Annotated in this window: 38 protein-coding genes and 1 pseudogene; 22 read left to right on the top strand and 17 right to left on the bottom strand. The window is 64.3% G+C overall.

Annotated features, from left to right (window positions below; translation table 11 throughout):
• Nucleotides 1–193: 193 nt before the first annotated feature.
• Nucleotides 194–1930 carry a bifunctional diguanylate cyclase/phosphodiesterase gene (locus tag JQ632_RS29350; RefSeq protein ID WP_212406133.1) on the bottom strand — a complete coding sequence of 579 codons (1737 nt, stop codon included), beginning with the start codon at nt 1928–1930 and terminating at the stop codon, nt 194–196.
• Between the two features lie 220 nt (nt 1931–2150).
• On the bottom strand, nt 2151–3113 hold the full coding sequence (locus tag JQ632_RS29345; protein WP_212406132.1) for a sensor histidine kinase: 963 nt from the start codon (nt 3111–3113) through the stop codon (nt 2151–2153).
• A 176-nt stretch (nt 3114–3289) separates the two neighbouring features.
• On the opposite strand from JQ632_RS29345, the pseudogene JQ632_RS29340 reads away from it, so the two are divergent.
• Nucleotides 3290–3580 (top strand): annotated as a pseudogene (locus tag JQ632_RS29340) (SDR family NAD(P)-dependent oxidoreductase); the annotation flags it as partial.
• Nucleotides 3581–3653: 73 nt separating this feature from the next.
• On the opposite strand, the gene JQ632_RS29335 reads toward JQ632_RS29340, so the two are convergent.
• Both JQ632_RS29335 and JQ632_RS29330 read right to left on the bottom strand, forming a co-directional pair.
• On the bottom strand, nt 3654–5030 hold the full coding sequence (locus JQ632_RS29335) for a cytochrome P450 (protein ID WP_212406131.1): 1377 nt from the start codon (nt 5028–5030) through the stop codon (nt 3654–3656).
• A gap of 140 nt (nt 5031–5170) precedes the next feature.
• Complete coding sequence (locus JQ632_RS29330; RefSeq protein ID WP_212406130.1) at nt 5171–6409, bottom strand: LLM class flavin-dependent oxidoreductase; 1239 nt, start codon at nt 6407–6409, stop codon at nt 5171–5173.
• A gap of 218 nt (nt 6410–6627) precedes the next feature.
• On the opposite strand from JQ632_RS29330, the gene JQ632_RS29325 reads away from it, so the two are divergent.
• Nucleotides 6628–8043, top strand: coding sequence for an MFS transporter (locus JQ632_RS29325; RefSeq protein WP_212406129.1), 1416 nt, complete (start codon nt 6628–6630; stop codon nt 8041–8043).
• A gap of 128 nt (nt 8044–8171) precedes the next feature.
• The gene (locus tag JQ632_RS29320) at nt 8172–9368 is read left to right on the top strand and encodes a PHB depolymerase family esterase (RefSeq protein ID WP_212406128.1); all 1197 of its coding nucleotides are present in this window, start codon (nt 8172–8174) and stop codon (nt 9366–9368) included.
• 88 nt (nt 9369–9456) lie between these two features.
• Here the strand turns inward: JQ632_RS29320 and JQ632_RS29315 are convergent, their stop codons facing one another.
• Entirely contained in the window at nt 9457–9759 is a 303-nt protein-coding gene (locus JQ632_RS29315; protein ID WP_212406127.1) for a hypothetical protein, read from the bottom strand.
• A 192-nt stretch (nt 9760–9951) separates the two neighbouring features.
• Between JQ632_RS29315 and JQ632_RS29310 the strand changes: the two genes are divergently transcribed.
• The gene (locus JQ632_RS29310; RefSeq protein ID WP_212406126.1) at nt 9952–10314 is read left to right on the top strand and encodes a helix-turn-helix domain-containing protein; all 363 of its coding nucleotides are present in this window, start codon (nt 9952–9954) and stop codon (nt 10312–10314) included.
• Nucleotides 10315–10317: 3 nt separating this feature from the next.
• Here the strand turns inward: JQ632_RS29310 and JQ632_RS29305 are convergent, their stop codons facing one another.
• Entirely contained in the window at nt 10318–10986 is a 669-nt protein-coding gene (locus tag JQ632_RS29305) for an MBL fold metallo-hydrolase (RefSeq protein ID WP_212406125.1), read from the bottom strand.
• A gap of 168 nt (nt 10987–11154) precedes the next feature.
• Here JQ632_RS29305 and JQ632_RS29300 point away from each other — a divergent pair, with 168 nt between their 5' ends.
• Nucleotides 11155–12756 (top strand): alpha-amylase family glycosyl hydrolase, encoded by a 1602-nt coding sequence (locus tag JQ632_RS29300; protein ID WP_212406124.1) that lies wholly within the window; start codon nt 11155–11157, stop codon nt 12754–12756.
• Nucleotides 12757–12932: 176 nt separating this feature from the next.
• On the opposite strand, the gene JQ632_RS29295 is transcribed toward JQ632_RS29300, so the two are convergent.
• Entirely contained in the window at nt 12933–14633 is a 1701-nt protein-coding gene (locus tag JQ632_RS29295) for an alpha-amylase family protein (protein ID WP_212406123.1), read from the bottom strand.
• 147 nt (nt 14634–14780) lie between these two features.
• Here JQ632_RS29295 and JQ632_RS29290 point away from each other — a divergent pair, with 147 nt between their 5' ends.
• Nucleotides 14781–15272 (top strand): MmcB family DNA repair protein, encoded by a 492-nt coding sequence (locus JQ632_RS29290; RefSeq protein ID WP_212406122.1) that lies wholly within the window; start codon nt 14781–14783, stop codon nt 15270–15272.
• A 282-nt stretch (nt 15273–15554) separates the two neighbouring features.
• Here the strand turns inward: JQ632_RS29290 and JQ632_RS29285 are convergent, their stop codons facing one another.
• Together JQ632_RS29285 and JQ632_RS29280 are read right to left on the bottom strand one after the other, a co-directional pair.
• Nucleotides 15555–16109: an ActR/PrrA/RegA family redox response regulator transcription factor gene (locus JQ632_RS29285; RefSeq protein ID WP_212406121.1), complete on the bottom strand. Its 555-nt coding sequence runs from the start codon at nt 16107–16109 to the stop codon at nt 15555–15557.
• A gap of 103 nt (nt 16110–16212) precedes the next feature.
• Nucleotides 16213–17535 carry an ActS/PrrB/RegB family redox-sensitive histidine kinase gene (locus tag JQ632_RS29280; protein ID WP_212406120.1) on the bottom strand — a complete coding sequence of 441 codons (1323 nt, stop codon included), beginning with the start codon at nt 17533–17535 and terminating at the stop codon, nt 16213–16215.
• Between the two features lie 268 nt (nt 17536–17803).
• On the opposite strand from JQ632_RS29280, the gene JQ632_RS29275 reads away from it, so the two are divergent.
• The 4 genes from JQ632_RS29275 (at nt 17804) to JQ632_RS29260 (ending at nt 21921) form a co-directional block, all read left to right on the top strand.
• Nucleotides 17804–18598 carry an ABC transporter ATP-binding protein gene (locus JQ632_RS29275; RefSeq protein ID WP_212406119.1) on the top strand — a complete coding sequence of 265 codons (795 nt, stop codon included), beginning with the start codon at nt 17804–17806 and terminating at the stop codon, nt 18596–18598.
• A complete protein-coding gene (locus JQ632_RS29270) occupies nt 18595–19413 on the top strand; it encodes an ABC transporter permease (protein ID WP_212406118.1) in 819 nt (272 codons plus the stop codon). The genes JQ632_RS29275 and JQ632_RS29270 overlap by 4 nt, the downstream gene beginning before the upstream one ends.
• 122 nt (nt 19414–19535) lie before the next feature.
• Nucleotides 19536–20864, top strand: coding sequence for a polyhydroxyalkanoate depolymerase (locus tag JQ632_RS29265; protein ID WP_212406117.1), 1329 nt, complete (start codon nt 19536–19538; stop codon nt 20862–20864).
• A 217-nt stretch (nt 20865–21081) separates the two neighbouring features.
• The gene (locus JQ632_RS29260; protein ID WP_212406116.1) at nt 21082–21921 is read left to right on the top strand and encodes a M48 family metallopeptidase; all 840 of its coding nucleotides are present in this window, start codon (nt 21082–21084) and stop codon (nt 21919–21921) included.
• Between the two features lie 282 nt (nt 21922–22203).
• Here JQ632_RS29260 and JQ632_RS29255 read toward each other — a convergent pair whose 3' ends face one another.
• Complete coding sequence (locus JQ632_RS29255) at nt 22204–24408, bottom strand: transglycosylase domain-containing protein (RefSeq protein WP_212406115.1); 2205 nt, start codon at nt 24406–24408, stop codon at nt 22204–22206.
• 147 nt (nt 24409–24555) lie between these two features.
• On the opposite strand from JQ632_RS29255, the gene JQ632_RS29250 reads away from it, so the two are divergent.
• The gene (locus JQ632_RS29250; RefSeq protein WP_212406114.1) at nt 24556–24981 is read left to right on the top strand and encodes a DUF1330 domain-containing protein; all 426 of its coding nucleotides are present in this window, start codon (nt 24556–24558) and stop codon (nt 24979–24981) included.
• Between the two features lie 117 nt (nt 24982–25098).
• On the opposite strand, the gene JQ632_RS29245 is transcribed toward JQ632_RS29250, so the two are convergent.
• Together JQ632_RS29245 and JQ632_RS29240 are read right to left on the bottom strand one after the other, a co-directional pair.
• On the bottom strand, nt 25099–26325 hold the full coding sequence (locus tag JQ632_RS29245) for an ABC transporter substrate-binding protein (RefSeq protein WP_212406113.1): 1227 nt from the start codon (nt 26323–26325) through the stop codon (nt 25099–25101).
• Between the two features lie 344 nt (nt 26326–26669).
• Nucleotides 26670–26963: a DUF1304 domain-containing protein gene (locus JQ632_RS29240; protein ID WP_249152614.1), complete on the bottom strand. Its 294-nt coding sequence runs from the start codon at nt 26961–26963 to the stop codon at nt 26670–26672.
• Between the two features lie 172 nt (nt 26964–27135).
• Between JQ632_RS29240 and JQ632_RS29235 the strand changes: the two genes are divergently transcribed.
• A complete protein-coding gene (locus tag JQ632_RS29235) occupies nt 27136–27666 on the top strand; it encodes a methylated-DNA--[protein]-cysteine S-methyltransferase (RefSeq protein ID WP_212406111.1) in 531 nt (176 codons plus the stop codon).
• A gap of 163 nt (nt 27667–27829) precedes the next feature.
• Here the strand turns inward: JQ632_RS29235 and JQ632_RS29230 are convergent, their stop codons facing one another.
• On the bottom strand, nt 27830–30619 hold the full coding sequence (locus tag JQ632_RS29230) for a [protein-PII] uridylyltransferase (protein WP_212406110.1): 2790 nt from the start codon (nt 30617–30619) through the stop codon (nt 27830–27832).
• Between the two features lie 252 nt (nt 30620–30871).
• Between JQ632_RS29230 and JQ632_RS29225 the strand changes: the two genes are divergently transcribed.
• From JQ632_RS29225 to JQ632_RS29210, 4 genes are all read left to right on the top strand, one after another.
• Nucleotides 30872–31381, top strand: coding sequence for an OsmC family protein (locus tag JQ632_RS29225; protein ID WP_212406109.1), 510 nt, complete (start codon nt 30872–30874; stop codon nt 31379–31381).
• Nucleotides 31382–31552: 171 nt separating this feature from the next.
• Nucleotides 31553–32356, top strand: coding sequence for a hypothetical protein (locus tag JQ632_RS29220; protein WP_212406108.1), 804 nt, complete (start codon nt 31553–31555; stop codon nt 32354–32356).
• Between the two features lie 302 nt (nt 32357–32658).
• Nucleotides 32659–34335 carry a PAS domain-containing methyl-accepting chemotaxis protein gene (locus JQ632_RS29215; RefSeq protein WP_212406107.1) on the top strand — a complete coding sequence of 559 codons (1677 nt, stop codon included), beginning with the start codon at nt 32659–32661 and terminating at the stop codon, nt 34333–34335.
• 253 nt (nt 34336–34588) lie between these two features.
• Nucleotides 34589–35314, top strand: a complete 726-nt coding sequence (locus tag JQ632_RS29210; RefSeq protein ID WP_212406106.1) for a hypothetical protein — start codon at nt 34589–34591, stop codon at nt 35312–35314.
• A gap of 116 nt (nt 35315–35430) precedes the next feature.
• On the opposite strand, the gene mutS is transcribed toward JQ632_RS29210, so the two are convergent.
• Nucleotides 35431–38169: a DNA mismatch repair protein MutS gene (mutS, locus tag JQ632_RS29205; RefSeq protein WP_212406105.1), complete on the bottom strand. Its 2739-nt coding sequence runs from the start codon at nt 38167–38169 to the stop codon at nt 35431–35433.
• Nucleotides 38170–38385: 216 nt separating this feature from the next.
• Between mutS and pcaF the strand changes: the two genes are divergently transcribed.
• The 3 genes from pcaF (at nt 38386) to JQ632_RS29190 (ending at nt 42496) form a co-directional block, all read left to right on the top strand.
• Nucleotides 38386–39594, top strand: a complete 1209-nt coding sequence (gene pcaF / locus JQ632_RS29200; protein WP_212406104.1) for a 3-oxoadipyl-CoA thiolase — start codon at nt 38386–38388, stop codon at nt 39592–39594.
• Between the two features lie 154 nt (nt 39595–39748).
• Complete coding sequence (locus JQ632_RS29195) at nt 39749–40642, top strand: dioxygenase (protein ID WP_212406103.1); 894 nt, start codon at nt 39749–39751, stop codon at nt 40640–40642.
• 165 nt (nt 40643–40807) lie between these two features.
• Complete coding sequence (locus JQ632_RS29190; RefSeq protein WP_212406102.1) at nt 40808–42496, top strand: methyl-accepting chemotaxis protein; 1689 nt, start codon at nt 40808–40810, stop codon at nt 42494–42496.
• Nucleotides 42497–42716: 220 nt separating this feature from the next.
• Here the strand turns inward: JQ632_RS29190 and JQ632_RS29185 are convergent, their stop codons facing one another.
• The 3 genes from JQ632_RS29185 to JQ632_RS29175 are packed head-to-tail and all read right to left on the bottom strand — an operon-like array spanning nt 42717 to nt 45919.
• A complete protein-coding gene (locus JQ632_RS29185; RefSeq protein WP_212406101.1) occupies nt 42717–44270 on the bottom strand; it encodes an MDR family MFS transporter in 1554 nt (517 codons plus the stop codon).
• A gap of 4 nt (nt 44271–44274) precedes the next feature.
• Nucleotides 44275–45444, bottom strand: a complete 1170-nt coding sequence (locus JQ632_RS29180; protein WP_212406100.1) for an HlyD family secretion protein — start codon at nt 45442–45444, stop codon at nt 44275–44277.
• Nucleotides 45437–45919, bottom strand: coding sequence for a MarR family winged helix-turn-helix transcriptional regulator (locus JQ632_RS29175; protein WP_212406099.1), 483 nt, complete (start codon nt 45917–45919; stop codon nt 45437–45439). The genes JQ632_RS29180 and JQ632_RS29175 overlap by 8 nt, the downstream gene beginning before the upstream one ends.
• A gap of 157 nt (nt 45920–46076) precedes the next feature.
• On the opposite strand from JQ632_RS29175, the gene JQ632_RS29170 reads away from it, so the two are divergent.
• From JQ632_RS29170 to ispG, 3 genes are read left to right on the top strand one after another with little or no spacing between them, the layout of a single operon-like run.
• Complete coding sequence (locus JQ632_RS29170; RefSeq protein ID WP_212406098.1) at nt 46077–46568, top strand: transcriptional repressor; 492 nt, start codon at nt 46077–46079, stop codon at nt 46566–46568.
• Nucleotides 46569–46601: 33 nt separating this feature from the next.
• Nucleotides 46602–47552, top strand: coding sequence for a DMT family transporter (locus JQ632_RS29165; RefSeq protein ID WP_212406097.1), 951 nt, complete (start codon nt 46602–46604; stop codon nt 47550–47552).
• Between the two features lie 12 nt (nt 47553–47564).
• Nucleotides 47565–48842, top strand: coding sequence for a flavodoxin-dependent (E)-4-hydroxy-3-methylbut-2-enyl-diphosphate synthase (gene ispG, locus JQ632_RS29160; RefSeq protein WP_212406096.1), 1278 nt, complete (start codon nt 47565–47567; stop codon nt 48840–48842).
• Nucleotides 48843–49029: the final 187 nt, after the last annotated feature.

Here is a 49029-nt window from a genome sequence, read left to right as displayed (position 1 = left end):
CAGGCTGTGCAAAAACTCAAGATTCGGAGAGCTCGATAGAACAGGATGCTACACGCCCCTGCTTTCAAGCTCTTTACTGACTACTTGGTTCTCTCTTCTGTCGCGCAAGAGAATCAGATTCTACGTCGAAACGAGCGCGCTGAGTTCTTTACGGCCTGTTTCGCCAGGACGACATTGGAGAGCGCCTCGCCCCTTACCGCCGGTACCCGCTCGCGCGCGAATAGCCCTGGCGGTTCTGCTGCGCCGGCCGGTTGGCGATGCTGCCGCGCGACTCGCTGGAGGCGGGCGTTGCGAGCTTCAGTTCTTCGAGGAAGATCGGCCGCGCGAAATAATAGCCCTGCGCGTAGCGGATCTTGGTCGCGGCCTGGAGATAGGCGAGTTCTTCGTAGGATTCGATCCCCTCGGCGATGACCGCGATGCCCAGCGCCTCGCTCAGGGATTCGATCGCGCGCAAAATGCCCTGGCTGCGCGGGCGCTTATGGATGTCGGTGATGAAGGAGCGGTCGATCTTGATCTCGTCGGCCGTGATGTCGGCGAGCGCGGAAAGCGAGGAAAAGCCGGTCCCGAAATCGTCGATCGAGATGCCGACACCGAGCTTGCGGAACATCGGCAGGATTTCTGCCTGGAAATGACTCTTGGCGACGAAGGCGTCCTCCGTCACCTCGATCATGAAGCGCTGGGGAAAGCCGGTATCGTCGAGCGCCTGCGCGAAGCTGCGCATGAATTCGGGATTGCCGGCCTGCTTGGCGGCGACGTTGATGCTGATGGTCGCGTCTGCGCCAAAGGTGTCGTTGATCAGGTCGATCGACTTGACGATCTCCGCCAGCACCAGATGCGTGAGCTCGTCGATCAGCCCGAGCTCGACCGCGAGATTGATGAACGAGCCCGGCGCCTGGATCACGCCTTCGTCGTCGCGCAGGCGAACCAGCGCCTCGATGCCCTTGACGGCCTGGGTCCGGATGTCGACCTTGGACTGGAAGGCGCAGCAGAAGCGCTTTTCGAGAATGGCGAGCCGCAAGGACTGCTCGATCCGCGTGCGCGCCAGCGCCTCGCGCTCCATGCTGGCATCGAAGAAGGCGGCGGCGCCCTTGCCGCTGTTCTTGATACGGTACATCGCGATGTCGGCGTTCTGGCGCAGCACCTCGAAGCTGCGGCCGTGGTCCGGGTAAAGGCTGACGCCGACGGAGGTGGAGGCAAAAATCTCGGAATTGTCGATGAAGAAGGGCGCGGTGAGCCGCTGCAGGGTCGACTGGAGGAATTCGGCAACTTCCTGCTGGCCCTCGATCGGCGAGAGCAGCAGCAAGAATTCGTCGCCGGAGATCCGCGACAGCATGTCGGAGTCGCGCAGGTCACGCCCGAGCCGCTTCGACAGCTCGACGAGCAGCGCGTCACCGACGGAATGACCGTAATAGTCGTTGATGTGCTTGAAATTGTCGATGTCGAGGAAGGCCAGCGCAAAACGCTCGCGGCCGTCGCCGCGGGACAAAATGCCGTTGACGCGATGCTCGATCACGCGGCGGGACGGCAGCTCGGTCAACTCGTCGAAATAGGCCGAACGGAAGAGCTGGTCCTCGAAGTTTTTCTGCTCGGTGATGTCTGATGAGGCCGAGATCAGGAGATCGCGGCCGGCGAGACGAACAGGGCGGTGGGTGGTCAGCAGCACCTGGCGCGCGGCACCCGACTGAAGGGATTCTTCGGTGACGACAGCTCGGCCGCCCCTGAGCGCCTGCATGCAGGCCTCCTGGCGCTGGGCGAGATCGGGCGAGGGGCGGTTTCCGTCGAGGCCGAGCAGGGCGGCGGCGGCGTCGTTAACCAGCAACATGTCGCCGCGCTCGTCGTGGACGGTCACGCCGGCCGGCAGCATTCTAACGATTTCCTTGAGAAATCCGAGCTCGGCCTCAGTCGCGCCGGGGTATTTGCTATCGTTCATAGAATTCATGAATCTTGTTGTTCGGGCGCGGCTTGCAATGCGCGCGATCTTGCGTGGTTCCCTCTTAGTTTTGGTTAAGGGGTACGCAGAAATACGGGGCAGGTTTGGTCGATATCTTGGCCCGGCGGCAGGCGCTGCCGATCGTCATTAACAGAGTGTCAACGGTGCGTGCGAGACTGCGAGCGAAAGCTGCGCTCGACCTTTCGCCTCGAAGGCCGCGTCAGCCCTTTGGAAGCCGGCACTGCATGATGCAGTGAACGCCCGTCTTCAGATAGGAGATCTCGGTCTTGCCCTCGAAGGCCGAGAGCGCCGACTTCAAGAGCTTGGTGCCGAATCCGGGCGGGGAGACCTTGTCGATGCTCGGGCCTTCCGTCTCGTCCCAGGTGATGATGAGGCGGCCGTCGGAGATGGTCCACGACACCTGCAGCAGGCCGCGGGGCGAGGAGAACGCGCCGTATTTGCTGGCGTTGGTGGCGAGCTCGTGAAACATCAGCGACAGCGTGACCGCGAGCTTGGCGGGGAGGAACAGCCGGTCGCCGTTCAGCGTGAAGCGGACATGACCGTAAGGGCCGAGCTCGGAGATGAGGAGGTCGCGGATGTCGCAGCCGGAATTGTCGACCTTGGCGATGAGGTCGTCGGTCGATGCCAGCGACCGCAGCCGCGGATCGATCCTGGCCCAGACCTGCGGCTGGTCGTGCAGCACCTGATGCAGCACGGCGTGCACGGTGGACAATTTGTTCTTCAGTCGGTGCTGGAGCTCGTCGACCACGAGCTTGCGGTAGTGCTCTTCCTCGATCAGCCGTTTTGAAATCCGGCGCTGCTCGATCAGGAGCGTGCGGTAGTGCTCGACGCCCCAAATCGTGAGCGCGCTGACCGCCCAATACAGCACCAGCAGGACAAACCGCGCACGGTCGAGATGGGCCTCGCCGAAATTGAGTGCGACGCCGAGCATGCCGCCCACCAGCGCGGTGAAGACGCCGACCCGCAGGCCGCCGAAGGCGGCGGCAAAGAATACGGCCGGAAAATACGGCGTGAAGAAGATGTCAGGCCGCACCTGGGCGAGACCCCAGCGCACCAGGGTTGCAAGCAGCAGGCATGCGGCTGCGAAGCCGATGCTCGTCGCGATCGAGGGCGGGGCGATACCTTGCCAGCCGCGCCGGAATTCGTCGATCAACTTCACCATGCGCCGCCTGACCGCGTAGCGAATGCGTGTGGGGGACCGTCGGCAACCACGTTACGCATTCCGTCCGCACAAGCATAGCTTGCCCTGTTCCGGACAGGCGGAGATAGTGCCCATTGGGACGGCGCTGCGCGGTGCCCGTCAATTGGCGTCAAATCATCAGAAAACGGGAACATGCCATAGGACGGCTGGACGGCAAGGTTGCGGTGATCACGGGGGCGACGAGCGGAATCGGACTGCGGACTGCCGGAGTCTTCGTTGCCGAAGGCGCCAAAATTGTGATCGCGGGGTGGCGCCTACCTGAAGGCGAGGTGCTGGCGAAGCAGCTCGGTGAGAATTGCGTCTTCCGCCAGACCGACGTTACGGTCGTTGCGGTCGAAGACCAGGTGCGCGCGCTGATCGATCTTGCCGCTGCAAAATTCGGCCGCATCGATTGTCACTTCAACAATGCCGGCGGTCCGGCACAGACCTTGTTGAAGCGAACTCCAATGTAAAGCGACTGGGTCCCGGCTCGCTCGTCGCGCGTCCGGGACACGAGAGAGCTCACACCGCCTTCACCGTCACCTTCAGCCCGTCGCGCGGCTTCGGGATCGGCCACATCTGCCAGTCCGGCTTGTAGCCCGGTTCCAGCGACACCTCGATGTTCTGCAAGAAGTGCCGCGCAAAGCACTTGGCCTGCATGTAGGCGAAGTGCAGGCCGAGGCACATATGCGCGCCGCCGCCGAACGGCACCCAGGCGAAGCGATGGCGGTTGCGTTGCGCCTCTTCGGTGAAGCGCAGCGGATCGAAATGATCGGGCTCCGGCCAGATCTCTTTCATATGATGGGTGTAGAGCGGATTGACGCCGACCGAGGTGCCGGCGGGAATCGTAAAGCCCTTGAAGCTGAACTCGCGCACGGCGCGGCGCGGCATCGACGGCACAGGCGGCTTGATGCGCAGCGCCTCCTTGAATGCCATTTCCGACAGCGGCATCTTCTCGAGATCGTCAAACCCGATTGGCGCGTCAGCCGTCAATCCCAGCGCCATGACTTCGTCGCGCAGCTTCTGCTGCCATTCGGGATGCGCGGCAAGCTCGCCGATGAAGGAGGTGAGCGATGAGGTCAGCGTGTCGTGCGCGGCCATCATCAAAAAGCTCATGTGGTCGATGATGTCCTGCTCGGAGAGCAGCGCGCCATCCTCATGGGTGGCGCGGCAGAGATGCGAGAACAGATCGTCGCCGCCGTGATTGCCCCGGCGGAGCGGGATCTGCTCGCGGAAATAGGCTACGATCCGTTTGCGTCCCGCGACGCCGCGCGCCATCTGCGTGCCCGGAATGGGGTAACGGATCGGAGTGACGGCCGCCGCCACCATGTCGACGAAGGCGCGGTTGATCTCGTCGACCTCCGGTCCGATGTCGGCGCCGAGGAACGAGGTCGCGGCGAGGTCGAGCGTCAACTGCTTCATCGCGGGATAAAGCTGCATCGTGCCGGGCTTGGCCTTCCACTGCGCGACCCGCGCTGCGATGCCCTTGTCGAGCTCGCCGAGATAGGACTTCATCGGCCCGGACTTGAAGGCGACCGACAGCGCCTTGCGATGCAGGCGGTGCTCCTCGAAATCGAGCAGCATCAGGCCGCGCGGGAACAGCCGTCCGAGCACGCGCTCCCAGCCGAAGGTCGACGAGAACAGCTTCTGCTGGTCGAACATGACGAGCTCGTTGGCTTCGGGCCCGAGCAGCACGACGCTGGTCTCGCCAAAGATATGGCTGCGATAGACCGGGCCGTATTTCGCACCGCAGGCTTCGATGTGGCCCTTGGGGTCGGCCAGTACCTGGAGCGTCTTGCCGATGATCGGCCAGCCCTCGTCGCCAGGGATGTGCTTGAGCTGGTTGCGCTTGATCGGCGTGAAGCTGTACGCAGGCGAGGCCACATTCTGCATCGTCATGACGGATGCGCTCCCATTGGGCTGACCGAACGATATCGCGGGACCGCGGCTTGGCAAGCGGCCTCTGCCGGGCTGACAGCGTCAGCTTAGCACAGGCGGGGGCGTCGTCGTAGCCGTGCGGCGTTGCCGCGTCGCGGCCGTCATTTGCGCTTGGCGGCTTCCTTCTGCAGATCCGGTGCATTGACGGCGGGAATCGCGACGCGGCCGGGCCCTGTCACCTTCAGTGCTTCCGCCGCCTTGTCGTTCTCCATGATCTTGGCCATCACGGCCTGCCCGGCGCGCTCGAAGATCGCGCGGTTCTCGATCACGAATTTTTGCGATTTGCGCAGGCCGTCGATATAGCCGTTGATCTCGGGCACGACATAGCGCGCGACCATGTCCCAGCTCCGGCGCGTGTTTTCAGGATTGGCCCAGTCGTGCACGAAGCCGATCACGGCGCCGATGCCGCCGGACACCTGCATCACGTTCTTGATAGTTTTGACGAGGTCGTCCGGCGTGCCGATGGTGGAGGCCGCGCCCTCGACGAAGGCGGTCTTGTCCACGGCCTCGTCGGGCGAGGAGAACGCGGTCAGGCCAGGGCGCTGCAAGGTGCCGACATTATATTCGTTGTGCCAGCGCATCAGGCCGGCGCCGGCCTCGCGGCGCGCCTGTTCGCGGGTCTCGGCGATGTGCCAGGTCAAGAGCAGGCGCCAGTCGGCGCGGCTGACCTTGGTGCCATGCTTCTTGGCGGCGTCCTCGGCGAACTGCCATTGCTGCTGCAGCGACATCAGGCCCTGCGTCGTCATCGAGCCCAGGGAGATGATGCCGATGCCGTATTTGCCGGCGAGCGTCATGCCCGAGGGCGAGATCTGCGAGGCCACGACGAACGGCATCTCCTCCTGCAAGGGGAGGATTTGCAGCGCGGCATCGTTCATGGTGAACCAGTCGGTCCTGGCGGTGACGCGCTCGCCGTTGAACAGGCGGCGGATCACGGCGATCGCCTCGTCCTGGCGGTCGCGCTGCGTCATCGGGTCGATACCGAGCGTGTGCGCGTCCGACGCGAGCGCGCCGGGGCCGGAGCCGAAGATGGCGCGGCCGCCGGTCATGTGGTCGAGCTGCACCATGCGCTGGGCGACGTTGAAGGGATGGTGATAGGGCAGCGAGACCACGCCGGTGCCGAGCTTGATGCGCTTGGTGCGCTCGCCGGCCGCCGCAAGAAACATCTCCGGCGAGGCGATCATCTCCCAGCCCGAGGAATGGTGCTCGCCGCACCAGAACTCGTCATAGCCGAGCGCGTCGAGTTGCTCGACGAGGTCGAGGTCGCGCCGGAACTGCAGCATCGGATGCTCCCCGATCGGGTGATGCGGGGCAAGGAAGGCTCCGAATTTCAGGCGCGCCATGGGTTTCTCTCCGGCTTGATTTCTTGTTGGTTGGTGTGGGCCACGCTACGTGCTGCGCGGCGGCTACGCAATCGCAGCGAATGCCGCCGCATGGAATGTCATGCGCGCCGGCCATGCCTGCGCGGCGATATCTGCAAGGGCCGCTTACCTCCGACGTAATCGCTGGCGTGATCCGTGTCTGGGATCATCGGCGGGCCAATCAATCAAGCGGACCCGCCATGCATCAGATCGTCGCAAGAACCGTCACAAGGGAAGTCGATACGTCGCGCCGCTGGTGGGTGCTGGCGACCGTCGTCGCCGCCCAGTTCATGTTCGGCGTCGATGCCTTCATCGTCAACGTCGCCATTCCCACCATCGCGATCGACCTGCATGCGACGCCGGCCCAGATCGAATCTGTCATCGCAATCTACCTCATCGCCTATGCGACACTGGTGGTGACCGGCGGCCGGCTCGGCGACATCCACGGCACCAAAAGCGTGTTCGTGGCGGGCGTGCTCGGCTTCACGCTGACATCGCTGTGGTGTGGGCTCGCGCAGACGGGCCCCGAGCTGATCGTCGCGCGGCTCGCGCAAGGCGCCACCGCCGCGCTGATGGTGCCGCAGGTGCTGACGACCCTGCATCTGCTTTTCCCTGACGAATCGCGCAGCCGTGCGTTTGCGATCTACGGCATCGTGCTCGGGCTTGCGGGTGCCGCCGGCTTCCTGCTCGGCGGCCTGCTGGTGACGATCGATCTTGCGGGCACCGGCTGGCGCTCCGTCTTCTTCGTCAACGTGCCGTTCGGTCTGATCATCGCCGCAGCCGCGCTAAAAATCATGCCGACGGTGCCGCGCCGTGCCGGTACGCGGCTCGATGTCGCGGGCAGCCTGGTGTTGTTCGCGAGCCTGTTGTGCCTGATCGGGCCGTTATTGTTTGGCCACGATTTCGGTTGGGCGCCGTGGCTCTGGGCGGTGATGGGCGTCGGCGTCGCGATCCTTGCCGGCTTCCTGCGGCTCGAGCGCGCCGTTGCGGCCGGCGGCGGCATGCCGCTGATCGATCTCACGCTGCTGGCGGATGCGGCCTTCCTGCGCGGGCTGGGCGCGGCCTTCTTCTTCTTCGTCGCCAATCTCTCGTTCTATCTGATCCTGACCTTGTTCGTGCAGAAGGGCCTGCACATCGCGCCGCTGAAGGCTGGCCTGGTGCTGCTTCCGCTCGCGCTCGCCTTCGTGGTGGCGTCGCGCCACAGCGGCGCGCGGGCGAGGCATCGCGGCACAAGGGTGCTGATCGAAGGCTGCATGCTGCAGATCATCGGCCTTGCCGCGCTCGCGCTTGTCGCAGCAAACGTCGATGCGCCTTCTTCATCGCTCGCGCTCACCATGGCCATCTTCGGCTACGGCCAGGGCCTCGTGATGGCGCCGCTCTCGAGCGCGGTGCTGTCGACGGTGAAGCCCGGCGCGGCAGGCTCCGCGTCCGGCATGTACGGCACGACCATACAGATCGGTAATGCGGCCGGTGTTGCTGCGATCGGTGCGGTATTTTTTGCTGTCGAATCGGCACACTCATCGCGTGCAGCATTTTTGATTTCGCTCGCCTTGTTTGCGACGTTAATCATGATCTGCGTCGCATTTCTGACATGGATGCGTCGCGCTCATGCATGAAGTTTTGGCAATTCGGTTAATCCCCGTGAATTCCCGGGTGGTTCGATAGCGCACACTCTTTTTATTTTGCGCCGCGGCAACTATTTGCTTTGGGTGGACGTTGCAAGTCGCCCATGGGGGAGCTGTCGGTGTCGTTAGCCAGGAATGTTGATCTCTTAAGACGTCTGCCAAAGCGGGACGGTCTGCGCGTCTCGGCGCGAAGCGCCGGGCTGCCCAGCCCGCTGGCGGAGGTCACCGCCTTCGGCGCCAATCCGGGCGAGCTGCGCATGTTCTCGTTCGTGCCGCCGCAATTGCAGCACCCGCGGGCGCTCGTCGTCGTGCTGCATGGCTGCGGCCAGACGGCCGCCGCTTACGATCTCGGCGCGGGCTGGTCGACGCTCGCGAAGCACTACGGCTTTGCGCTTTTGATGCCCGAGCAGCTGCGCGCCAATAACGGCAACACCTGTTTCAACTGGTTCAATCCGGACGACGTCGCGCGCGACAAGGGCGAGGCCGCTTCGATCCGCGAGATGATCGCGCACATGGTCGCGGCGCACGGCATCGATGCGCGCCGCGTCTTCATCACGGGTCTCTCCGCCGGCGGCGCGATGACGTCGGTGATGCTCGCGACCTATCCGGAAGTGTTTGCGGCCGGCGCCGTCATTGCGGGCCTGCCGTTCGGCGTGGCGTCGAACCTGCGCCAGGCACTCGACGGCATGTTTCACTCGCCCGGGCGGCCCGCGCGTGCACTGGGCGATCTCGTGCGTCAGGCCTCGAACCATCGCGGCCCCTGGCCGAAGATGTCGGTCTGGCACGGCACCGCCGATCGCACCGTCAATCCCGGCAATGCCAACGAGATCGTCAAGCAGTGGCTCGATCTGCATGATCTGCCGCAGGCGGCGATGGCGGAAGCCATGGTCGACGGCTATCCGCGTCAGGCTTGGTGGAACAAGGACGGCGAGACCGTCGTCGAGTCCTTCACCATCACCGACATGGCGCACGGCACGCCGCTCGGCCTCGCCGACAACGACCATCGCTATGGCAGCGAGGGCGCCTTCCTGATCGAGGCCGGCATTTCGTCGTCCTACCACATCGCAAAATTCTTCGGGCTGACCGAGTGGAATCGCGCCTCCGCGCCGGCGCCCAAGCCCGTCTCGCCGAAGCCCGCGGCGCCGAAGCCCGCACCGGCACCCTCGCCGGCGCCGCATCTCGCGCGCTCGATCCGCAAGGCGGACGCCGCGACGAAGGGCAAGAAAGAGCCCAAGAAAAAGGACGAGACGTGGCGCAGCCTCGATCTCGGCGCCATCATCACCCGCGCGCTGACGGCCGCGGGGCTGATGAAGTAGCCCCGACCTCAACTCGTCGTCCCGGGCTCGCGACTTCGTCGCGCCCCGGGACGACGTCGGAGTTTTTGGCGACGTTCTGCAACCAACGCTACGCCGTGGCGTCGATCATCTCGATCGGCGTCACCGTCACCTCGCCGCCCGCGACCTTCCGCGTCATCTCCGTATAGTGCTTGAAGAAATCGCGCGATTGCAGCGTCTTCTGGGCCGCGTCGTCGGTGACGCCTGCGAGATGGAAGTAGCTGCCGTCGTCGCGGTTCTTCATGCAGCGATAGCTGATCCGGCCCTTCAATTCCGGATCGTTCTCAATCGCCTTGATGAAGCGCGCGATCTCCGCGTGCCAGGCATCCCTGGTGCCGTTTCTGAACTCGTACTTGATCATGAAGTGCTTCATGTGACGCTCCCTTTCGTCGTGTGGGGATCATCTGCCCCTTGGGAGCCGTTCTGCAAGTATGGACAAAATTGATAGTATGGCCTTTTTTCGCATTGCTCCTATCCTTCGCCAAAGCGTTCGAGCGAAGTGGATACCGGTTCGCGTAAAGAAAACGCGTCAAAACAAGAATGCTTGCGCATGGAGGGTGACGACATGGCGAAAGCACTGCGTAGCTGCCCGGTTGCGGCGTTCCAGAAGATGATCAGCGGCAAGTACAAGCTCAGGATCGTCTGGGACCTCAAGGACGGGCCCCGCCGCTACGGCGAGATCAGGAACGGGTTGTTGCGCGGCACCGATGGCAGCGCGGAGATCACCCCGCGCGTGCTGAGCCGCGAATTGAAGGCACTGACGCTGAGCGGCCTGATCGACCGCAAGGATTATGCGGTCGTGCCGCCCAAGGTCGAATATCGCCTGACCCGCAAGGGCAAGAGTTTTGTGCCCGTGATCGCGGCCATCAGAGACTGGGGTGAGCGGCATCTCGGCGAGCCGGCGGCGCTCAGCGAGGCCGCCGAGTAGGTCTTACATCTCGCCGGTGATGAACGGATTGGTCATCCGTTCCTGGCCGATGCTCGAGCCGGCGCCATGGCCGCAGATGAAGCCGACGTCGTCGCCGAGCGGCAGCAGCTTCGTTTTGATCGAGTCGATCAGCGTGGCGTGACTGCCGCCGGGCAGGTCGGTGCGTCCGACCGAACCCGCGAACAGGACGTCGCCGACATGGGCGAAGCGCAGCTCCTTGTTGAAGAACACCACGCTGCCCGGCGAATGGCCGGGGCAGTGCAGGATGTCGAAGGAGAGCTCGCCGATTGCGACCGTGTCGCCTTCCTCGAGCCAGCGGTCCGGCGCGAAATCGCGCACGCCCGTCATGCCGAAGCGCGCGCCGCTCGAGACGACGTTGTCGAGCAGAAACTTGTCCGCGACATGCGGCCCCTCGATCGGCACCTTCAGCGCATCGCGCAAGTCCGCCGCGCCGCCGACATGATCGATATGGCCGTGGGTGAGCCAGATCTTCTCGACGGTGACGCCGGTCTGCTTGATCGCATCGAGGATTTTTGGCACGTCCCCGCCGGGGTCGATCACGACCGCCTTCTTGCTGGGCTCGTTCCAGATGATGGTGCAGTTCTGCTCGAACAGCGTGACGGGGACGATCACCGCGCCCGCTTTAGCCTGAGTGTCGGTTTCCTGGGTCATGGCCTCACAATGCTGATTTTTACCCGCCCGCCAAGCAAAAGATTCGTGCCCGGCCGCCGGCGGAACAGCCGTCCCGGACCGTCACACGTCCGTCCCAATGCCCTGCTGGTCTGAACCCGGGCGTATCAGGCGCGTTGCAGTGCGCGAGATCGATCACAGGGTGGCGACATGGCTCAGGGCGGCGAAAACTGGTGGCGCGACGGCATCTTCTATCAGATCTACCCGCGCTCGTTTCAGGACAGCGATGGCGACGGGGTCGGCGACCTCACCGGCATTCTCAGGCGCCTGCCATACGTAAAATCGCTCGGCGTCGACGCGATCTGGCTGTCGCCGATCTTCCCTTCGCCGATGGCCGATTTCGGCTACGACATCTCGGACTATACCGGCATCGATCCGCTGTTCGGCACGATGGCGGATTTCGACGCGCTGCTCTCGGCCGCGCATGAGCACGGGCTGAAGCTGATCCTCGATCTCGTGCCCAATCACACCTCCGATCAGCATCCCTGGTTCGTCGAGAGCCGGTCCTCGCGCGATAATCCCAAGCGCGACTGGTACATCTGGCGCGACGGCAAGGAGAATGGCAGCCCGCCGAACAACTGGGTGTCGGAATTCGGCGGCAGCGCCTGGCAGTTCGATGAGGCGACCGGCCAATATTACTACCACGCCTTCCTCGCCCAGCAGCCCGATCTCAACTGGCGCAACCCGCAAGTCCGCGAGGCGATCTATGACGTGATGCGGTTCTGGCTGGAGAAGGGCGTTGACGGTTTTCGTGTCGACGTCATCTGGCACCTGATCAAGGACACCGAATTCCGCGACAATCCGCAAAACCCGCATTATGTCGAGGGCCGGCCGCCGCACGAGAAGATCCTGACGCAATATTCCACCGACCAGCCGGAGGTGCATGAGGTGATCGCCGAGATGCGGCGCGTCACCGACGCGTATCGCGCCCGCGTGCTGATTGGCGAGATCTATCTGCCGCTGCATCGGCTCATGGCCTATTACGGCAACGATCTCACCGGCGCGCAGATGCCGTTCAATTTTGCGCTGCTGTCGACGTTCTGGAGCGCGCGCGCGATCGAGACAATCATCGAGGACTACGAGAAGGCGTTGCCGAAGGGCGCTTGGCCGAACTGGGTGCTCGGTAATCACGATCGCCCGCGCGTCGCAAGCCGGGTCGGCTCCGAACAGGCGCGCGTCGCCGCCATGCTGCTCCTCACCTTGCGCGGCACGCCGACGCTCTATTATGGCGACGAGATCGGCATGCGGCAGGTCACGATCGCGCCGGAGGATGTGCGCGATCCCTTCGAGAAGAACGTGCCCGGCATCGGTGTCGGTCGCGACGGCTGCCGCACGCCGATGCAGTGGGATTCGTCGCCTTGTGCCGGTTTTTCCGGAGTCAAGCCGTGGCTGTCGCTGCCGGAGATCCATGTCCATGAGAACGTCGTCAACCTCGAAGCCGACGCGTTCTCGATCCTCAACCTCTACAAGCGCCTGATCGCCTTCAGGAAGCAATGTCCGCCGCTCGTTTCCGGCACCTATCGTCCGATCGCCGCGCAGGGCGATCTCCTGATCTATTGCAGGGAGTCCGATGGCGAGGCCGTGACCGTCGCCCTGAATCTCGGTGCAGAGCCGGTCGCGCTCACCACCAGCACGATCGGCGTCTGCAGCAAAATCCTGCTGTCGACCTATCTCGATCGCGAGGACGAGCGTCTCGAGGGCGTGCTGGACCTCCGCGGCAGTGAAGGCGTCATCATCGTGCCGCCGTCCTAGCTGTTTAGCTGTCGTCCTGGACAAGCGAAGCGCAGATCCAGGACCCCCGCGCGAGCGCTTGCGCTCGTCGCGATTACCACAGGGAGTAGTTTGGCGAAGACTGGTGGTCATCAGCTCACGCTACAACGGCCTCTTGGGGTAATGGGTCCTGGCTTTCGCCAGGACGACGCAGTTACTCATCCCTTTTGCTTGCCGCCACTCACCGTATGAGCATCGACATCGCTGCGCTTCAAAAGGTAGTCCAGCCCGCCGACGCGGTACCAGCGATAGCCGTAGGGCTCGAGCACGACCCGGTGCTGGCCGCGCTTGTCGGCGCGGCTGTGGTCTTCGGCGAGCAGGTTGATCAGGAGCGTTCCGGCGTCACCCGGCAGCTTGGTCGAGAACGCGATCTCGCGCGGCATCTCGTCGAGATTGTGCACGAACAGCACGGAGTTGTTGCGCCAGTCATAGCGGATGATGAAGACGGCGGGGTCGCGTATCGGGATGATGGTAAAATCGCCCCATCCGACCTCCGGCACTTCCTTGCGCATGCGGACGATGCGCTCGGTCCAGTTCAGCATGGAGTTCGGATCGCGCCGCTGCTTGGCGACGTTGACGTGGTCGAAGCCGTAGGGTCCCTTGTCGATCACAGGGCAGGCCGGCCTGTCGCTCTTGGTGAAGCCGCCATGAGGTTCAGTCGACCATTGCATCGGCGTGCGCGCGCAATTGCGTTCGGGCAGCGAGAGATCATCGCCCATCGCGATCTCGTCGCCATAGCGGATCACTGGCGTTCCCGGCAGCGTGCACATCAGGCTGTAGGCGAGCTCGAGCCGCCTGCGGTCGCCGCCCAGCATCGGTGCAAACCGCCGGCGAATGCCGCGGTCATAGAGCTGCATGTCCTCGTCGGGACCAAAACGCTTGAACACGAGATCGCGCTGCGCCTTGGTGAGGCGGCCGAGATCGAGCTCGTCATGGTTGCGCAGGAACAGGCCCCATTGTGCGGTGGCCGGACGCGGCCTGGTCGCCTTCAACGCCTTTGCCAGCGGCCGGGAGTCGCCTGACGCCAGCGCATAGAACAGGTGCTGGTTGACGTGAAAATTGAACATCATGTGCATGCGGTCGGCGTCGCGACCGAAATATTCCATGTCGGTCTCGGGCAGTACGTTGGCTTCCGCAAGGATGATCGCGTCGCCCTGCCGCCATTGCAGGAATTCGCGGAACGCGCGCAGCATGTCGTATTGTTCGACAGGCTTCTTCACCTTCGCGCCTTTGGTCGCGATCACGAACGGCACGGCATCCATCCGGAAGCCCGACACGCCGAGCTGGATCCAAAAACCCATGATCTTGAGGATCTCGGCCTGGACATGCGGGTTCGAGGTGTTGAGGTCGGGCTGGAAATCGTAGAAGCGGTGGAAGAACCAGGCGCCGGCCTCCTTGTCGCGCGTCCAGGTCGATTTCTGCACGCCGGGAAACACCATGCCCTTATTGGCATTCGCTGGCTTCTTGTCGGACCACACATACCAGTCGCGATAGGGTGAGTTCTTGTCGCGCCGCGCCTCCTTGAACCAGTGGTGCTGGTCGGAGGTGTGGTTGACGACGAGATCGATGATGATGCGGATACCGCGCTGCTTGCAGCCATGGGCGAACTCGACGAAGTCGCCGAGCGTGCCGTAGCGGGTATCCACGCTGTAATAGTCGGCGATGTCGTAGCCGTCGTCGCGGCCGGGCGAGGTCTGGAACGGCATCAGCCAGATCGTCGTGATGCCGAGACCGTGCAGATAATCCAGCCGGCGCAACAGCCCTTTGAAATCGCCGACACCATCGCCATTGGCGTCCATATAGGTGCTGACGGAAAGACAGTAGATGACGCCGTTCTTGTACCAGAGATCGTCGATCATGTAGGGCAGCCTCGGTCGGCCGCCTTGGTTCTGGCGGCTTCGTGATAAGCGCCCGAGAGAGGCGAGGTTCCCACCCACTGTCGTCCCGGGCTCGCGCTGCGCGCGCCCCGGAATGACGGGCACAACGGAATCGGCTAATCTCCCCCGATGGACTCCACCGCCCGCAACCTCGCCCTGGTCCCGCCGCCCGACGGCCGTCAATCCGAGACGGCGCTTGCGATCGCACGCGGCACGGCGCGGCTGTTGCGCTCGCTCGGTTTCACCTGCATCAGCGAATTGCCGCTGCCGTCAGGCCGCAGAGCCGATCTCGTGGCGCTGAACGAGCGCGGCGAGATCTGGATCGTCGAGATCAAGTCGTCGGTGGAGGATTTGCGCGCCGACCAGAAATGGCAGGACTACCGCGCCCATTGCGACCGGCTGTTCTTCGCCTTCACGCAGGACCTGCCTTGCGAGATCTTTCCCGAAGGCACCGGGTTGATCATCGCGGATGCCTATGGCGCGCATCTGCATTGCGAGGCGCCCGAGCACAAGCTCGCCGCCGCCACCCGCAAGCAGATGACGGTGCGCTTTGCCATGGCGGCTGCACTCCGGATCAACCGCCTGGTCGATCCGCAAGGGCACGCGGAGTTTTGGGAGTAGGGGCTTCGAACGCGGAATCCGTAGGGTGGGCAAAGCGTAGCGTGCCCCCGGTCAGATCTGAAGCAGAAATGGTGGGCACTGCGCTTCGCGCCTTTGCCCACCCTACGAATTCAGCAAAAGCTGTATCCCCGTCATCCTGAGGTGCGAGGCATGCGGCGCGATGCGCCGCATGGGGAGCCTCGAAGGATGAACGGCCGGGATGCAGCCGGGCCGTCGCCCTTCGAGGGCCGCTGAAGAAGCGGCCACCTCAGGGTGACGGCGAAAGATGATCGATCGTGGAAATCAGCGCGGCGCGCGCTTCGCCAGAATTCGTTGCAACGTCCGCCGGTGCATGTTGAGACGGCGCGCGGTTTCCGAGACGTTGCGGTTGCACATCTCGTAGATGCGCTGGATGTGCTCCCAGCGCACGCGGTCGGCCGACATCGGATTCGCCGGCAGCTCGGACTTTTCCGTCCCGGTCGAGAGCAGGGCTGCGACCACGTCGTCGGCGTCAGCAGGTTTTGAGAGATAGTCGATCGCGCCCATCTTCACCGCGGTCACCGCGGTGGCGATGTTGCCATAACCCGTGAGCACGATGGCGCGCGCCTCGGGGCGCTTCTTCTTCAGCGCCGAGACGACGTCGAGGCCGTTGCCGTCGCCGAGCCGCAGATCCACCACCGCGAAGGCGGGCGCGGCCTTGCCGATCTGAGCCAATCCATCCGACACGGTGTCACACGACGTCACGGTGAATCCGCGCGTCTCCATGGCGCGCGACAGCCGCTCCAGAAACGGCTTGTCGTCTTCCACGATCAGAAGCGAACGGTCGCTCTGTTCATTCAGTTCGGCGATGGCGTTCAAGGGTTTTTCCTCTCTCCAACGCGTCTACATATGGCGTCACAATCGCACGCTGCCAAGGCCGCCAATGGTCGACCGGCCGCTTTGTGCGACGCAAGGTCGCGGTCTATCCTATTGTTTCTTCGAGCGTCTCGATAGCCTCAAAACGCTCGCGCGGCCACGCGATCTGCACCACGGCGCCGTGTTCCGGAAACATCCGATTGGTAAACGACACCTTGGCGCCGGTCCGCTCAAGTAACGTACGCGCGATGAACACGCCAAGGCCGAGGCCACGGCGTTCGCTGCCGCTTTCGTCCTGCGGCCGCCGCCGCGAGAGATAGGGCTCGCCGATCCGGTGCAGGAGATCCGGCGGAATGCCGGGGCCGTCGTCGGAGATCACGATCTCGATCGTGTCGTTGTTCCACCAGGCGTTCACCTCGACGGTGGTGTGGGCGAAATCGACGGCATTTTCGACGATATTGCCGACACCATAAAGGACAGCCGGATTGCGCGAGCCGACCGGTTCCGCGGCCGCGGCGAGCGCGATCCTGACCTTGATGGCAACGCCGAAATCGCGGTGCGGGGCCACCACCTCCTCGATCAGCTCGGACACCTTCATCCGGTCGAACGGCGCGCCGGTCGAGGACAATTGGGTGATCTTGCTCAGGATGTCCCGGCACCGTTGCGTCTGCTCGCGCAAGGTCTTGAGGTCGCCGACGAGGGCGGGGTCCTTCACCGTCTTCTCGAGCTCGCGCGAGATCAGGAAGATCGTTGCGAGTGGCGTCCCGAGCTCATGCGCTGCGGCGGCAGCGAGTCCGTCGAGCTGGGTCAAATGCTGCTCGCGCGTCAGCACCAGCTCGGTCGCGGCGAGCGCATCTGCGAGCTTGCGTGCCTCCTCCGTCACCTGGAAGGAGTAGAGGCTGGTGACGCCGATCGCGAGCACGATCGAGAGCCAGACGCCGACCAGATAGATCGGCGGCAGCACCAGCGGGTCGTCGGAATCCCACGGCAACGGCAGGTGATAGAAGACCAGGATGGAGGCGCAGGCGACCGCGAGCAGGCCGAGGCCGAAGGTCAGCCGCGCCGGCAGCGCGGTGGCCGAGATCAGCACCGGCGCCAGGAACAGGAACGAGAACGGGTTCTGCAGGCCCCCGGTAAAGAACAGCAGTCCGGCCAGTTCCACGATATTGAGCGCGAGCAGGCCGGCTGCCTGCACCGGCTCCAGCCGCTGCATCGGATTGACAGCCATTTGCAGCGCCAGATTGAGCGCCGCCGACAGCCCGATGATGGTGACGCAAGGGATGATCGCGACGTTGAATTCGAGCCCCTGCGCCACGATGAAGATGGCGGCGAGCTGGCCGAGCACCGCAAGCCAGCGCAGCCGCAGGATCGTATCCAGGCGGATGTGTCGCTGCGGATGGCGAAACTCGGAGGCGGCAATTTCGGTCATGGCAGCCAATCTAACGATGCGCGGGCGCGATCACAAACATGGCGGCCGCGAGTTCAACCTCTCCCGCTTGCGGGAGAGGTCGCGCCGGAGGCGCGGGTGAGGGTTCTCTCCTCTTGGGGGTTCTCGATTGCGGAGACACCCTCTCCCCGACCCTCCCCCGCAAGCGGGGGAGGGAGCGCACCGCCTTCGCGGCAACGATCACGCCTCACCTCGTCATCCCTGAGTCAAGTCTTGCACTCCGCGCTGCAATAGCAGAAGAACGGCCAGCATGACCGAGAATGACAAGGCTTCAAGCTGGCCGACTGTCGCGGATCGCAGGCTCGCCGCGGCCATCGAGGTCGATCGTCTGGTCAAGGTCTACAAGCAGACCCGCGCCGTCGACGGCATCTCGTTTTCGTTGTCCCGCGGCAGCATCACCGGCCTGCTCGGCGGCAACGGCGCCGGCAAGACCACCACGATCGCAATGATCATGGGCCTGGTGCTGCCGACCTCGGGCAAGGTGGCGGTGCTCGGCCATCGGATGCCGGACGAGAGCGCCGAGGTGCTGGGGCGGATGAATTTCGAGAGCCCCTATGTCGACATGCCGATGCGCCTCACGGTGCGGCAGAACCTGACGATCTTCGGCAAGCTCTATGCGGTGAAGAACCTCACCGAGCGCATCGCGCGGCTTGCCGACGATCTCGACCTCACCGAATTTCTCGACCGCGCCAATGGCAAGCTTTCCGCCGGGCAGAAGACCCGCGTTGCGCTCGCAAAGGCCCTGATCAACGAGCCCGAGCTGTTGCTGCTGGACGAGCCGACCGCCTCGCTCGATCCGGATACGGCCGATTGGGTGCGGGCGCATCTGGAGACTTATCGGAAGGCCAATGACGCCACCATCCTGCTCGCTTCGCACAACATGCTCGAGGTCGAGCGTCTCTGCGATCGCGTCATCATCATGAAGCGCGGCCGCATCGAGGACGATGATACGCCCGACGCCATCATGGCGCGCTACAATCGCACGACGCTGGAAGAGGTGTTTCTGGACGTCGCGCGTGGGCGAGTTCAGGAGACGCTGCGATGAACGGGCTCACGCTGCACCGCGGCCTGGCGATGCATCGCATCAACGCGATGATCCTGCGCTACTGGTATCTGTTGCTGTCGTCCTGGCCGCGGCTCCTGGAGCTGTTGTACTGGCCGATCCTCCAGATCATCACCTGGGGCTTCCTTCAGCTCTACATCGCTGAGAACGCAAACTTCTTCGCGCGCGCCGGCGGCACGCTGATCGGCGCCGTCATCCTCTGGGACATCCTGTTCCGCGGCCAGCTCGGCTTCTCGATCTCCTTCCTGGAGGAGATGTGGTCGCGCAACATCGGCAATCTCATGATGAGCCCCTTGAGGCCGATCGAGTTTCTGCTCGCGCTTATGATCATGAGCCTGATCCGGCTCGCCATCGGCATCATTCCGATGACGCTGCTGGCGCTGTTCCTGTTTCACTTCAATCTCTACAGCCTCGGCCTGCCGCTGATCCCGTTCTTCTGCAACCTGATCTTCACGAGCTGGTCGGTCGGCATCTTCGTGTCGGGCCTGGTGCTGCGGAACGGCCTCGGCGCCGAAAGCATCGTCTGGACGCTGATGTTCGCGCTGATGCCGCTCGCCTGCATCTACTATCCGGTCAGCGTGCTGCCCGTCTGGCTGCAATACGTCGCCTGGGCGCTGCCGCCGACCTACGTGTTCGAGGGCATGCGGGCGCTGTTGATCGAAAACACCTTCCGGACCGACCTCATGCTGGATGCACTTCTCATCAATGGCCTCCTGTTGGTTGCATCTTTTGGGGCATTCCTTGCCCTTTTGCGCAGCGCCAAAAAACATGGCTCGCTGCTGTCCGGGGGCGAATAGCGCAACTTTTCCCGTGAATTCCGACTCATTTTTGCGTCTTGAGCACGTAGATGTACGGAACCGTGCATTGACGCAATATTGCGCATTCGGCAGTATGCTGCGATGCGAGAGGATCAACGATAATGCCCATTGGTGAGTTTGGCGGCGCACCGCCCTTAGTGGCCGAAGGCAGTCCGGTATTAACGACGCCGATGTACTGGATGTACGAGATGGCGCACGCCTCTCTCAATCCGGCACGCGCGGTCACCGATGCCACCAAGATCCTGTTTCAAAATCCGCTGAACCCCTGGTCGCACACCGATGTCGGCAAGTCGCTGGCGGCGGCCTGCGAATTGTTCGAGCGCACCACGCGCCGCTACGGCAAGCCGGAATGGGGCCTCAACGACACCGAGGTCAACGGCATCCGCGTCCCCGTCGAGGTTCGCCCGGTCTGGGAAAAGCCGTTTTGCCGGCTGCTCTATTTCGATCGCAAGTTCACCCGTCCGTTGCGCAGCCCGCAGCCGCGCGTGCTGATCGTGGCGCCGATGTCCGGCCACTATGCCACGCTGCTGCGCGGTACGGTCGAGGCCTTCCTGCCGGCGCATGAGGTCTACATCACCGATTGGGCCGACGCCCGCATGGTGCCGCTCAGCGAGGGCCGTTTCGACCTCGACGACTACATCGACTACGTCATCGAGATGCTGCACGTGCTCGGCGGCAACACCCATGTGATGGCGGTGTGCCAGCCCTCGGTTCCTGTCGTGGCGGCCGTCTCGATCATGGAAGCGCAGCGCGATCCCTTCGTGCCGACCTCGATGACGCTGATGGGTGGCCCGATCGACACCCGCCGCAATCCGACCGCGGTGAACAAGCTCGCCGAAGAGCGCGGCATCGACTGGTTCCGCAATCACGTCATCACCAAGGTGCCGTTCCCGCATCCGGGCATGATGCGCGACGTCTATCCGGGATTCTTGCAGCTCAACGGCTTTATCAGCATGAATCTCGACCGCCACATGGACGCCCACAAGCAGCTCTTTGCACATCTCGTGAAGGGCGACGGCGACCTTGCTGACAAGCACCGTGACTTCTACGACGAGTATCTCGCGGTGATGGACCTCACGGCGGAGTATTATCTCCAGACGGTCGACACCGTGTTCGTGAAGCACGCGCTGCCGAAGGGCGAGATGACCCACCGCGGCACACGCGTAGATCCGTCCAGGATCACGCGCGTCGCGCTGATGACGGTGGAAGGCGAGAACGACGACATTTCCGGCCTCGGTCAGACCGAAGCCACGCATGGTTTGTGCAACTCGATCCCCGAACATCGCCGCGTGCACTACGTGCAGAAGGGTGTCGGACATTACGGCGTGTTCAACGGCTCGCGCTTCAAGTCGGAAATCGTGCCGCGCATCCACGATTTCATGATCTCGGCGGCGAATCCGAAGGCTTCGCTCGCCGCGGCGGCCGAATAGGCGAAAAATCCCGCCGATATCGTGGAGTTTTGGCCTCGTCCGACCGTGTCGGGAGGCCAAAATCCAGTCCAGATTCGCGGTATTTAGGTAGCGTTATAGGAGTGAGTCCGCCCTCAGCCTTTGGGGAGGCCGCATGCGCCTGGAGCGGGCGAAAAAAGCCGGTTCCAACCCCAGCCTGTAGGGCCTCGGCACGCTTGAACCCCTGTATATTGGGCAAATGATTTGTTTTTGCGCCGAGCGCTTTCCCTGGCGGCGGTTATGGCAGAATCCGGGCGAACTTCTCCTCCCCGGACTGACAGACATGGCCACTCGCGCGCTCCTTTATCGGCGGCCTCACGAACCCTCGACTCTCCTGATCAAGCATGGGTCGCAATATTTTGCGATCCGGCTGCGCCGGCACCGTCGCGCGCGCCGTTACACGCTGAGAATCCATCCCAGCGATCGCGAAGCCATCCTCACCATGCCGCCACGCGGCACGCTGGCCGATGCGCGCGACTTCGCGCAGCGTCACGGCGGCTGGATCGCGGCGCGCCTCGGGCGTTTGCCGAAGGCGGCGCCGTTCCAGGCGGGCACGGTGATACCGCTCCGCGGCGTGCCGCACCGGATCGTGCATCGCGCCGGCGAGCGCGGCACGGTGTGGACCGAGATGCGCGACAGCGGCGAACGGATTATCTGCGTCGCCGGCGGTTACGAGCACATCGACCGCCGCGTCCATGACTGGCTCAAGCGCGAGGCGCGCCACGATTTGCAGCGTTCGGCGGAGGTCTATGCCGCCGAGCTCGGAGTCAGGGTCAAGCGGCTCTCGATCCGCGACCAGTCCAGCCGTTGGGGTTCCTGCACCTCGGCAGGCTCGCTGTCGTTCTCCTGGCGCCTGATCCTCGCGCCGCCCTTCGTGCTCGACTATCTCGCCGCCCACGAAGTCGCCCATCTCGTCGAGATGAACCACTCGCCGCGATTCTGGCGCGTATGTGGGAAGGTGTGCCCGTCGATGGAGCGCGCCAAGAAGTGGCTCGATACGTACGGCAACGATCTGCACCGCTACGGGATCGAGGATTAGCTCTTTCGTTGCCAGCCACAATTGACGCCGTCATCGCCCGCGAAGGCGGGCGATCCAGTATTCCAGAGGCCGTGACGCGATACGGATAAGCCGCGGCGTACTGGATTCCCCGCTTTCGCGGGGAATGACAGTCGAATTTGCGGCAATGTCAGCGTTTGCCCTGACCTCTCAATTGCTTCGTCGAAATCCACCGCGCTTCACGCCGAAAACCACCGGCTACTTTGCATGGGGTTGTTTTCGAGCTTTTTTATTGGAGGCCCGGTTTCGGCGCGCTTCAGGCCGCTATCTGTTTCCGCCGAACAGCCGGTCCATCAGCCAGCCATCGAGGCCTGCGGCCGGCTCCGGCCGCACATTGGTGCGGGTCGGCGAGGGACGGTAGCCGCCACTGACCGGCGCTGATGGCGTGGGCGCGGAGACTTGCGAGGCCGCCTGCGCGAGGTTCGACAGGCCCCAGCCGCCTTGCACGTTCGGCAAGGCCGCGACCGGCACTCCCTCATGGGCCGTGCGCATGAAGCGGGTCCATACTTCCACCGGCAGGCCGCCGCCGGTCGCCTTCTTGGTCGGCGAGTTGTCGTCATTGCCGAGCCAGACGCCGGTGACGAGGTTGGCCGTATAGCCGATGAACCAGGCGTCGCGGTAATCCTGGCTGGTGCCGGTCTTGCCGGCGGCCGGCCAGCCGGGGATATCAGCCTTCTTCGCGGTGCCGGAGATCAGCGTCTCCCGCATCATGCTGTTCATCATCGCAACCGCGCGCGGCTCGATCACCTGATTGCGCTCCTCAGGCTGGCGCATGTAGAGCAGCTTGCCGTCCTGGGTCTTGATCCGCGTCACCACATGCGGCGACACCGCGAGCCCGCCATTGGCGAACGGCGCATAGGCGCCGACCAGCTCGACGACAGAGACTTCCGAGGTGCCGAGCGCGATCGAGGCATTGGGCTCGAGCTTTGAGGAGATGCCGAGCCGGTGCGCGGTACGCACCACGTTCTTCGGCCCGACCTCGAGGCCGAGGCGGATCGCGACCGTGTTGAGCGACATCGCGAGCGCCTGCGTCAGCGTCACCGCGCCAAAGTATTCGTGGGTGTAGTTCTCGGGCCGCCAGCCCTTCACTTCGATCGGCGCATCCTGGCGGATGGTATCGGGCGTCAGCCCCTGCTCGATCGCGGTCAGATAGACGAACGGCTTGAACGAGGAGCCCGGCTGCCGTTTCGCGGTGACGGCGCGGTTATACTGGCTCTCCGCATAGTTTCGGCCGCCGACCAAGGCACGCACGGCGCCGTCGGGCGTCATCGCCACCAGCGCGCCCTGGCTGACATTGAACTTCACGCTCTTGGCGGCGAGCTCGTCGATGATGGCGGCCTCCGCCACGCTCTGGAGCTTTGGATCGATCGTGGTCTGAACCACGATGCTCTGGTCGATCTGGCCGACGAGATCGTCCAGGACCTCGCCGATCCAGTCGGCGACGTAGTTGACGGTGCCGGCGCCGGCCGGCTTCACATTGTAGGAGGGATGGCCGATCGAGGCTTGGGCCTGCGCTTCCGTGATGAACTTTGCGTCCGCCATCGCCGCCAGCACGACTTGCGCCCGCTGCTCGGCACCTTCGGGATTGCGGTTCGGCGCGAGGCGCGACGGCGATTTGACGAGACCGGCGAGCATCGCGGCTTCCGCAATCGTGACGTTCTTGGCCGACTTGCCAAAATAGCGCTGCGCGGCGGCCTCGACGCCATAGGCGCCGGAGCCGAAATAGACGCGGTTGAGATAGAGCTCGAGGATCTCGTTCTTGGAATGCTTGCGCTCCAGCCAGAGCGCGAGCTCGGCCTCCTGCAGCTTGCGCTGCATCGTGCGCTCCTGGGTCAGGAACAGGTTTTTGGCGAGCTGCTGCGTCAGCGTCGAGCCGCCCTGCGAGACGCCACGATGCATGACGTTGGTGACGAGCGCGCGTGCGATGCCGACCGGGTCGATGCCGAAATGCGAATAGAAGCGGCGGTCCTCGATGGCGATAAACGCTTTCGGCAAGTAGGGCGGCAAATCCTTCAGCGCGACATTGGCGCCGGCCATCTCGCCGCGCTGGGCCAGCACGCTGCCGTCGATGCCGACGATCTGGATGGTCGGCGGCCGTTTGGGGATTTCCAGGGACTGCAGCGGCGGCAGATGCGCGCCGACCCAGATCACGACGCCGATCACGGCGATCGCGCCCCAGAGGCCGAGCACTGCGCCCCAGTAGACCAGGCGGCCGATGCCGGCGCGCAGGCGCGACTTCGACCGGCGTTTCGAGCCGCTGCGGCTCGGTGCTGGTTTTCGCTCGCGCGGTGGCTCGCTGCCGGGATCGTCGCTCTTGCGCTTGGCGGACGATTGGCTGGTAGATTTCCTGGGCTTGTCTTCGGCGTTGGGGATGCGGTCGGCGGCGGTCAGGCGCAGATCGGCCAGCGCCGCAGGCAGACCGAAGAGCGGCTCCTTGCGTCCACCGCCTTTTTTCTTCGTCCACGCCATACGCAAAACGCCCGGTCAGCCTGCCCCGCTGCACGCTAGCGATGGCTGTTTAAGGCCCGGTTACGCAAAGCTTAACGCGGCATTAGGAGCTGCGGCGGCGGTTCCATCGCGCTAGGATCGGCGCATCAAAAAGAAGAGGAAATCCGCATGGGCCATATCGATCCGACCAAGGACGTTTTTGCGCAATTCCGGGAGAACGACCGCCCCGGCCCGATCCACATGCTTAATCTGGTCCGGCTGCGGAAGCAGGCCGCTTATCCCGATGGCCGGAAAGCTTCCGGCGCGGAAGCCTATGCCGCCTATGGCCGCGAGAGCGGCCCGGTGTTCGAGCGCCTCGGCGGCCGCATCGTCTGGCAGGGCCGTTTCGAGCTGATGCTGATCGGCCCAAGTGAGGAGCGCTGGGACCATTGCTTCATCGCCGAATACCCAAGCGTCGCCGCCTTCGTCGAAATGATCCGCGACCCCGTCTATCGCGAGGCGGTCAAGCACCGCCAGGCCGCGGTGGAAGATTCGCGGCTGATCCGCCACGCCGTGCTGCCGGTCGGCAAGAATTTTGGCGAGGTGCCGGCCTAACATCGTCATTCCGGGGCGATGCGAAAGCATCGAACCCCATTGCGCAATTGCGCAATGGGGAATCTCGAGATTCCGGGTCTGGCGCTTACGCGCCATCCCGGAATGACGGAGTGACGACTAACCCGCCGGACCCGCGTCCTCCAGGATCGGGCCAAAGAGCTCCCAGCGCTCGCCGTTGAACTTCATCATCTGCAACTGCTTGTTGACGCGATAGTCGGTCGGCGAGGTATTGACCGTGATGCCCGGCAGCAGCAGATCGAGCTGAACGTTCTTGAGGCTGGTTGCCACCTTCATGACGTTCTCGCGGGTGAGATCGTCGCCGCACTTCTGCAGCACATAGACCATCAACTGCGAGGTCATGTAGCCATAGGAGTTGAAGCTCGAGTCCTTGTCGCCATCGGGATAGTACTTGGCCATGAACTCGAAGTACTTCTTCATGCTCGGATCGTCCTTCCAGGTCGGATCGAGCGGGTCCTTGCCGTAGTTGACGCTGATCACGCCCTTGGAGGCTTCGAGGCCTGCCGGCTTCATCACGGCGCCGACCGAGGTGGCGTTGATGTCGAGGATGTGCACCGGCTTCCACGCCAGTTCGTTGATCTTCTTGATCGCCTGCGCCGCCTGCTTCGGCGTGGTCGCCGAGAAGAACAGGTCCGCGCCCGCGTCCTTGATCTTGAGGACCTGCGAATCGATGGTCGGGTCGGAGACTTCGTAGGAAGCTTCCGCCACGATCATCTTCGCCGCCTTGTCGCCGAGGCCGGCCTTGATGCCGTTCAGGTAGTCTTTTCCAAGGTCGTCGTTCTGATAGAGAATGCCGATCTTGGCGTTCGGGTACTCCTTGATGATGTACTGGCCGTAGATGCGGCCCTCGACGAAGTAGTTCGGATTGAAGCCCATCGTCCACGGGAAGTTCTTCGGGTCGGTGAACTTCGAGGCGCCGGTCGCCGCGAAGAGCTGCGGCACCTTCTTGGCGTTGAGATATTTCTGCACGGCGGCATTCGACGGCGTGCCGAGCAGCTGGAAGGTGAGCAGCACCTCGTCGCTCTCGACCAGCTTGCGAACCTGCTCGACCGCCTTGGGCGGCGAGTAGGCGTCGTCATACTGGATGAGGTTGATCTTGCGGCCGTTGATGCCGCCCTGATCGTTGATCATCTTCATATAGGCAGCCTGGGTCTTGCCGATCGTGGCATAGGCCGAAGCGGGTCCGCTGAACGGGTTGGTCTGGCCAATCTTGATCTCGGTGTCGCTGGCGCCCGGGTCATATTTCTTCTGGGCACTGGCTGCCGAGACCGACAGCCCCAAGGCCAGCGCCGTGCCGGTCACCAGATGCAAAACTCTGTTCCTCATCGCAATTTCCTCGTTTGTTATCGCCGATGATCTGTCCGGCCGGCTGCTGCGGCTCGGCGGACGTCATCGCTGGCGTGATAGTGGAGGAGTGGTTGCTGCGATGCAAGGTGGCTGGTCGGGCAGGGCGGCGACTTTAGTCGCACGGTGACGCGGAGAGGCCGAAGGCGAGCGCCGTCGTTACGGCCAAGAAGGCTCCACGGTTCCTGTTCATCTTGGGATCTTCCTCCTGACGGAATTTTGCCGATGGTCTTTATCCCGCTGATTGCAACGGTTGCCATCGCGGTCGAAGATTGTGGAGGAAGGTCAGGCACTGTGCAAGGATCGCGACGTCGTGTCGACGCGCCTCAGGCGAAATACAGTGCGATGAGCGCAATTGCTGCCGGCAGCGCCTGCACGAACAGGATCCGCCTGCTCACGGTCGCTGCGCCATAGAGGCCCGCCACGATCACGCACAGCAGGAAGAATGCCTTGATCTGGAATGCGAAGGCCGGATTGCCGTGGACGAGGCCCCAGACGAGGCCGGCTGCCAGGAAGCCGTTATAGAGCCCCTGATTGGCGGCGAGCACCTTGGAAATTTCGGCCTTCTCCGGTGTCTGGCGAAATACCTTGAGGCCGAGCGGCTTGGTCCAGAGGAACATCTCGAGGATCAGAAAGAAGACGTGCAGGGCTGCGACGAGTGCAACAAGAAGATTGGCGATCCAGATCAATGTGTCCCCCAACGACGAATTATCAGACGGATCAGGTTTCGGGTGGACGATAGCACGCGCGCGATGGAAAGTGCGACCGTCCGTCGCTTTCGCTGATGTCCCGATGCCTGCACGCTTCACTGATTCTTCCGAACGTTTTGGTCTCGGCCGGTTGAAGACGCCGATCGGCACCGTCTTGCTCGTCACCGATGCCGATGGCGTGCTGTGTGCGCTCGACTGGGAGGACTACGAGCATCGGATGCGCGAGCTGTTGCGCCTGCAGCATGGCGCTGTCGATTTGCACACGCAGCGCGCACCGTCCGCACTACGCGCCGCGCTGTCAGGCTATTTCGACGACGATCTCGCGCAGCTCAAGGCGATCGCATGGCGCGTCGCCGGCACGCCATTCCAGCGCAAGGTCTGGACCGCGCTCGCCAAGATTCCCGTCGGGACCACCATGAGCTACGCCGCACTCGCCGCGCGGCTCGACGTACCCAGGGCGGTGCGTGCTGTCGGCCATGCCAACGGCTCCAACCCGATCAGCGTGGTGCTGCCTTGTCATCGCCTGATCGGCGCCGATGGTTCGCTGGTGAAATACGGCGGTGGCCTTGAGCGCAAGCGCTGGCTGCTCAGGCATGAGGGCGTGGAGGTTTAGAGGACGCGAGCGCCTGTCTCTCCTCCTCGTCATTCCGGGGCGCGACGAAGTCGCGAGCTATGATGCGCAATTGCGCATCTGAGGATCCATTTATCCGCGGTGTTTGTGGTGAGATGGATTCCGGGCTCGCCGCTGCGCGGCGCCCCGGAATGACGAAGTAACCTCACGCCGCCGGCTGAACTGTCTTCTCGCCCGCGATCACGTGGACCAGCGCGCTCTTGATCGCGGCTTGCCGCGTCGGGGCGTTGATCTGCGCGCCGAGCAGGTCGGTGACGTAGAACACGTCGCGTGCCCGCTCGCCGAAGGTCGCGACATGCGCCGACGCAATGTTGAGGTTGAGCTTGGAGAGCCCGGTGGTCAGCTCGTAGAGCAGGCCGGGCCGGTCGAGGCCGGAAACCTCGATCACGGTGTAGCGGTCGGACCATTGGTTGTTGATGATCACCTCCGGCTCGATCACGAACGGACGCGCCTTGCTGCGCACGGCGCGTCGCGCCACCACTTCGGGCAGGCGCAGCTTGCCTTCGAGCACGTCCTCGATCATCTCGCCGATCCGCGTGGCACGCCGGCCCTCGTCCTCGTCGCGGTCGTATTCCCGGGAGATCGAGATGGTGTCGAGCGCGCGGCCGTCCGTCGTGGTGTAGATCTGCGCGTCGACGATGTTCGCGCCGGCTGACGCGCAGGCGCCCGCGATGATCGACAGCAGCCAGGGATGGTCGGCGGCAAAAATCGTGAGCTCGGTGACGCCGCGCACCTCGTCGAAGCCGACATTGATCGCGAGCTTGTGGCCGGCCTGCTCGCTCGACCGCACGAAGCGGGCGTGGCGGATCTTTCGCGGCAGCTCGACCTTGAGCCAATAGGCCGGATAGTGTCGGCCGATATAGGCGTCGAGTTCGTCCTTGGGCCATTCGGCAAAGGCCATGCGGAATTCGGCATGCGCCGCCGCGAGCCGCTTGCCGCGGTCCACCTCCGAGAAGCCGCCCGTGAGCACTGGCTCGGTCTCGTAATAGAGCGAGCGCAAAAGCTGCGCCTTCCAGCCGTTCCACACGCCGGGGCCGACGCCGCGGATGTCGGCGGTGGTCAGGATGGTGAGCAGCTTCATCTGTTCGACCGACTGCACCACGGCGGCAAAATTCTCGATCGTCTTGCGATCCGAGAGGTCGCGCGACTGCGCGACCGTGGACATGGTGAGGTGCTCCTCGATCAGCCATGCCACGAGCTCGGTATCGGCCGGGCTGAAGCCGAGCCGCGGGCAGAGCCGGCGCGCCACCTTGGCGCCCGCAATCGAGTGATCCTCCGGCCGCCCCTTGGCGACGTCGTGCAACAGCGTTGCGATGTAGATCACCGGCCGGTGCTCGGGCCGGGTCTTGCGGAAGAGGTCGCTGGCGAGCGTAAACTCCTCGATGCCGCCGCGCTCGATGTCCTGGAGGAAACCGATGCAGCGGATCAGATGCTCGTCGACCGTATAGTGATGATACATGTTGAACTGCATCATCGAGACGATCTTGCCGAAGGCGCGGATGAAATGGCCGAGCACGCCGGTCTCGTTCATCCGCCGCAGCACGGTCTCCGCGTCGTTGGAGGTCAAAATCTCCATGAAGAGACGGTTGGCTTCCGGGTTCTCGCGAAGCTGCGCGTTGATCAGGTTGAGCGAGCGCGTCACGGTGCGCATCGCGTCGGGATGGAAGGCGAGGTTGTTCTTCTGCGCCAGGCGGAAGATGCGGATCAGGTTGACCGGATCGTGCTTGAAGACGTCGGGCGCGGCGAGGTTGATGCGGTTGTTGTCGACGATGAAGTCGTCGCTGTCGGGCACGCGCCGCTTCACGGTGCTCGGTCGCAGCCGCGCCATCACCCGGCTCAGCACCGGCGCGGGCTTGGCCTGCTGATCCTCCAGTTTTGCGCACAGGATGGCGGTGAGGTTGCCGACCTCCTTCGCCACCAGGAAGTAGTGCTTCATGAAGCGCTCGACATCCTGCATGCCCGGATGCGAGGTGTAGCCGAGCCGCACGGCGATCTCGCGCTGCAGGTCGAAGGACAGCCGCTCCTCGGCGCGGTTGCAGAAGAAGTGCAGATTGCAGCGCACCGACCAGAGGAAATCCGCGCAGCGGCGGAAGGTGCGATACTCCTGCGCATCGAACACGCCGCGCTCGACCAGTTCGTCGGTGTCGCGCACGCGGTAGACGTATTTCGCGATCCAGAACAGCGTATGCAAATCGCGCAGGCCGCCCTTGCCGTCCTTGACGTTCGGCTCGACCAGGTAGCGCGACTGGCCGCCGCGGCGGTGGCGCTCCTCGCGCTCGGCGAGCTTTGCGGTGACGAATTCCGACGCGGTGCCCTGCACCACTTCCTTGTCGAACCGCTCGACCAGCTCGTCATAGAGCGGCTGGTCGCCGGTGAGGAAGCGCGTCTCCAGGATCGCGGTGCGGATCGTCATGTCGCCGCGCGCCTGGCGGATCGATTCGTCAACCGAGCGCGTGGCGTGGCCGACCTTCAATCCCATGTCCCAGAGGCAATAGAGGATGGCCTCTGCGACCTGCTCACCCCAGGCGGTCTGCTTGTAGGGCAGGATGAACAGGAGATCGATGTCGGATTCCGGCGCCATCAGGCCGCGGCCATAGCCGCCGGTTGCCACCACGGCCATGCGCTCGGCCCCGGTCGGGATCGGCGAGCGGTAGAGATGGCGGGTCGCCGCCGAGAACAGGATGCGGATGATCTCGTCCTGCACGAAGCAGAGCCGCTCGGCGCAGTGCCGGCCGTGGCGGTCCCGGAGCAAGATCGCTTGCGCCTTCGCGCGCGCCGCGATCAGCTCGGCCTTGAGCAGTTGCGCGACCGCGGAGCGGAACGCGTCCTCTCGGCCCTCATGCTTCTCGGCGAGCGCATCGACTGCGGCGGTGACCCGCGCGCTGTCGAAACGATCGTCCACCTCGTGCTTTTGGTCGGTCGCGACGCTATCCATGGATCAATTCGAATATAAGAGGCGGCGGGCGCTGTCACGAGACATTCGTGGAAGGCGATGGGGAGTTGTCCGCCGGCGATTCGGAGGCTCGGCGCCCACCTTCCGGGCGCGCATGTAACTTTTTGAATTTAATGAGCTTTTTAGCTGGCTGCCGCGCCGCTCATGGCAGCTTCGACCAATCATGGGCTGACACGAAACCGATCGCCTTCTATACCCGCCGGGCAGCCAACGACATTTGGGGAGGACTTAGGAATGGACGCCGCCGAACTGCGCCAGATGCAGGCCCCGATCAAGGACCGCTACAAGACCGATCCGAAGACGGCGTTGATCACGCTGAAAGCGAAGGGATCGACCGACAGCGACGGCATCGCCTGCAAGGTCGAGACCGGCCGCGCGCTCGCGGTCGCTGGCCTCCACCCGGCTACCGGCGGGTCCGGGCTCGAGCTCTGCTCCGGCGACATGTTGCTGGAGGCGCTGGTCGCCTGCGCCGGCGTCACGCTGAAATCGGTCGCGACTGCGATCGAGGTGCCGCTGAAGACGGGAAATGTTTATGCCGAGGGCGATCTCGACTTCCGCGGCACGCTCGGCGTCGACAAGGAGACCCCGGTCGGGTTTGCCGAGATTCGCCTCCGCTTCGAGGTCGACACGCCGGCGCCGCAGGACAAGCTCGATCTCTTGCTGAAGCTCACCGAGCGCTATTGCGTGGTCTATCAGACCATCAAGAACGGCCCGAAGATCTCGGTATCGATGCAAAGGATGTAGCTGCCACCTCTCCCATAGGGAGAGGTCGCGCCGAAGGGCGCGGGTGAGGGGCTGCGCTCTCTTGTGGGACTTGAAGCCCTCACCCGATTTGCTGCGCAAATCGACCTCTCCCTACGGGAGAGGTGAACGAGCCCCCGCGGATAGTTCGCCCCAACAAAATTCAGCCGCTAAATGCCCCCAGAACTCGTCTTCCTCCTCACGCTTGTCCTGCGCATGGCGATCACGGCGGCGTTCGTCGTGACGGCGTCTGTGATCACCGAGCGTTCGGGGCCGGTGATCGGCGCGCTGGTGGCGACGCTGCCGATTTCGGCAGGTCCCTCCTACGTCTTCCTGGCGCTCGACCATGACGCGGCCTTCATCGCGCAAGGCGCGCTCGCGAGCCTCCCCGTCAATGCCGCGACCATCGTGCTCGGGCTCACCTATGTCGTGCTGGCGCAGCGGAACAATCTCTTGATCAGCTGCGGCGTTGCGGTCGCGATCTGGATCGCGCTCGCCTCGATCATCCGGATGTTCGACTGGTCGCTGACGGCCGGCCTCGCCATCAACCTGGTGGCGTTCGGCATCTGCATTCCGCTGCTCGCGCGCTACCGCCATGTGAAGATGCCGCTGGTGACGCGGCGCTGGTACGACGTGCCCTTGCGCGCCTCGCTGGTGGCGACCCTGGTCGCGATCGTGGTCTCGACCTCGGGCTGGGTGGGGCCGAAGGTCAGCGGTATCATCGCGCTCTATCCGATCGTCTTCACCAGCATGATGATCATCCTGCATCCGCGCATCGGCGGCCCGCCGACCGCCGCGGTGCTTGCGAATGCGGCCTGGGGCCTGCTCGGCTTCGGCATGGCGATCGCGGTGCTGCACGTCGCGGTTGCGCAATTCGGCTCGACGATCGGACTCAGTCTTGCACTCACCACGTGCATCACCTGGAATCTGACGTTGTGGCGGATTGGCCGGAGGAGGCTTTCACTGAACCGCAAGTAGTCCCGACGAAGATTTCGCGGAAAAGCCAGCCGGTATTTTTCCGGTGATCCAATGCCTGTTTCCGATATCGCCGTTAATTTAATCTTTGTGCCTCGCCGATAATCATAATCGTCGTTCGCCATTTCCGCCATCGTACGGAGATCGGCATCAAGTCGGCCCCGCGTTGTGTAATGGGGGCTGCAAGTTCAGCCAGTAGACCCGAGCGATCGGTCCGCCGACAGCTCCAATTGCTTCTCGTCGAGGACGTCTGCAACCGCGGGCGGCCCGACCAATGGCCACGTTTTGATCTGGAGATCGTTTCGATGTTTGGTCGTAAGCCCCATGGAGATGCCTACACGTTTCTCGCGGCCAAAGTGGTCGATGCAAACATCATGATCGCGGACGAAAATCTGAACATCGTCTATGTGAACGATGCCGTGAAGAGACTGCTCCGAGAAGCCGAAGCTGATTTGAAGAAGGAGCTTCCGAAGTTCAGTGTCGACAATCTGGTCGGAACGAACATCGACGTCTTTCACAAGAACCCAAGCCATCAGCGGCGGATGCTCGAAGCGCTCAACGCGAAGCACCGTGCCACGATAAGTGTCGGCAAGTGGTCTTTCGACCTCGTCGCGACACCCTTGAAGCATCCCGACGGGAAGCGCGCGGGCACGGTGGTCGAATGGGCCGACGCGTCGGTTCGCCTGCAAAACCTGAGCTATGCCGCGCAGGCAGCAGCCATTAGCCGCGCGCAAGCGGTGATCGAATTCGATCTCGACGGCAACATCATCACCGCCAACGACAATTTCTTGAATACGCTCGGCTACTCCCTGGACGAGATTCGCGCCAGGCATCACAGCCTGTTCATGCCGCAGGCTGAGCGCGACAGCCCCGCATACCGGGAGTTCTGGGCTGCGCTCCGCCGTGGCGAGCTTCAGGCCGGCGAATTCAAGCGCATCGGCAAGGGTGGCAAGGAGGTCTGGATCCTTGCCTCCTACAATCCGGTGCTGGACGAGAGGGGCAAGCCGTTCAAGGTCGTCAAGTTTGCGACCGACGTGACACAACAGAAGCTGAGAACCGCCGACCTCGCGGGCCAGATCGCGGCGATCGACAAGGCGCAGGCGGTGATCGAGTTCAACATGGACGGCACGATCGTCACGGCCAACGGCAACTTCCTCGGTGCACTCGGCTATTCGCTGGCCGAGATCAAGGGCAGGCATCACAGCATGTTCGTCGAACCGTCGGAGCGCGACAGCTCCGGCTATCGCGAGTTCTGGGCCGCGCTCAACCGCGGCCAGTACCAGGCGGCCGAATACAAGCGCATCGGCAAGGGCGGCAAGGAAGTCTACATCCAGGCGTCCTACAACCCGATCCTCGATCTCAACGGCAAGCCGTTCAAGGTCGTCAAATACGCCACCGACACCACCAAGCAGGTGCTGGTCCGCATGGGCAATGAGCGCGTCCGTGGCATGATGGAATCGGTCGCCGCCGGCTCCGAGGAACTCAACGCCTCGGTGCGGGAGATTTCGGAGGCGATGACCAAGTCGCGCGAGACGGCGATGAGCGCGGTGGACCAGGTCGCCTCGGCCGACCAGCAGGCGCAGCGCCTGACCGAGGCCGCGCAGTCGATGAGCGGCATCGTCGAGATGATCAACAACATCACCGGTCAGATCAACCTGCTGGCGCTCAACGCCACGATCGAGTCCGCGCGCGCGGGCGAAGCGGGCCGGGGCTTTGCGGTGGTCGCCTCCGAGGTCAAGAGCCTTGCCAACCAGGCCAAGCAGGCGACCGACAAGATCGGCCAGGAGATCGGCAGCCTCAACGGCATCTCCGGCGACGTCGTGAGCGCGCTCTCCTCGATCAAGCAGGCGATCAACAATGTCAGCGAATACGTCACCTCGACGGCGGCCGCGATCGAGGAGCAGAGCACGGTGACGAACGAGATGTCGACCAGCATGCAGCGTGCCGCCGCGGAAGCCGCCGCGATCGCGGCGAGGGCGTAGCAGGCCCGCAGAAGCATGGGAACCGTAGGGTGGGTTAGCGCAGCGTAACCCACCTCTTTGGTTTCCAGTTGGCAGAGAAGCGGTGGGTTACGCCGAGCGGACTGCGCTTCGCGCAGCCGCTGCGCTAACCCACCCTACGGCCCTGGCCGCGCGTGTACGCTTAGCTTGCGATTATCAGCCCTGCGTCAGGATAGTTAGTGTTCGGGGCCCGCAGACCCGCTAAGCTGGTAGAAGAGCAAGATCGGGGCGTGCGGTGGAGGGATTGTACAAGGTCGAATACGATATCAACGACGGCTCCGGCCGCAGCGTGCTGTACGCCCATGCCGGGAAAATGCTTGGCGGCAACACGGCCTTCGCCCACCTCGGCACCTACGAGATTGTGGACGGCGAAATCGTCGCCAGGCTCCGGACGAAGCGCCACAGCCGGTCGCGGCACCACAGGTCGCTGGTCAGTTCCGACTCCGTCACGATCAGCATTCGCGGCCGACCGCAGGGCAATCTCTACCGCTTCGAGGGAGACGTGGTCGAGGACGCCTCGGTGTTTCGCGCCGTGATGACGCCGCTCGGCGATGATGACGTTCCGCCGGCAGGTCGGGTCGGCGAGGGCGGCATCGTCAGCGGACTTTATTCGATCGACATCCGGATGCTGGATGGAATTGCCGGCGGCCATACGGGCGTGATGCTGCTGCGCGACGGCCGCATCCTCGGCGGCGACGCCTTCTTTTATTATCTTGGCGCGTACTCTTCGGCGAATGGCCGCTGGAAGGGCGAATTCGTCAATCAGGAACACACGCCGGCGAAGAGCGAGCATCCCTTGTTCGGCGGCTATGAGGTAGGCATCGGCTTCTCCGGCCGCTGCGACGACAAAGGTGCCGACATGGAAGCGACCGCGCTCGTCGGCAAGCTCAGCATCCGCTTCGCCGCCACCTTGAAGCTGATCGAGCCGTTTGCCAGGCCTGACGGCTGGCGCGCTTTGTAGGGTGGGTTAGCGAAGCGTAACCCACCACTTCTGTCGCCGCGGAAACCAAAGAGGTGGGTTACGCCGAGCGGACTGCGCTTTGCGCAGCCGCCCTGCTAACCCACCCTACAGCACTGTCACTGTTTTGGCAGCTTGGCCTTCAGCGCATAGAGCGCATCGAGCGCCTCGCGCGGGGACATCTCGTCCGGGTGCAGCGCCTTCACGGCATCCATCAACTGCTCCGCCTCGCTCGGCGGGGCGGCCTCGGCGGCGGCGCGCGAGGGGACGGCGAACAGGGGGAGGTCGTCGACCAGCGCGCGGGCGGTCTGGCCGCGGTCTTGTGCCTCCAGCTTTGCCAGCACGGACTTTGCGCGCGTGATCACCGCCGGCGGCAGGCCTGCGAGTTTTGCGACCTGGATGCCGTAGGAGCGGTCGGCCGAGCCCGGCAGCACCTCGTGCAGGAACACGACGTTGCCCTGCCATTCCTTGACGCGCACCGTGGCGTTGAACATCCGCGGCAGCTTTGCCGAGAGCGCTGTGAGCTCGTGATAATGGGTTGCAAAGAGCGTGCGGCAGCGATTGCTTTCGTGCAGGTGCTCGATCGCGGCCCAGGCGATCGAGAGGCCGTCGAAGGTGGCGGTGCCGCGCCCGATCTCGTCGAGGATCACAAGCGAACGCTCGCCGGCTTGATTCAAGATCGCCGCAGTCTCGACCATCTCCACCATGAAGGTCGAACGTCCGCGCGCGAGATCGTCGGCGGCGCCGACGCGCGAGAACAGCCGGTCGACGATGCCGATGCGGGCGCGCGCGGCCGGCACGAAACTGCCGATCTGCGCAAGCAGGGCAATCAGTGCGTTCTGGCGCAAGAAGGTCGATTTACCGGCCATGTTGGGACCGGTCAGCAGCCAGAGCTGGCCGGACTTCTGTGCCGGTGCCGGCGAGAGATCGCAGGCATTGGCGATGAACGGCTCGCCATTGCGCTTCAAGGCCTGTTCGACCACCGGATGGCGGCCGGCTTCGATCGCAAAGCCAAGGGAGCCGTCGACCTCCGGTCGCACGTAATTCTCGTCGACCGCGAGCTTGGCTAGCGCAGTCGCGACATCAAGCAGCGCGAAGGCGTATGCGGCGGCGCGCAGATCGTCGCTGATCGCAAGCGCCTTGGCAGAGAGCCGGTCAAAAATCTCGAGCTCGAGGCCGAGCGCACGGTCGCCGGCATTGGCGATCTTCGCTTCGATCTCGCCGAGTTCCGAGGTGGTGAAGCGCACCTGGCCGGCGAGGGTCTGGCGATGGATGAAGGTCGCGTTGAGCGGCGGCGACATCAGCTTGTCGCCGTGCTGCGCGGTGACCTCGACGAAATAGCCGAGCACGTTGTTGTGCCGGATTTTTAGGCCCTTGATGGAGGTCGTGTCGGCGTAGCGCGCCTGCATCGAGGCCACGACCAGGCGCGATGCATCGCGCAGGCTGCGGGCCTCGTCGAGCGCGGGCTCATAGCCTTCGCGGACGAAACCGCCGTCGCGCTTGATCAGCGGAAGCTGTTCGGCAAGCGCGCTTTCAAACTCCGCGGCGAGCTCGCGGGACGGGCGCTTCAGCGCCGCCATGACCGCGGCGATCTCCTGCGGGGGCTGGTCGAGCTCGGCGAGCCGCGCCAGCGCCTGGTCGGCGGCCAAAATGCCGTCGCGCAGGCCGGCGAGGTCGCGCGGACCGCCGCGGCCGACCGACAACCGCGCCAGCGCGCGCGACATGTCCGGCGCGCCGCGCAAAATGCTGCGGATGTCCTCGCGCGCGGCCGAGTCGCCAACGAACGCGCTGACGGCATCGAGTCGCCGCGCGATGGCTGCGGAGTCCGTCAGTGGCGCTGCGAGCCGCTGCGCGAGCAGGCGGGAGCCGGCCGAGGTCACGGTGCAGTCGATCGCGTCGAGCAGCGAGCCGCGACGTTCTCCCGCGAGCGTCCGCGTCAGTTCGAGATTGGCGCGGGTGGCCGGATCGATCGCCATGGTGGCGCCCGAGGCTTCGCGCGCGGGCGGCGACAGCGGCGGATGTTTTCCGACCTGGGTGCGGTCGACATAGGTGACGGCCGCGGCCGCGGCGGTGGCCTCCAGCCGCGAGAGCTGTGCCAGCCCGTCCATGGTCGCGACTGCAAAGTAATCGCACAGCCGCTTCTCGGCGGTGGCGCCATCGAAGACGTCGCGGGTCAGCGGCGTCACCGCCGGCAATTCGCGCAAGGTCGGCCCGAGCTCGCTGTCACTATAGAGCGCGTCGGTGACGATGGCCTCGTTCGGGTTGATGCGCGCCAGGGTCGCGGCGAGCTCGCCGCCGGAACATTCCGTCACCATGAATTCGGCGGTCGAGATATCAATCCAGGCCAGCCCAAAGCGATCGCCGCCCGACGAGGAGCGGGCGCGGGCGATCGACAGCAGGTAGTTGTTGGTGCGCGCGTCGAGCAGGGTGTCTTCGGTCAGCGTGCCCGGCGTGACCAGCCGCACCACGCCGCGGCGCACCACGCTCTTGTTGCCGCGGGCTTTGGCGGCGGCGGGATCCTCGGTCTGCTCGCACACCGCGACCCGGTGGCCGGCCGAAATCAGGCGGTGCAGATAATCCTCGGAGCGCTCGACCGGCACGCCGCACATCGGGATATCGGCGCCCTGATGCTTGCCGCGCTTGGTCAGGACGATGCCGAGCGTCTTTGAGGCGATCTCGGCGTCCTCGAAGAACAGCTCGTAGAAATCGCCCATCCGGTAGAACAGGAGCAACCCGGGATGGGCCGCCTTGATCTCCAGATACTGCTCCATCATCGGCGTGACGCGCGCGGGCGCTTCCGCCTGTGGTACGGGCGCGGGCTCGGGATCCGGTGCGGGGATGGGCTGTTGCACTGTCATAGGCGGCGCAACGTACAAAATTTCGTCCATCGGTCCTATCGCTTTGGCCCGGCAAAAGGGGTTTTCCACGCTGTCCGCACGGCGGCATGCGTGGCAGCGCCGCGAGCCATGCGGCGCCCCGCGAAACCGTCAATTGACCGGCTGCGGGCGGCCTCCTAAAACTCGGCCGACATTGAAGAAATTTGGCCGAACCGCGCCGTTCAGGGAGAAAGTCCGATGCGTGATGTCTTTATCTGCGATGCGATCCGCACCCCCATCGGCCGCTTCGGCGGTTCGCTCGCAAAGGTCCGCGCCGACGACCTCGCGGCCGCGCCGATCAAGGCGCTGATGGCAAAACATCCCAAGCTCGACTGGTCGCAGGTGGACGAAGTCTTCTTCGGCTGCGCCAACCAGGCCGGCGAGGACAACCGCAACGTTGCGCGCATGGCGCTGCTGCTGGCGGGCCTGCCGGATTCGGTTCCCGGCCAGACCTTGAACCGGCTCTGTGCCTCCGGCCTCGATGCGGTCGGCGCGGCGGGCCGTGCCATCCGCTCCGGCGAGATCGAGCTCGCGATTGCCGGCGGCGTCGAATCCATGACGCGCGCGCCCTTCGTGATGGGCAAGGCGCAGGAAGCCTTTTCGCGCTCCAATGAGATTTTTGACACCACCATCGGCTGGCGCTTCATCAATCCGCTCTTGAAGGCGCAGTACGGCGTCGATGCGATGCCGGAGACGGGCGAGAACGTTGCCGAGGAGTTCCAGGTTTCGCGCGCCGACCAGGACGCCTTCGCGATCCGCTCGCAGCAGCGCGCGGGCGCGGCGATCGCGGCCGGCTACTTTGCCGAAGAGATCACGCCGATCTCGGTGCCCGGCGGCAAGGCCGGACCTGTTACGGTCGACAAGGACGAGCATCCGCGCCCCGAGACGACGCTGGAAGGCCTGGCAAAGCTGAAGCCGATCGTGCGCAATCCCGGCACGGTCACCGCCGGCAATGCCTCGGGCGTCAATGACGGCGCCGCCGCGATGATCCTGGCCTCCGAAGCCGCGGTGAAGAAGCATGGCCTTACGCCCCGCGCGCGCATCCTCGGCCTTGCTTCGGCCGGCGTGCCGCCGCGCATCATGGGCATTGGCCCCGTGCCGGCGACCCGCAAGCTGATGGAGCGGCTCGGCAAGAAGATCAGTGATTTCGACCTGATCGAGCTCAACGAAGCCTTCGCCTCGCAAGGCATCGCCTGCATGCGCCAGCTCGGCGTCGCCGACGATGCCGATTTCGTCAATCCGCATGGCGGCGCCATCGCGCTCGGCCATCCCCTCGGCATGAGCGGCGCGCGGCTGGTGCTCACCGCCGTGCACGGCATGGAGAAGCGCAGCGGCAAGCTCGCGCTCGCCACCATGTGCGTCGGCGTCGGCCAGGGCGTCGCGGTCGCGATCGAGAAGCTGAACTGACAGAACGCACAGCGTTCCGTCATCCCGGGGCGGGGCGCCACAGACTCGTCATGCCCGGGCTTGTCCCGGGCATCCACGTTCTTGGTGCCGCGAGAAGCAGGTCGTGGATGGCCGGGACAAGCCCGGCCATGACGCAAGGTGAGAGGATCAATGCATGATCATCGAGCGCGAGCAGGACGTGACGGCGGCGGCGCTGGCGGTGATGGAGCGGACGTCCGATCCGCGGCTGCGCCAGATCATGGTCTCGCTGGTCAAGCATCTGCACGGCTTCGTCCGCGACGTCCGCCTGACGGAGGCGGAATTCCGGGAGGCCGCCGCGATCCTGGTCGAGCTCGGCAAGCTGACGACCGACACGCACAATGAAGCGGTGCTGATGGCGGGCTCGCTCGGCGTCTCGCCGCTGGTCTGCCTCCTCAACAATGGCGACCAGGGCAACACCGAGACCGACCAGTCGCTGCTCGGCCCGTTCTGGCGCATGAACTCTCCGCGGGTGGAGAATGGCGGCTCGATTGTCCGCTCCGAGACCCCGGGCGCGCCGCTGTTCGTCAGCGGCCGCGTCGTGGACAAGCAGGGCCGTCCCGTCGCGGGCGCCGAGGTCGACGTCTGGCACGCCTCGCCGGTCGGCTTCTACGAGAACCAGGACCCCGATCAGGCCGACATGAACCTGCGCGGCAAGTTCACGACCGACCAGGACGGCCGCTTCGCCTTCCGCTCGGTGATGATGGTCGGCTATCCCATTCCCACCGACGGTGTCGTCGGCCGTCTCCTGAAGGCGCAGGGCCGGCACCCCTATCGGCCCGCGCACCTGCATGCCCTGATCTTCAAGCCGGGATTCAAGGTGCTGATCTCGCAGGTCTACGATCCCAACGACCCGCATCTCGACAGCGACGTGCAGTTCGGCGTGACCAAGGCGTTGATCGGCAATTTTGTGCGCCATGATGCACCGCATCCAGACGATTCCGGCGTGACGGCGCCCTGGTACTCGCTCGATCATGTCTACCGGCTGGAGGCCGGCGAGGCGGTGCTGCCGCGCCCGCCGATCAAGTAGCGCGGCACGGGACTGCCCCCATCTCTTGCTGAGCGCACGCAACGCAACGGCTGCGGCAGCTCCGTGGTTCTACGGCCTACAACTTTTCCGGGTTCGGATGCGACTCTTCAGCTTCCGTTGACGAGTAGTCCGTATCTTCTGGCGATTCCTAATGTCGGATTGCCCATGAAAATGCGCCTGTCGATTTCCTCAGCCATCATTGCCTTCGGCCTCTTGCTGGTGCTCGGCTTCACCGCCGTCGTTGCCACCGGCGCCTACGCGTTGCGCGAGCTCAAGGTCGGCGGCCCCCTCTATTCAGACATCAAGCTCGGCAATGATCTCGTCGCCGACATCCTGCCGCCACCGGCCTATGTGATCGAGGCCTATCTCGAGGCGACGCTGGCGATGCGGGAGCCGGATCAACTGGCCGCTCACAGCGAACGCCTGGTCCAGCTTCGCAAGGACTATGACGACCGCAAGACCTTCTGGACCGGCTCCAGCCTGACGAGCGAATTGAAGGCCGCGCTGGTGCAAAAATCCGATGCCGAGGTGCAAAAATTCTTCAAGGCCGCCGATCAGCTCCTGCCGGCGCTGAAGGGCAAGGACGCGGCCGCGGCCGAGCGCGCCTATGCCCAGCTCAAGGAGGCCTATACCGCGCACCGCACCGTCATCGATTGGATCGTGGAGCGCGCCAACAAGCAGAATTCCGACATGGAGAAGCTCGCCGCCGACCGCGACGCCACGATCTCCTATGTCGTGTGGGGCGTGTCGGCGGCCGTGCTGGCGCTGATCGCCGGTGGCCTTGCCTTCATCATGCTCGGCGTCATCCGCCCGATCGCGCGCATGACCGAGGCGATGCAAAAGCTCGCGACCGGCGATCTCAGTGCGGAAGTGCCCTATGCCAACCGGCGTGACGAGGTCGGCTCGATGGCCAGCGCGCTCGCCGTGTTCAAGCATAGCGGGCAGGACAACGCCCGCCTTCGCGACGAGCAGTTGCGCGCCGAGCAGGAGGCGAGCGCCGCCAAGCGCAAGGCCCTGCTCGACATGGCCGAGACCGTCGAGCGCGAAACCGGTGCCTCGGTCGAGACCGCGGCCCGGACGACGCAGCATGTCGAGCAGGCAGCCTCTGGCCTGTCGGACATCGCGCGTGCGCTGTCGACGGAATCGCAGTCAGTCGCGGCCGCCTCCGAGCAGGCGCTCTCCAACGCCCAGACGGTGTCCGCCGCCGCGGAGCAGTTGACCGCCTCGATCCGCGAAATCGCCACCCAGGTGTCGCGCACCAGCCACGTCACCAAGGCGGCCGTCGCCGGCCGCGAGCAGGCGCGCTCCACCATCCAGGCGCTGTCGGGATCGGTGAAGAAGATCGCCGAGGTCTCCGACCTGATCGGCGGCATCGCCGGGCAGACCAATCTCCTGGCGCTCAACGCCACGATCGAGGCGGCGCGGGCGGGCGAGGCCGGTCGCGGCTTTGCGGTTGTCGCCGCCGAGGTCAAGTCGCTGTCCGATCAGACCGCCAAATCGACCGAGGAGATCACACGGCTGATCGCGGAGATCCAGGCCTCGACCCAGGCCGCCGTCAACGCGGTGGAGGAGATGGGCGGCCACATCGTCGAGATCGACGGCGTCGCTACCTCGGTCGCGGCCGCGATGGAGGAGCAGGATGCCGCGACGCGCGAGATCGCGCGCTCGATCTCCGAATCCGCCTCCGCCGCCAAGGAAGTCTCCACCAAGATCGCCCATGTCAGCCGCGATGCCGACGCCGTCAATGCGCGGGCCGGCGAGATGCGCCAGGCGATCTCGGGCGTGTCGACCAACCTGTCCTCGCTTCAATCGGTGCTGGTCCGCACCGTGCGCGAATCGACTGTCGCGGCGTAAGGCGGATGTAACGGCGGCCGTCGTTACGGCCGCTGGTGGCTCATGCATGCGATCGTGCAGGATGGCGCCGCGCGCTCAACTGTCATCGCCCGGCTTGAACACTTGACCGGGCGATCGAGTATTCCAGAGACGGTAGTGGTTAAGCCGAGAAGCCGCGGCGTACTGGATGCCCCGGTCAAGCCGGGGCATGACAGCGGAGAATGAGGCCGCCGCTCTCGCGCTACTCCATCACCGCATGTTCCGGCCCGGCCGCCTGCTTGCGCAGGGTGGCCTTGGTCGTGCCGATCATCAGTGCGAGCGGGATGGTGCAGAGCACGAACAGCATCACGAGCTGGTAGTCGTGCGCAAACGCGATGATCTGCGCCTGCATGGCGACGATCTTGTCGGCCATGGCGCGGCCGGTGTCGGTGGAGAGGTTGATGAGGCCCCGCACGTCAGGCATCTGGAGCGCGTGGTTGAACGGGTTGATGTGCTCGGACAGGACCGCATAGGTTTTTCGCGTGCCCTGCGTCAGCTCGGCGATGACGACGGAAATGCCGACCGAGCTCGCGACGTTGCGCACGAGCGTCAGCATTGCCGTGCCATCGGTGCGCAGATTGTTCGGCAGCGTCAGGAACGACACGGTCGATAGCGGCACGAACACGAGGCCAAAGCCAAATCCCTGGATGACGCTGACGGTGATGATCTCCGGCACCTGCGTGAGGTCGGTCCACGAGGTCATGTAGAACAGCGATCCTGCCGTCAGGCTGAGACCCGAGATGATCAGGGTGCGCGCTTCGATGAAGCGCATCAAGCGGCCGACCAGCATCATGGCGAAGAACGTGCCGACGCCGCGGCTCGCCAGCAGCAGGCCGGCGGTGATAATGGGATAGCCGATCACGTTCTGCATGAAGGGCGAGGAGAGCGCCATGGTCGAGAACAGCACCAGCCCCATCACGGTCATGAAGATGCACCCGGTGACGAAATTGCGATCCCTGAACAGCTCGAACCGGATGAACGGCCGCGATGTCGTGAAGGAGTGCGCGAAGAAGTAGTAGAAGGCGACCGCCGAGACGATGAACTCTGTCACGATTTCGGGCGATTCGAGCCAACCCAGTTGCTCGCCGCGGTCGAGCGCGAGCTGCAGCGCGCCGATCGCGACCGCCAGCGCCGCGAAGCCGAACCAGTCGAATTTGAGGGTCAGATCCTTCTTCGTCTCGTCCATGAAGATGATCAGCCCGATCACCGTGATCGCGCCGAACGGCAGATTGACGAAGAACACCCAGTGCCAGGAATAGGTCTCGGTGAGCCAGGCCCCTAACGAGGGGCCCATGATCGGACCCATCATCACGCCCATGCCCCAGATCGACATCGCCTTGGCGCGTTCCTGCAACGTGTAATAGTCGAGCATCACCGATTGCGACAGCGGCACCAGCGCCGCGCCGAACACGCCCTGCAGCAGCCGGAACAGCACCATCTGGTTGATGTCCTGCGCGAGGCCGCACAGCACGGATGCGAAGGTGAAACCGGCCGAGCAGATGATGAAGATGCGCTTGCGGCCGAACCGGTTGGCGACCCAGCCCACGGGCGCGGTCATGATGGCGGCGGCGACGATGTAGGAGGTCAGCACCCAGTTGATCTGGTCCTGCGAGGCCGACAGCGTGCCCTGCATGTAGGGCAGGGCGACGTTGGCGATCGTGGTGTCCAGCGCCTGCATGATGGTCGCGGTCATGGCGCAGATCGTCACCATGTTCCGGCGCAGGCCGGGGACCATCAGGTTTGCAGGACCGGACATCGGATCAGTCGTCCTTGTCCTGGTTCGCGGTGGCCGACAGGCCGAGGAGACCCGACAGCGTGCGCTGATGGCCGGTGTCGATGGTGGCATAGACGCTCATGCCGGCCTTCAGCTTCTTCACGTACTTGTCGTTCTCGTCGAAATAGATCCGCACGGGCACGCGCTGCACCACCTTGACGAAATTGCCGGTGGCGTTCTGCGGCGGCAGGATCGCGAACTGCGCGCCGGTGCCCGGCGACAGCGAGCCGATCTTGCCCTTGAAGACGTGGTTCGGGAACGCGTCCACCTCAAGCGTTACGCTCTGGCCGACCGTGACATAGGTGAGGTCGCTTTCCTTCGGATTGGCATCGACCCAGGGGTGGGCGATGTCGACGATCGAGAACACTGCCGTGCCGGCGGAAATGAAGCGGCCGAGCTGGATCTGCTCGACCTGCGTTGCCACGCCGCTCATCGGTGCGCGCAGCACGGTATGGTCGAGGTTGCGCTGGGCCTCGTCCAGCTTGGCCTTGGCTTGTGCGTAGGGCGGGAATTGCTCCAGCGGCAGCTCGGGATTGCCGAGCAGTTGCGTCTTTGCGTTGGAGAGCTGCTGCTTGACGTATTGCGCCTGGGCGCCGGCGGTGACCACGGCGGTCGATGCGTTGTCGAGGTCGAGCTGCGAGCCAAAATTGTTCTTCACCAGCGCCTGCTTGCGGTCGACGTCGCGCTGCTTCAGGTCCATGCCCTGCTGGGCCAGGTCGAGCATCTGGCCGTAGATCTTGATGTTGGCGATGAGGTTGTCATAGGTCGTGCGCGCCTGGTCGAGCGTCGCCTTGGCCTGGTCCATCGCGAGGCGGAACGGCACCGGGTCGATCTCGAACAGCACGTCGCCTTCCCTGACAACCTGCCCCTCCTTCACCACGACCTTGTCGATCTTGCCGGAGATATCGGGCGTGATCAGCACCTTCTGGGCGCCGACATAGGCGTCATCGGTGCCGACATAGCGGCCGCCATTCAGATAGAAAGTGATGCCCGTGATTGCCGCCACAGCCGGCAGCACGACCATCAGCAGGAAGCGGCGATAGCGGCGAATGCCCGCCATCAGGCGGCGGCGCGGCTCGGCGGCGAGCTTCTTGGTCGGCTTGCCGCTGGGCGCGCCCTTCTGCTCGGGCGTGAATTTGATGACCTGATCAGCCATAGCGTGGCTCCTTACGCACTTGCTCCGCGCCTGATGTCTGGATCGCGGTGCGCACGTTTTCCTTGATCGTTTCGAGTTGGGTGAGAAGGCGGTGCGCATCGGCCGGGTTGATGCCGTCGAGCGCGTTGGCGGTGAGCTCGGAGCGCAGGCCGCTCATCTTGCCGAGCAGGGCCCGTCCGGCCTTCTTCAGATAAAGGCGGTTGACGCGGCGGTCGCTGGCGTCGCTGCGGCGCTCGATCCAGTCATTGTCGCAGAGCTTGTCGATCAGCCGCGTCAGCGTGATCGGCTGCATCTCCAGGAGCTCGGCGAGCTCGGACTGCTTCATGCCTTCGCTGCGCTCGACCTTGGCCAGCACGGCCCATTGCGCGCGGGTGATGCCGAAGCGGGACGCCTCCTTGTCGGCATAGACCCGGATCAGCCGGAACACCTCGCCCAGCGTGAACAGGAAGTTCTGGTCGACGGAACCGCGGCTCATATGCTTGGTCTCCAATAAGCTCGAGATATTATAAGTAAGCTTATGATCTCCCGCATGCCGGGTTAACGGGACGCTGCTCCGCCGCTAACGCATGGCTGGCAGCCGGTTGCGGGGCGCGCTTTGGGTTCCCGGGCCGAAATGCTACAAGCTATCAGCGATGAGCCTTACAAAGCCGGCATTTCCTGCGCCCGATCACGATCACGGCCGCTGCACTGCGGACGCGCTGACGCATGCCGAAACGGTTTGCGAGCAGCGCTCGCAAAAGTTCACGCCGATCCGCCGCCAGGTGCTGCAGGCGCTGCTCTCCAGCCACCGCCCGCTCGGGGCCTATGAGGTGATCGACGAGCTCGCCAAGTCGATGCCGCGGCCGGCGCCGATCACGGTCTACCGCGCGCTCGATTTTTTGATGGCCAACGGCCTCGTCCACCGCATCGAAAGCCGCAACGCCTATCTCGCCTGCGCCCATGACCATGACGCGACCTCGGCGGTGGCGTTCCTGATCTGCGAGCGCTGCGGCCTCGTCGGCGAGGTTCCGGCCGGCCCATTCGCGCAGGGCCTGAACCAGGCGGCACGCAGCTCCGGCTTTGCGCCACGATTGTCCGTGGTCGAGATCACAGGCATCTGCACCCACTGTCAGACAAATTCATAGAACAACACGGCCAGAAGCCGGTCCCGGGAAGAAATGTCAGAACCAACAAGTCCGTCCGCCGGGCGCCCCCTCAGTGCCGGCGCCATAGCCCTGATGCTCATGCTGTGCCTGACCTGGGGCTTTAACCAGATCGCGGTGAAGCTGGTTCTGCCTGATGTCCCGCCGATGCTGCAGGCGACGATCCGCTCGATGGGCGCGCTGCCCGTGCTGTTCATCGTCGGCACCTTGCGCGGCGTAAAATTCTTCGAGCGCGACGGCACGTGGAAGCCAGGCGTCTTCGCCGGATTGATGTTCGGCATCGAGTTCGTGCTTATCTATCAGGGCATCCGCTTAACCTTGGCGTCCCGCGCGGTGGTGTTTCTCTACACCGCGCCGTTCTTCGTCGCGCTCGGTTCCTATCAGGTGCTCGGCGAGCGGCTCAGCGGGACGCAATGGCTGGGGCTCGCCGTGAGCTTTGCCGGCGTGGCGCTGGCGATCGGTGTGCCGCAGGCGGACGTCGATTCGAAGGTGCTGCTCGGCGATCTCATGATCGTCGGCGGCGCGGCGCTCTGGGCCGCGACCACGCTCGTCGCCAAATCGACCCGGCTGCGCTTCGCCGCGCCGGAGAAGGCGTTGGGCTATCAGGTGGCGATGTCGATCCCGATCCTGGGCCTGGCGGCCTATTTGTTCGGCGAGACCATCACCCACAAGCCCAGCTCGCTGTCCCTGACCCTGATGGTGTTTCAGGCCGTCTGGGTGGTCGGGACCACGTTCACGCTTTGGTTCGCGCTGGTAAAGACTTACTCTGCCAGCAAATTGTCGGCTTTTACCTTCATCACGCCTTTGTTTGGCGTGGTGGGTAGTTATTTCATCATGCATGACAATCTAAGCTTGGCGTTCGGTGCCGCGGCCCTCCTTGTAATTGCTGGACTTTTTCTGGTTAACCGCCCCAGTCCCGTGGTACAGGCGCCCGGCGATGCATTGCTGAACGTCACCAAAACCTGATATTTGGACGCCATGAACAAGCCCGAAAACACCATCGTTTCCGACATCGCGGGGCCTCAGCCGCGCCATCACACCACCCAGGTCAAGGTCGGCAACGTCGCCGTCGGCGGCGGTGCGCCGATCGTCGTGCAGTCGATGACCAACACCGACACGGCCGATATCGACGGCACCATCGCCCAGGTTGCGGCCCTGGCGCGCGCCGGCTCCGAGCTGGTCCGCATCACCGTGGATCGCGAGGAGGCCGCTGCCGCCGTTCCGCACATCCGCGATGGCCTGCGCAAGCGCGGCATCACGACGCCCTTGATCGGCGACTTCCACTATATCGGCCACAAGCTGCTCGCCGACTATCCGGCCTGCGCCGAGGCGCTCGACAAATACCGCATCAATCCCGGCAATGTCGGCTTCAAGGACAAGCGCGACACGCAATTCGGCGACATCATCGAGATCGCCAACAAGAACAACAAGCCGGTCCGCATCGGCGCCAATTGGGGTTCGCTCGACCAGGAGCTGCTCTCCAAGCTGATGGACGAGAACGCGGCGTCTGCCAATCCGCGCGACGCGCGCGCCGTGATGCGCGAAGCCATGGTGCAGTCCGCGCTGCTCTCGGCGGCGCGCGCCGAAGAGCTCGGCATGCCCAAGGACCGCATCATCCTGTCGGCCAAGGTGTCGGCGGTGCAGGATCTGATCGCGGTCTATGAGGTCCTGGCGAGCCGTTCCGATTACGCCATCCATCTCGGCCTCACCGAGGCCGGCATGGGCACCAAGGGCATCGTCGCCTCGTCCGCCGCGCTCGGCATCCTGCTGCAGCAGGGCATCGGCGACACCATCCGCATCTCGCTGACGCCGGAGCCCGGCGGCGACCGCACCCGCGAGGTGCAGGTCGCCCAGGAGCTCTTGCAGACCATGGGCTTCCGCACCTTCGTGCCGCTGGTTGCGGCGTGCCCCGGCTGCGGTCGCACCACCTCGACCACGTTCCAGGAACTGGCAAGCTCGATCCAGGACTTCATCCGCGAGGAGATGCCGACCTGGAAGACGAAGTATCCCGGTGTCGAGGAGCTCAACGTCGCCGTCATGGGCTGCATCGTCAACGGCCCCGGCGAATCCAAGCACGCCAATATCGGCATCTCGCTGCCCGGCACCGGCGAAGCGCCTGCCGCGCCTGTGTTTGTCGACGGCAAGAAGTTCCGCACGCTGCGCGGCCCGGGCATCGCGGCAGACTTCAAGGCGCTGGTGATCGACTACATCGACCAGCGTTACGGCGCCAAGGCGCCGGTGAGCGCGGCGGAGTAGTTTTACTCCGCTAGCGCTAAACACTCAGAAACGTAGCCCGGATGGAGCGCAGCGAAATCCGGGTTTTTCTTTGCGCGACGGAAAGACTGTTCCCGGATTTCGCTGCGCTCCATCCGGGCTTCTGTAACGGGCCTTGGTTAGTCAATCCCTTTTTGCGTCATCCTCTCGCCGGGTACTTGCTTCTGTA

This window comes from Bradyrhizobium liaoningense, from assembly GCF_018130955.1.
Classification (GTDB): Bacteria; Pseudomonadota; Alphaproteobacteria; order Rhizobiales; family Xanthobacteraceae; genus Bradyrhizobium; species Bradyrhizobium liaoningense_C.
The sequence above is the reverse complement of the archived record's forward strand: the minus strand, read 5'-3'. Positions and strand labels throughout refer to the sequence as shown.

Excerpts from the sequence above, each read along its gene's own strand:
- JQ632_RS29350 (WP_212406133.1), bottom strand. The coding sequence starts at position 1,930 with ATGAACGATAGCAAATACCCCGGCGCGACTGAGGCCGAGCTCGGATTT.
- JQ632_RS29345 (WP_212406132.1), bottom strand. The coding sequence starts at position 3,113 with ATGGTGAAGTTGATCGACGAATTCCGGCGCGGCTGGCAAGGTATCGCC.
- JQ632_RS29335 (WP_212406131.1), bottom strand. The coding sequence starts at position 5,030 with ATGACGATGCAGAATGTGGCCTCGCCTGCGTACAGCTTCACGCCGATC.
- JQ632_RS29330 (WP_212406130.1), bottom strand. The coding sequence starts at position 6,409 with ATGGCGCGCCTGAAATTCGGAGCCTTCCTTGCCCCGCATCACCCGATC.
- JQ632_RS29325 (WP_212406129.1), top strand. The coding sequence starts at position 6,628 with ATGCATCAGATCGTCGCAAGAACCGTCACAAGGGAAGTCGATACGTCG.
- JQ632_RS29315 (WP_212406127.1), bottom strand. The coding sequence starts at position 9,759 with ATGAAGCACTTCATGATCAAGTACGAGTTCAGAAACGGCACCAGGGAT.
- JQ632_RS29310 (WP_212406126.1), top strand. The coding sequence starts at position 9,952 with ATGGCGAAAGCACTGCGTAGCTGCCCGGTTGCGGCGTTCCAGAAGATG.
- JQ632_RS29305 (WP_212406125.1), bottom strand. The coding sequence starts at position 10,986 with ATGACCCAGGAAACCGACACTCAGGCTAAAGCGGGCGCGGTGATCGTC.
- JQ632_RS29300 (WP_212406124.1), top strand. The coding sequence starts at position 11,155 with ATGGCTCAGGGCGGCGAAAACTGGTGGCGCGACGGCATCTTCTATCAG.
- JQ632_RS29295 (WP_212406123.1), bottom strand. The coding sequence starts at position 14,633 with ATGATCGACGATCTCTGGTACAAGAACGGCGTCATCTACTGTCTTTCC.
- JQ632_RS29290 (WP_212406122.1), top strand. The coding sequence starts at position 14,781 with ATGGACTCCACCGCCCGCAACCTCGCCCTGGTCCCGCCGCCCGACGGC.
- JQ632_RS29280 (WP_212406120.1), bottom strand. The coding sequence starts at position 17,535 with ATGACCGAAATTGCCGCCTCCGAGTTTCGCCATCCGCAGCGACACATC.
- JQ632_RS29275 (WP_212406119.1), top strand. The coding sequence starts at position 17,804 with ATGACCGAGAATGACAAGGCTTCAAGCTGGCCGACTGTCGCGGATCGC.
- JQ632_RS29270 (WP_212406118.1), top strand. The coding sequence starts at position 18,595 with ATGAACGGGCTCACGCTGCACCGCGGCCTGGCGATGCATCGCATCAAC.
- JQ632_RS29265 (WP_212406117.1), top strand. The coding sequence starts at position 19,536 with ATGCCCATTGGTGAGTTTGGCGGCGCACCGCCCTTAGTGGCCGAAGGC.
- JQ632_RS29260 (WP_212406116.1), top strand. The coding sequence starts at position 21,082 with ATGATTTGTTTTTGCGCCGAGCGCTTTCCCTGGCGGCGGTTATGGCAG.
- JQ632_RS29255 (WP_212406115.1), bottom strand. The coding sequence starts at position 24,408 with ATGGCGTGGACGAAGAAAAAAGGCGGTGGACGCAAGGAGCCGCTCTTC.
- JQ632_RS29250 (WP_212406114.1), top strand. The coding sequence starts at position 24,556 with ATGGGCCATATCGATCCGACCAAGGACGTTTTTGCGCAATTCCGGGAG.
- JQ632_RS29245 (WP_212406113.1), bottom strand. The coding sequence starts at position 26,325 with ATGAGGAACAGAGTTTTGCATCTGGTGACCGGCACGGCGCTGGCCTTG.
- JQ632_RS29240 (WP_249152614.1), bottom strand. The coding sequence starts at position 26,963 with ATGTTCCTCTGGACCAAGCCGCTCGGCCTCAAGGTATTTCGCCAGACA.
- JQ632_RS29235 (WP_212406111.1), top strand. The coding sequence starts at position 27,136 with ATGCCTGCACGCTTCACTGATTCTTCCGAACGTTTTGGTCTCGGCCGG.
- JQ632_RS29230 (WP_212406110.1), bottom strand. The coding sequence starts at position 30,619 with ATGGATAGCGTCGCGACCGACCAAAAGCACGAGGTGGACGATCGTTTC.
- JQ632_RS29225 (WP_212406109.1), top strand. The coding sequence starts at position 30,872 with ATGGACGCCGCCGAACTGCGCCAGATGCAGGCCCCGATCAAGGACCGC.
- JQ632_RS29220 (WP_212406108.1), top strand. The coding sequence starts at position 31,553 with ATGCCCCCAGAACTCGTCTTCCTCCTCACGCTTGTCCTGCGCATGGCG.
- JQ632_RS29215 (WP_212406107.1), top strand. The coding sequence starts at position 32,659 with ATGTTTGGTCGTAAGCCCCATGGAGATGCCTACACGTTTCTCGCGGCC.
- mutS (WP_212406105.1), bottom strand. The coding sequence starts at position 38,169 with ATGACAGTGCAACAGCCCATCCCCGCACCGGATCCCGAGCCCGCGCCC.
- pcaF (WP_212406104.1), top strand. The coding sequence starts at position 38,386 with ATGCGTGATGTCTTTATCTGCGATGCGATCCGCACCCCCATCGGCCGC.
- JQ632_RS29195 (WP_212406103.1), top strand. The coding sequence starts at position 39,749 with ATGATCATCGAGCGCGAGCAGGACGTGACGGCGGCGGCGCTGGCGGTG.
- JQ632_RS29190 (WP_212406102.1), top strand. The coding sequence starts at position 40,808 with ATGAAAATGCGCCTGTCGATTTCCTCAGCCATCATTGCCTTCGGCCTC.
- JQ632_RS29185 (WP_212406101.1), bottom strand. The coding sequence starts at position 44,270 with ATGTCCGGTCCTGCAAACCTGATGGTCCCCGGCCTGCGCCGGAACATG.
- JQ632_RS29180 (WP_212406100.1), bottom strand. The coding sequence starts at position 45,444 with ATGGCTGATCAGGTCATCAAATTCACGCCCGAGCAGAAGGGCGCGCCC.
- JQ632_RS29175 (WP_212406099.1), bottom strand. The coding sequence starts at position 45,919 with ATGAGCCGCGGTTCCGTCGACCAGAACTTCCTGTTCACGCTGGGCGAG.
- JQ632_RS29170 (WP_212406098.1), top strand. The coding sequence starts at position 46,077 with ATGAGCCTTACAAAGCCGGCATTTCCTGCGCCCGATCACGATCACGGC.
- JQ632_RS29165 (WP_212406097.1), top strand. The coding sequence starts at position 46,602 with ATGTCAGAACCAACAAGTCCGTCCGCCGGGCGCCCCCTCAGTGCCGGC.
- ispG (WP_212406096.1), top strand. The coding sequence starts at position 47,565 with ATGAACAAGCCCGAAAACACCATCGTTTCCGACATCGCGGGGCCTCAG.